Origin of the sequence: Nostoc sp., assembly GCF_036916735.1 — a bacterium.
Classification (GTDB): Bacteria; Cyanobacteriota; Cyanobacteriia; order Cyanobacteriales; family Nostocaceae; genus Nostoc.
The window spans coordinates 1-57,415 of record NZ_JBALFV010000125.1 but is presented as its reverse complement, the minus strand read 5'-3'; the positions used below and the strand labels follow the sequence as shown (position 1 = coordinate 57,415).

58 protein-coding genes and 3 pseudogenes (1 of these 61 cut by a window edge) are annotated in these 57,415 nt (G+C 41.1%); 26 read left to right on the top strand and 35 right to left on the bottom strand.

The annotated features are described in order from the left end of the window. The 3 genes from V7L20_RS31660 to V7L20_RS31650 all read left to right on the top strand — a co-directional run. Window positions 1-1,166, top strand: the 3' portion of a protein-coding gene (locus V7L20_RS31660; protein ID WP_334747882.1) for a ribonuclease R family protein. It extends 1,186 nt beyond the left edge of the window; only the last 1,166 of its 2,352 coding nucleotides appear in the window; its start codon lies off the left edge, out of view; its stop codon occupies window positions 1,164-1,166. 20 nt (window positions 1,167-1,186) lie between these two features. Then, on the top strand, window positions 1,187-1,807 hold the full coding sequence (locus tag V7L20_RS31655) for a flavin prenyltransferase UbiX (RefSeq protein ID WP_334747881.1): 621 nt from the start codon (window positions 1,187-1,189) through the stop codon (window positions 1,805-1,807). Between the two features lie 312 nt (window positions 1,808-2,119). Beyond that, a complete protein-coding gene (locus V7L20_RS31650; protein WP_334747880.1) occupies window positions 2,120-2,812 on the top strand; it encodes a LapA family protein in 693 nt (230 codons plus the stop codon). A 19-nt stretch (window positions 2,813-2,831) separates the two neighbouring features. Here the strand turns inward: V7L20_RS31650 and V7L20_RS31645 are convergent, their stop codons facing one another. Continuing rightward, the gene (locus V7L20_RS31645) at window positions 2,832-3,026 is read right to left on the bottom strand and encodes a hypothetical protein (protein ID WP_334747879.1); all 195 of its coding nucleotides are present in this window, start codon (window positions 3,024-3,026) and stop codon (window positions 2,832-2,834) included. Window positions 3,027-3,708: 682 nt separating this feature from the next. On the opposite strand from V7L20_RS31645, the gene V7L20_RS31640 reads away from it, so the two are divergent. Next, window positions 3,709-4,254, top strand: coding sequence for a shikimate kinase (locus V7L20_RS31640; protein WP_334747878.1), 546 nt, complete (start codon window positions 3,709-3,711; stop codon window positions 4,252-4,254). An 11-nt stretch (window positions 4,255-4,265) separates the two neighbouring features. On the opposite strand, the pseudogene V7L20_RS31635 reads toward V7L20_RS31640, so the two are convergent. Beyond that, window positions 4,266-4,451, bottom strand: a pseudogene (locus V7L20_RS31635) (Uma2 family endonuclease); the annotation flags it as partial. A 223-nt stretch (window positions 4,452-4,674) separates the two neighbouring features. Between V7L20_RS31635 and argB the strand changes: the two are divergent. Beyond that, the gene (argB, locus tag V7L20_RS31630; protein ID WP_334747877.1) at window positions 4,675-5,571 is read left to right on the top strand and encodes an acetylglutamate kinase; all 897 of its coding nucleotides are present in this window, start codon (window positions 4,675-4,677) and stop codon (window positions 5,569-5,571) included. A gap of 182 nt (window positions 5,572-5,753) precedes the next feature. Here argB and V7L20_RS31625 read toward each other — a convergent pair whose 3' ends face one another. Then, window positions 5,754-6,293, bottom strand: a complete 540-nt coding sequence (locus V7L20_RS31625) for a hypothetical protein (RefSeq protein WP_334747876.1) — start codon at window positions 6,291-6,293, stop codon at window positions 5,754-5,756. A gap of 169 nt (window positions 6,294-6,462) precedes the next feature. On the opposite strand from V7L20_RS31625, the gene V7L20_RS31620 reads away from it, so the two are divergent. Continuing rightward, window positions 6,463-7,005: a tetratricopeptide repeat protein gene (locus V7L20_RS31620; protein WP_334747875.1), complete on the top strand. Its 543-nt coding sequence runs from the start codon at window positions 6,463-6,465 to the stop codon at window positions 7,003-7,005. Between the two features lie 35 nt (window positions 7,006-7,040). Here V7L20_RS31620 and V7L20_RS31615 read toward each other — a convergent pair whose 3' ends face one another. Together V7L20_RS31615 and V7L20_RS31610 are read right to left on the bottom strand one after the other, a co-directional pair. After that, a complete protein-coding gene (locus V7L20_RS31615; RefSeq protein WP_334747874.1) occupies window positions 7,041-8,120 on the bottom strand; it encodes a glycosyltransferase family 4 protein in 1,080 nt (359 codons plus the stop codon). 567 nt (window positions 8,121-8,687) lie between these two features. Further along, window positions 8,688-10,136, bottom strand: a complete 1,449-nt coding sequence (locus V7L20_RS31610; protein WP_334747873.1) for an MOP flippase family protein — start codon at window positions 10,134-10,136, stop codon at window positions 8,688-8,690. 410 nt (window positions 10,137-10,546) lie between these two features. On the opposite strand from V7L20_RS31610, the gene V7L20_RS31605 reads away from it, so the two are divergent. Beyond that, window positions 10,547-11,428: a DUF3153 domain-containing protein gene (locus V7L20_RS31605; RefSeq protein ID WP_334747872.1), complete on the top strand. Its 882-nt coding sequence runs from the start codon at window positions 10,547-10,549 to the stop codon at window positions 11,426-11,428. Window positions 11,429-11,631: 203 nt separating this feature from the next. On the opposite strand, the gene pdxH is transcribed toward V7L20_RS31605, so the two are convergent. Further along, window positions 11,632-12,276, bottom strand: a complete 645-nt coding sequence (pdxH, locus tag V7L20_RS31600; RefSeq protein WP_334747871.1) for a pyridoxamine 5'-phosphate oxidase — start codon at window positions 12,274-12,276, stop codon at window positions 11,632-11,634. Between the two features lie 74 nt (window positions 12,277-12,350). Between pdxH and V7L20_RS31595 the strand changes: the two genes are divergently transcribed. The 3 genes from V7L20_RS31595 (at window position 12,351) to V7L20_RS31585 (ending at window position 16,037) form a co-directional block, all read left to right on the top strand. Continuing rightward, complete coding sequence (locus V7L20_RS31595) at window positions 12,351-13,436, top strand: AI-2E family transporter (protein WP_334747870.1); 1,086 nt, start codon at window positions 12,351-12,353, stop codon at window positions 13,434-13,436. Between the two features lie 370 nt (window positions 13,437-13,806). Next, on the top strand, window positions 13,807-14,637 hold the full coding sequence (locus V7L20_RS31590; RefSeq protein WP_334747869.1) for a ScpA family protein: 831 nt from the start codon (window positions 13,807-13,809) through the stop codon (window positions 14,635-14,637). A 230-nt stretch (window positions 14,638-14,867) separates the two neighbouring features. After that, a complete protein-coding gene (locus V7L20_RS31585; RefSeq protein WP_334747868.1) occupies window positions 14,868-16,037 on the top strand; it encodes an NDP-sugar synthase in 1,170 nt (389 codons plus the stop codon). A 112-nt stretch (window positions 16,038-16,149) separates the two neighbouring features. On the opposite strand, the gene speA is transcribed toward V7L20_RS31585, so the two are convergent. Further along, on the bottom strand, window positions 16,150-18,165 hold the full coding sequence (gene speA / locus V7L20_RS31580) for a biosynthetic arginine decarboxylase (RefSeq protein ID WP_334747867.1): 2,016 nt from the start codon (window positions 18,163-18,165) through the stop codon (window positions 16,150-16,152). A 256-nt stretch (window positions 18,166-18,421) separates the two neighbouring features. Between speA and ndk the strand changes: the two genes are divergently transcribed. Beyond that, on the top strand, window positions 18,422-18,871 hold the full coding sequence (ndk, locus tag V7L20_RS31575) for a nucleoside-diphosphate kinase (RefSeq protein ID WP_334747866.1): 450 nt from the start codon (window positions 18,422-18,424) through the stop codon (window positions 18,869-18,871). A gap of 124 nt (window positions 18,872-18,995) precedes the next feature. On the opposite strand, the gene V7L20_RS31570 is transcribed toward ndk, so the two are convergent. After that, window positions 18,996-19,718, bottom strand: a complete 723-nt coding sequence (locus tag V7L20_RS31570; protein WP_334747865.1) for a TerC family protein — start codon at window positions 19,716-19,718, stop codon at window positions 18,996-18,998. Window positions 19,719-19,990: 272 nt separating this feature from the next. Here V7L20_RS31570 and V7L20_RS31565 point away from each other — a divergent pair, with 272 nt between their 5' ends. Both V7L20_RS31565 and V7L20_RS31560 read left to right on the top strand, forming a co-directional pair. Next, window positions 19,991-20,260 (top strand): type II toxin-antitoxin system ParD family antitoxin, encoded by a 270-nt coding sequence (locus tag V7L20_RS31565; protein WP_334747864.1) that lies wholly within the window; start codon window positions 19,991-19,993, stop codon window positions 20,258-20,260. A gap of 47 nt (window positions 20,261-20,307) precedes the next feature. Then, complete coding sequence (locus V7L20_RS31560) at window positions 20,308-20,553, top strand: type II toxin-antitoxin system RelE/ParE family toxin (protein ID WP_334747991.1); 246 nt, start codon at window positions 20,308-20,310, stop codon at window positions 20,551-20,553. 103 nt (window positions 20,554-20,656) lie between these two features. Here V7L20_RS31560 and V7L20_RS31555 read toward each other — a convergent pair whose 3' ends face one another. Next, window positions 20,657-20,953: a hypothetical protein gene (locus V7L20_RS31555; protein ID WP_334747863.1), complete on the bottom strand. Its 297-nt coding sequence runs from the start codon at window positions 20,951-20,953 to the stop codon at window positions 20,657-20,659. Window positions 20,954-21,399: 446 nt separating this feature from the next. Between V7L20_RS31555 and V7L20_RS31550 the strand changes: the two are divergent. Beyond that, window positions 21,400-21,579: pseudogene (locus V7L20_RS31550) on the top strand (DUF433 domain-containing protein). Here V7L20_RS31550 and V7L20_RS31545 read toward each other — a convergent pair. Further along, a complete protein-coding gene (locus V7L20_RS31545; protein ID WP_334747862.1) occupies window positions 21,568-24,831 on the bottom strand; it encodes a tetratricopeptide repeat protein in 3,264 nt (1,087 codons plus the stop codon). The pseudogene V7L20_RS31550 and the gene V7L20_RS31545 sit on opposite strands and share 12 nt — an antisense overlap. An 11-nt stretch (window positions 24,832-24,842) precedes the next feature. Beyond that, entirely contained in the window at window positions 24,843-25,259 is a 417-nt protein-coding gene (locus V7L20_RS31540; protein WP_334747861.1) for a hypothetical protein, read from the bottom strand. Between the two features lie 568 nt (window positions 25,260-25,827). On the opposite strand from V7L20_RS31540, the pseudogene V7L20_RS32955 reads away from it, so the two are divergent. The 3 genes and pseudogenes from V7L20_RS32955 to V7L20_RS31530 all read left to right on the top strand — a co-directional run bounded on the left by V7L20_RS32955 (window position 25,828) and on the right by V7L20_RS31530 (window position 26,518). Continuing rightward, window positions 25,828-26,004 (top strand): annotated as a pseudogene (locus V7L20_RS32955) (DUF6888 family protein). Continuing rightward, entirely contained in the window at window positions 26,001-26,270 is a 270-nt protein-coding gene (locus tag V7L20_RS31535) for a DUF6887 family protein (RefSeq protein ID WP_334747860.1), read from the top strand. Before V7L20_RS32955 ends, V7L20_RS31535 begins: the two are co-directional and overlap by 4 nt. Then, window positions 26,267-26,518 carry a type II toxin-antitoxin system RelE family toxin gene (locus tag V7L20_RS31530; RefSeq protein ID WP_334747859.1) on the top strand — a complete coding sequence of 84 codons (252 nt, stop codon included), beginning with the start codon at window positions 26,267-26,269 and terminating at the stop codon, window positions 26,516-26,518. The genes V7L20_RS31535 and V7L20_RS31530 overlap by 4 nt, the downstream gene beginning before the upstream one ends. Before the next feature lie 106 nt (window positions 26,519-26,624). On the opposite strand, the gene V7L20_RS31525 is transcribed toward V7L20_RS31530, so the two are convergent. The 4 genes from V7L20_RS31525 to V7L20_RS31510 all read right to left on the bottom strand — a co-directional run bounded on the left by V7L20_RS31525 (window position 26,625) and on the right by V7L20_RS31510 (window position 29,311). After that, entirely contained in the window at window positions 26,625-27,065 is a 441-nt protein-coding gene (locus tag V7L20_RS31525; protein WP_334747858.1) for a hypothetical protein, read from the bottom strand. Window positions 27,066-27,133: 68 nt separating this feature from the next. Continuing rightward, complete coding sequence (locus V7L20_RS31520) at window positions 27,134-27,823, bottom strand: hypothetical protein (protein ID WP_334747857.1); 690 nt, start codon at window positions 27,821-27,823, stop codon at window positions 27,134-27,136. A 92-nt stretch (window positions 27,824-27,915) separates the two neighbouring features. After that, complete coding sequence (locus V7L20_RS31515) at window positions 27,916-28,644, bottom strand: Uma2 family endonuclease (protein WP_334747856.1); 729 nt, start codon at window positions 28,642-28,644, stop codon at window positions 27,916-27,918. A 22-nt stretch (window positions 28,645-28,666) separates the two neighbouring features. Next, on the bottom strand, window positions 28,667-29,311 hold the full coding sequence (locus tag V7L20_RS31510) for a restriction endonuclease subunit R (protein ID WP_334747855.1): 645 nt from the start codon (window positions 29,309-29,311) through the stop codon (window positions 28,667-28,669). Window positions 29,312-29,541: 230 nt separating this feature from the next. On the opposite strand from V7L20_RS31510, the gene acs reads away from it, so the two are divergent. The 4 genes from acs (at window position 29,542) to V7L20_RS31490 (ending at window position 33,709) form a co-directional block, all read left to right on the top strand. Next, window positions 29,542-31,515 carry an acetate--CoA ligase gene (acs, locus tag V7L20_RS31505; protein WP_334747854.1) on the top strand — a complete coding sequence of 658 codons (1,974 nt, stop codon included), beginning with the start codon at window positions 29,542-29,544 and terminating at the stop codon, window positions 31,513-31,515. Window positions 31,516-31,848: 333 nt separating this feature from the next. Further along, on the top strand, window positions 31,849-32,082 hold the full coding sequence (locus V7L20_RS31500; RefSeq protein WP_334747853.1) for a hypothetical protein: 234 nt from the start codon (window positions 31,849-31,851) through the stop codon (window positions 32,080-32,082). 70 nt (window positions 32,083-32,152) lie between these two features. After that, window positions 32,153-32,833, top strand: a complete 681-nt coding sequence (locus V7L20_RS31495) for a tetratricopeptide repeat protein (protein WP_334747852.1) — start codon at window positions 32,153-32,155, stop codon at window positions 32,831-32,833. Between the two features lie 615 nt (window positions 32,834-33,448). After that, a complete protein-coding gene (locus V7L20_RS31490; protein WP_334747851.1) occupies window positions 33,449-33,709 on the top strand; it encodes a MoaD/ThiS family protein in 261 nt (86 codons plus the stop codon). A 346-nt stretch (window positions 33,710-34,055) separates the two neighbouring features. On the opposite strand, the gene V7L20_RS31485 is transcribed toward V7L20_RS31490, so the two are convergent. From V7L20_RS31485 to trxA, 15 genes are all read right to left on the bottom strand, one after another. Further along, entirely contained in the window at window positions 34,056-35,378 is a 1,323-nt protein-coding gene (locus V7L20_RS31485; RefSeq protein ID WP_334747850.1) for a hypothetical protein, read from the bottom strand. A gap of 318 nt (window positions 35,379-35,696) precedes the next feature. Next, window positions 35,697-36,545: a lysophospholipid acyltransferase family protein gene (locus tag V7L20_RS31480; protein ID WP_334747849.1), complete on the bottom strand. Its 849-nt coding sequence runs from the start codon at window positions 36,543-36,545 to the stop codon at window positions 35,697-35,699. A 570-nt stretch (window positions 36,546-37,115) separates the two neighbouring features. Next, on the bottom strand, window positions 37,116-37,808 hold the full coding sequence (locus tag V7L20_RS31475) for a hypothetical protein (RefSeq protein ID WP_334747848.1): 693 nt from the start codon (window positions 37,806-37,808) through the stop codon (window positions 37,116-37,118). A gap of 292 nt (window positions 37,809-38,100) precedes the next feature. Continuing rightward, window positions 38,101-38,595, bottom strand: a complete 495-nt coding sequence (locus V7L20_RS31470) for a hypothetical protein (protein ID WP_334747847.1) — start codon at window positions 38,593-38,595, stop codon at window positions 38,101-38,103. A 231-nt stretch (window positions 38,596-38,826) separates the two neighbouring features. Then, window positions 38,827-39,372, bottom strand: coding sequence for a GNAT family N-acetyltransferase (locus V7L20_RS31465; protein ID WP_334747846.1), 546 nt, complete (start codon window positions 39,370-39,372; stop codon window positions 38,827-38,829). Between the two features lie 71 nt (window positions 39,373-39,443). Then, window positions 39,444-40,142: a glutathione binding-like protein gene (locus V7L20_RS31460; RefSeq protein WP_334747845.1), complete on the bottom strand. Its 699-nt coding sequence runs from the start codon at window positions 40,140-40,142 to the stop codon at window positions 39,444-39,446. 420 nt (window positions 40,143-40,562) lie between these two features. Continuing rightward, window positions 40,563-40,832 (bottom strand): hypothetical protein, encoded by a 270-nt coding sequence (locus tag V7L20_RS31455; protein WP_334747844.1) that lies wholly within the window; start codon window positions 40,830-40,832, stop codon window positions 40,563-40,565. 724 nt (window positions 40,833-41,556) lie between these two features. Beyond that, complete coding sequence (locus V7L20_RS31450) at window positions 41,557-42,324, bottom strand: class I SAM-dependent methyltransferase (RefSeq protein ID WP_334747843.1); 768 nt, start codon at window positions 42,322-42,324, stop codon at window positions 41,557-41,559. A 33-nt stretch (window positions 42,325-42,357) separates the two neighbouring features. Beyond that, the gene (locus tag V7L20_RS31445) at window positions 42,358-43,047 is read right to left on the bottom strand and encodes an SDR family NAD(P)-dependent oxidoreductase (protein ID WP_334747842.1); all 690 of its coding nucleotides are present in this window, start codon (window positions 43,045-43,047) and stop codon (window positions 42,358-42,360) included. Between the two features lie 74 nt (window positions 43,048-43,121). Beyond that, a complete protein-coding gene (locus V7L20_RS31440; protein WP_334747841.1) occupies window positions 43,122-44,420 on the bottom strand; it encodes an MFS transporter in 1,299 nt (432 codons plus the stop codon). A 432-nt stretch (window positions 44,421-44,852) separates the two neighbouring features. Then, a complete protein-coding gene (locus tag V7L20_RS31435) occupies window positions 44,853-45,518 on the bottom strand; it encodes a nitroreductase family protein (RefSeq protein WP_334747840.1) in 666 nt (221 codons plus the stop codon). A gap of 98 nt (window positions 45,519-45,616) precedes the next feature. Continuing rightward, window positions 45,617-46,048: a YybH family protein gene (locus tag V7L20_RS31430; RefSeq protein WP_334747839.1), complete on the bottom strand. Its 432-nt coding sequence runs from the start codon at window positions 46,046-46,048 to the stop codon at window positions 45,617-45,619. A 118-nt stretch (window positions 46,049-46,166) separates the two neighbouring features. After that, window positions 46,167-47,279, bottom strand: a complete 1,113-nt coding sequence (locus tag V7L20_RS31425; RefSeq protein WP_334747838.1) for an alkene reductase — start codon at window positions 47,277-47,279, stop codon at window positions 46,167-46,169. Between the two features lie 205 nt (window positions 47,280-47,484). Further along, entirely contained in the window at window positions 47,485-48,279 is a 795-nt protein-coding gene (locus V7L20_RS31420) for an SDR family NAD(P)-dependent oxidoreductase (RefSeq protein WP_334747837.1), read from the bottom strand. 412 nt (window positions 48,280-48,691) lie between these two features. Continuing rightward, a complete protein-coding gene (gene trxA, locus V7L20_RS31415; protein WP_012412473.1) occupies window positions 48,692-49,015 on the bottom strand; it encodes a thioredoxin in 324 nt (107 codons plus the stop codon). An 81-nt stretch (window positions 49,016-49,096) separates the two neighbouring features. Between trxA and V7L20_RS31410 the strand changes: the two genes are divergently transcribed. The 4 genes from V7L20_RS31410 to ssuE all read left to right on the top strand — a co-directional run bounded on the left by V7L20_RS31410 (window position 49,097) and on the right by ssuE (window position 52,203). Continuing rightward, complete coding sequence (locus V7L20_RS31410) at window positions 49,097-49,447, top strand: ArsR/SmtB family transcription factor (protein WP_334747836.1); 351 nt, start codon at window positions 49,097-49,099, stop codon at window positions 49,445-49,447. A gap of 366 nt (window positions 49,448-49,813) precedes the next feature. Beyond that, window positions 49,814-50,974, top strand: coding sequence for an FMNH2-dependent alkanesulfonate monooxygenase (gene ssuD, locus V7L20_RS31405; protein ID WP_334747835.1), 1,161 nt, complete (start codon window positions 49,814-49,816; stop codon window positions 50,972-50,974). Between the two features lie 27 nt (window positions 50,975-51,001). Further along, window positions 51,002-51,640, top strand: a complete 639-nt coding sequence (locus V7L20_RS31400) for a beta-class carbonic anhydrase (protein WP_334747834.1) — start codon at window positions 51,002-51,004, stop codon at window positions 51,638-51,640. Then, a complete protein-coding gene (gene ssuE, locus V7L20_RS31395) occupies window positions 51,637-52,203 on the top strand; it encodes an NADPH-dependent FMN reductase (protein WP_334747833.1) in 567 nt (188 codons plus the stop codon). The genes V7L20_RS31400 and ssuE overlap by 4 nt, the downstream gene beginning before the upstream one ends. Before the next feature lie 77 nt (window positions 52,204-52,280). Here the strand turns inward: ssuE and V7L20_RS31390 are convergent, their stop codons facing one another. The 4 genes from V7L20_RS31390 to V7L20_RS31375 all read right to left on the bottom strand — a co-directional run bounded on the left by V7L20_RS31390 (window position 52,281) and on the right by V7L20_RS31375 (window position 55,129). Continuing rightward, the gene (locus V7L20_RS31390) at window positions 52,281-52,478 is read right to left on the bottom strand and encodes a hypothetical protein (protein WP_334747832.1); all 198 of its coding nucleotides are present in this window, start codon (window positions 52,476-52,478) and stop codon (window positions 52,281-52,283) included. Window positions 52,479-52,760: 282 nt separating this feature from the next. Further along, window positions 52,761-53,549 (bottom strand): SDR family oxidoreductase, encoded by a 789-nt coding sequence (locus V7L20_RS31385; protein ID WP_334747831.1) that lies wholly within the window; start codon window positions 53,547-53,549, stop codon window positions 52,761-52,763. An 18-nt stretch (window positions 53,550-53,567) separates the two neighbouring features. Next, a complete protein-coding gene (locus V7L20_RS31380) occupies window positions 53,568-54,389 on the bottom strand; it encodes an NADPH-dependent oxidoreductase (RefSeq protein WP_334747830.1) in 822 nt (273 codons plus the stop codon). A gap of 80 nt (window positions 54,390-54,469) precedes the next feature. Further along, the gene (locus V7L20_RS31375) at window positions 54,470-55,129 is read right to left on the bottom strand and encodes a DUF938 domain-containing protein (RefSeq protein ID WP_334747829.1); all 660 of its coding nucleotides are present in this window, start codon (window positions 55,127-55,129) and stop codon (window positions 54,470-54,472) included. A 252-nt stretch (window positions 55,130-55,381) separates the two neighbouring features. Between V7L20_RS31375 and V7L20_RS31370 the strand changes: the two genes are divergently transcribed. Continuing rightward, entirely contained in the window at window positions 55,382-55,873 is a 492-nt protein-coding gene (locus tag V7L20_RS31370; protein ID WP_334747828.1) for a DUF6174 domain-containing protein, read from the top strand. Between the two features lie 547 nt (window positions 55,874-56,420). On the opposite strand, the gene V7L20_RS31365 is transcribed toward V7L20_RS31370, so the two are convergent. After that, window positions 56,421-56,906, bottom strand: a complete 486-nt coding sequence (locus tag V7L20_RS31365) for a DUF6174 domain-containing protein (protein WP_334747827.1) — start codon at window positions 56,904-56,906, stop codon at window positions 56,421-56,423. Between the last annotated feature and the right edge of the window lie 509 nt (window positions 56,907-57,415).

The window sequence follows — 57,415 nt, the reverse complement described above, 5'->3', positions numbered from 1 at the left end:
AAGCCCTACAAACAGCCGTCAAACAGGTACGCTTAAATCGTGGTAGCCTCCAGTTGAATCTGCCGCCCAGCCAAAACGCATACTATGATGAGGGGATTCTCGGCGCTGTGGTGGTGAATGATTTACCAGTGCGATCGCTACTCACGGAGTTGGTACTATTAGTTAATCAATTAGTAGCAACTCACTTAAATGCTCTTGGTGTTCCCGCCATTTGGCGAGTTCAAGGCACACCCGATGTTGAAGATGTCCAGGAAATGCTCAAATTGGCAGTCAATTTAGGCGTTGACCTCACCCTAGATCCAGAAGTTGATATCCAACCCTTAGATTACCAACATTTGACCATAGCTTTTGCCGAATCTCCCTCTGAGCAAGTTCTAACTTACTTATTACAAGATACACTTAAGCCATCTGCATACAGCACCACTAAGGGATCTCACTTTGGTTTGGCACTACCGCAATATGTCCACTTTAGCGCTCCCTTGCGACGTTACCCAGATTTACTGATGCAAAGAGTGTATTATGCGCTACTTGAAAACGGACGCGATCGCCGCAATACCCGTGTGAGAGAGCGTGTTAACCTGCGTCACTCCTCCAGCCACGAGGAAATTAACTGGAACGTTTTACCCCCAGAATTGCAACAAGAACTGCAAAGCGATTTAACTAGGGTAATTGTCCAAATCAACGACCGAGAAAAAGAAGTTCAAGAAGCTGAAGCCGATTTAGCCGGACTACAAAAAGCCCAACTGATGAAGCAACGCATCGGTCAGGTATTTCAAGGCGTAATTACCGGGGTTCAATCCTACGGTTTCTTTGTGGAAATTGAAGTACCAGCCGCCGAGGTAGAATCCAGCAGTAATCCTGGTGTGCCTTTGAGGGTAGAAGGATTGGTACACGTCAGTTCTCTCAAAGATGATTGGTATGAATATCGCGCCAGACAACAAGCACTGTTTGGTCGCAAAAATCGCGCTTCTTATCGATTAGGCGATCGCGTTGCTGTACAAGTTAAGAGTGTCGATTACTACCGCCAGCAAATTGATTTAGTAACAGTCGGTAGCGATGGCGTAGCCAGAGGTTTAACTGGCAATGATTCCCGTGAAGACCTTTCAGACCTCTACTTACCAAATGACATGGAGCCTGATGACCTAGACTCTTACTCTGAGGACTAGTAAAATCCACTACAATTTACGTGTCAAATAACACCAAAACTCTAATTTTAGGCGTATCGGGTGCATCTGGTCTGATTTACGCTGTTCGCGCAATCAAATTTTTGCTAGAAGCGGAGTTTAGCATTGAATTGGTTGCCTCTAAATCAACTTACATGGTTTGGCAGTCAGAACAGGAAATTCGGATGCCACCAGAACCAACTGGGCAAGAACAATTCTGGCGAGAGCAAGCTGGAGTTGCAATTTCGGGTAAACTCCGCTGCCATCCTTGGGGTGACGTTGGAGCCGGGATTGCCAGTGGTTCCTTTCCCACTCTGGGGATGATAATTATTCCATGCAGCATGAGTACAGTGGCAAAGCTAGCGGTTGGCTTGAGTTCCGATTTACTAGAACGGGCGGCGGATGTCCAACTTAAAGAAGGACGAAAGCTGGTAATTGTCCCGCGTGAAACGCCTTTTAGCCTCATCCACCTCCGTAACTTAACCTCTCTAGCAGAAGTTGGAGTGAGAATTGTCCCCGCGATTCCTGCCTGGTATCATAATCCCCAAACCATTGAGGATTTAGTTGATTTTGTAGTTGCCCGTGCTCTAGATCAACTAGATATTGACTGCATTCCAATTCAGCGGTGGCAAGGTCGTCGCTAACATCCTCAATGGATTTATTGTAAATTTCACAATAGTCCTAAAAAGGTAATGATAGAGATGGCTGATAGTGTCAGTAGTCAGTGAACAGTAATTAGCGAAGAATAATCAGACTGATAACTGACCACTGATAACTGACCTTTATAGGCAGGGGAGTAGGGAGCAGGGGGCAAGGGGAGAAAGATTCTGGAATTCCCCGCTTCATTAGGGTCTCAGAGCCAATAAATTTATTTATGGGGTTTTTCCCCAGCTAAGAGTCCCCTGCCCCCTTTCCTCTTCAGTGACCACTGATAACTGACAACTGACAAAATTGCTATGGCTGTAATTCGCTTAATTCTATTGGTGGCAGTACTCGGAGGACTAACGCTGTTATTAGTCCAAAATTTCTCACCTGCCCTATCGCTAGTATTTTTGGGCGTGCGAACTCAACCATTACCACTAGCTATATGGATTTTGTTTAGTACTGCCACTGGTGCTTTCACATCTGTATTGATTGCTACCTTGTTTAACTTATCCAATTATTTTGGGGGAAGACAACGCCAAACTCCTGACAGCCGAAGCACAACGCCTCGTGCGAAGGCAACCCGTAGAGAAGAACCTACATATCGCCCTACCAGTTCTCCACCACCAGCTAGTAAAAAAGAAGAGCCTACTAGTGATGTCTTTGATGATTGGGAGACAAATAGCAGTAAAGATGATGATTGGAACTTTGATGAAAAGTCAGAAGAAACATTTACTTCTAATTCTCAAGCTCAACAGCCTAAAGATTCTAAAACTTACGAACGTCAATCAGAAGCCAAAAGCAGTTCTCAGTCTGGTTCAGTTTACTCCTACAGCTACCAGGAACCAAAAAATACGAGTGCGGGAAAAACTGAATCTGTTTATGATGCTGATTACCGGGTAATTATCCCCCCTTATCAGCCGCCAACTACCAATCAAGCCGATGATGATGATTGGGAATTTTTTGATGATGATTTTGAAGATGATGGTAAACGCCCCCGTCGCTGAGATGTAGCAGGCTACGTCTCTATTTAATGCCGCACCGCTCTCTAGACTCTTGCTTGACCTTACCAGTCATGGCAGCTTCCTGCAAAGTCATGAAAGCATTAAAATCTTCCAAGTCATACCGGGTAGTCAACAGTTGTCGTAGTTGATTTTCAGCTTCCATTGTCAAATAGCCAGTTGCTAAAGCTTTTTGTACAACGTCACGAATTCGAGTCATAGTTGACGCCTCATCCATTCTATATTTATTCATTCAGGCTTATTGGGGTGAAATATGCAGTAGTTTTTGTGCCGAAATTTCAATTTGGCAAGCTTTTTTGGGCGATCGCAGAATATAAGTCATTATTTACACCTTTATAGGAACACATTTAATTGATTAGGGCTTGTTATAACTGAACTTTTATAATAACAACTTTGTGCTAGTAGAAACACAGTATTCTGTATACTTAAAATTACCCACCAGAGGGAAAATTCGGATTATTTAGATAGACAGAAATTGTTTAGATAAAGTTTCAAACAAGCTATATTAATTTTTTAGTTAAGCATAGTGATCGCTATGCAGCAAATACAAAGTTACATCAGGGATATTACCAGATTTATGAGAAATTCATCGTTTATTATTTATAATAACTTTACAGATGAATCTTAATTGATTGCTTTAGTTACTTTAAATACATTAATAATGGTAATAACGACAGTTAATTCCTCTTAAATAAAAGATAAATTTATAGAACTTAAAAATAAATAAAAACTTTCAGATAAATTCAAGTTGATAGCTCATTTATTCTGGCTCAAGAACTTCCCAGATTAATTCAAGTAAATATTTTTAAATTCGAGATTAAGTCGTTAAGTTTATAATTAGAAACTATGACTCAGCACTCAGAATTGGAGCGAAGCAACTAGTGAGCAGCTTATTACAAGGAGTCAACCTGTACTTAATTGGGATGATGGGCGTTGGTAAGACGACAGTAGGGCGCTTACTGGCGAAGGAATTGGGCTATGGGTTTGTAGATACCGATGATGTTATTGCCCAAGCAACAGGTAAATCTATCAATCAGTTATTTGCCCAAGAAGGGGAACCAGGCTTTCGCCAGTTAGAAAGCGACGTACTTTCACAAATTTGTGCTCTTACAAAATTGACTATCGCAACTGGTGGGGGCATTGTACTGCGGCGAGAAAATTGGGGTTACCTGCACCACGGTTTGATAGTCTGGCTAGATGCGCCAGTGGAGATAATTTACAACCGTTTAGTTGATGATATCACAAGACCACTGTTGCAAGATGCTGATCCTAAAGGGAAATTGCGATCGCTGCTTGAACAACGTACACCACTTTACTCTCAAGCTGATTTGCACATCACCGAGCGAGAGGGAGATACACCAGAAGACGTTGCCAAGCGAATAATTGAAGCAATTCCTAGCGTTCTCAAAACACAAGTTTCTCATTAATAAGACTTAAATTACCAAATTTTGCCCATTTGCAGGACAAATCCTGGTAATTCTGAATTCCCACTAACTGCTTCGGGATTTTCCAAAATTTCAACTTCTCGATTAGGACGGTAAATGTAGACTTTTCGATTCTGCCGATCAATTAACCAGCCTAGTGATGCACCGTTATCGATGTACTCCTGCATTTTGTCTTGTAATTTTATCAAGCGATCGCCTTTTTCGCCAGCCTGCTTGGTTAATATTCTAAAAGCTAATAAGGATTTTAAAACCAGAGGCTATCAGTTGGTTAACATTGGCAAGTCAAGAAAATTATTAGAGTCATTATAGTACAAACATACTCAATGGCATCAGAGATTGTGACGAGTTACAAAGTCTTCTACACTGACTGGAATAGGTTTTAACTCTTAACGGCGGCTCCTCATGACGGTCAATGATTCTGAATACATCAGGCAAGCTGAAGCTACTCGTGTGCGTGTACTAAGCGAAGCACTACCTTATATTCAACAATTCGCCGGTCGCACTGTTGTTGTCAAATATGGTGGCGCAGCGATGAAAGATAGCACACTCAAAGACAAAGTTATCCGTGACATTGTATTCTTATCCTGCGTGGGCTTGCGTCCAATTGTAGTCCACGGGGGTGGCCCAGAAATTAACAGTTGGTTAGATAAGCTAGGCATCGAACCACAATTTAAGAATGGTCTGCGAGTCACTGATACCGCCACAATGGATGTAGTGGAAATGGTTTTAGTTGGTCGAGTTAATAAAGAAATTGTCGCCCTAATTAACCAAGCTGGTGGATTGGCTGTAGGACTTTGTGGTAAAGACGGTAATCTATTTACAGCCCGTCCCCAAGGTCAAGAAGACATCGGTTTTGTGGGGGAAGTCAGCAATGTAAATATTAAGATTTTAGAAACCCTTGCTAGCAATAGGTATATTCCGGTAGTGTCCAGCGTTGCCGCAGACGAGACAGGGCAAGCTTATAATATTAATGCCGATACTGTAGCAGGAGAAATAGCTGCTGCACTAGGAGCAGAAAAGTTAATTTTACTGACTGACACCAGTGGAATTTTAAAAGATTATAAAGACCCATCTACTTTGATTCCAAAAGTAGATATTCGTGAAGCCCGCGAACTGATTGCCGATGGTATAGTTAGCGGTGGGATGATTCCCAAAGTGAATTGTTGTGTGCGATCGCTTGCTCAAGGAGTCCGTGCAGCACACATTATCGATGGTCGCATTCCTCACGCCCTATTACTAGAAATCTTTACTGATGTTGGGATTGGAACGATGATTCTGGGTTCACAGTTTACTTCTTAAGAGTTAGGAGGAGAGACGCGATTAACCCTTGTCTGTACAGTTCCTCATCTCTCTTTAGGGACTTGCAAATAAAAAAATACTCAACTACTTCTTGTGGGGTGGGCGACATGAGCGCACAATAACTAAAGGCGGGTTTTTCTACCCACCTCACAAGATTGGATAATTTATTTGTTGAAAGTCCTTTACCGGGGATAAATGAAAATACGCGATCGCTCACCGTTAAATGATCTACGATGCCATGAGTTATCTATAATCACCGGGTTAACTATGGTTGAGTCTCGAATTGCCGGATTAATCAAAGTTGGACTAATCAGGGTGGAATTTCTCACGTTCTGCCTGATCTGGGGATAGGAATAATTGTAGTAATCAGTGCGTTGTGGTATTAGTCCCGTTGTTGGGTCTACAGGCATAGGTGTGGGAATCGGACTACCATAAATGAAAGAACCAACAGCAGGCGATCGCCTGGCTCCATAATCAGGTGTGGGAAACGGACTACCATAAATGAAAGAACCAACAGCAGGCGATCGCCTGGCTCCATAATCAGGTGTGGGAAACGGACTACCATAAATAAAAGAACCCACAGCAGGCGATCGCCTGGCTCCATAAGCGCCATCAATCACGATCGCACGCTGGGCGGAAGCTGGAGCAATGCTTACACCCATCACTGCTATACTCATGACGACTTTGAGCCAATTGAGTTGCGAATGCTTGATTTTTAACATATTTTGCTCACCTGCATTTGATACCGGAATTTTTAATCAGAAAATAGTTGCAGCTACTTAGTTAAAATTTTAGAAGTTTATTTACTTTCAGGTTGCCAGTTTTTGAGAAAATTCCAAAAAGATTGCTGGCATTGGCAAAATTAAAATAGTGCTGATTTTTGTATAAACCGTGAGTGTAGAAAGTTTAGAAATTGCTAAAACCCGCTACCAGGCTGGGAAAGTTGCCTTTGAAAATGGGCAATACCGCGAAGCCATCGAAAATTTAGAAAAGGCCAGCGCCCTATTAGCTCGTAATTCTCGTCTTGGGGGAGAAGTAGAAATTCATCTGGTGACAGCTTATGAAGCAGCTGGACGCACCGATGATGCGATCGCTCTTTGCGAAAGACTTAAACGCCATGCCCATTTTGAAATTGGCAAACAAGCGCGACGGATGCTTTACATTTTAAAAGCACCAAAGTTAAAAAGACCCAGCGAGTGGATGACCGAAATCCCAGACTTGGGCACACTAGCCGATAATGAACTCAAAATTTCTATTGCTGCTAAATCGACTAAACCTTCTGTGCAGCAGAAGCCTAAACCTACGGAGCCAGAATTCGTTGACCTCAGTCAGGTCAATACCAGAGATAATCGCTTTATCTGGGTGGCGCTAATTGCCATTGGTTTAACCATCTCGTACTTGGTTTGGTTGAGTTTTTCAGCAAACCCAAGCTGATAATAACTTAACATTATACCAAAATTATTTAATTTTTATAAGCAATAACGATATACATCTGCTGTCATCTTAGCAATGTGTTTCCAATTATACTCTTCAGCTAGCTGAAGGTTATGCTGTCCCATAAAAAATAGTTCATAGTGCTTTTTTAAAGCAGAATTCATAGCTTTCGTTAAGCCATTTTCATCATCTATCTCATATAAAAATGCTCCTGCATTGTCAAGCACTTCTCCAATGCAACCTTTGCGTGGTGCTATACAGGCTTTACCGAAGGACATTGCTAAAAGTACTCCACCCGATGTCAAAATATCTCGGTATGGAAAGATAACTGCATCACAAGCATTCATGTAAAGTTGAATTTCATCAGTTGGAACGAAGCCTGGAAAAAACTTGATTCTTTCATCATTAGCAATCTTCTGCCTAAGAATATCTGTAATTTCTTGACTATCGTGGTGAACTCTGCCAGCAATGACTAGTTGGATTTTGTCACTATCTAGTTGATTGAACGTATCTATAAGTTCAAATACTCCTTTGTAGGGACGAATCGAACCAAGGAAGAGAAAAACAAGATTAGAGTGTTTTAAACCTAATTTTTCTCGGGCAGTTGCTTTTTCAATCTTATTTTCGTAAAAGTCTATGTAATTCCCATGTGGAATTACATAGACTTTATGTTTGTTTCTTATAGAAAATTCCTTTAAAACCTGTTCTTTTGCTACTTGGCAATGAGTAATAATAGCGTTAGATAATTCAGCTATAACAATACTATAAATTCGATCAAAAATAAAGTTTATACTTTCATGATTTTTAAGATTATGTACAGTCCAAATAATTTTTATTCCAAACGATTTTAGTAAAACTAGCTGACAAACAACTATTAATAATTTGAGTAGATTAAATTGATTTGGGTATATGAAGAATGGATCTAACCAATGCAAATGTATAAAATCTGCCTTCTCACGTAAAATTACTAAGGGTAAAAAGAAGGTTGTTGAAGATGAAAGGCTTGGGAGTGCTAATTCAATACCTACTTTTTCTAAATTATCACTTAGCTGTGTTATGTAGGGGTTCCCGTCAACAAATGCTTTAGGTAGAAAAATCGATTTTATATTTTCCATTTTTCATTTTACATTTTATAAGTCGTTTAAAGTTTACATAAATAATTTGTCAATGTTGTGTCAAGAAGATGTAAACTTTGCGACTGGTTGTAAATTAAAAATCAAGAGTTAAGACAAGTTTTTTCACCATGCTTAAAAAGCTGTGACTCAATGTTAGTTATTTGTTTAGCTTGTTGCTGCTGGTGGTTTTTTTGTAGGCGATCGCTAACGAATTACGCCAGTATAATAGGACTTATGCATCAGGTACAAAACGTAGAAGCAATACCCTATGGGAAGCCAGGGTAAGCGCATCTCAAACCCTATTGACACGGTAGTCTTGGGGTTCACCCAAAGCACAAATAAGTTCAAAATTACTACACTGAGCCAAAAGGTGGGATTGACATTTTCGTCTTTATATGGTCAAAAAACAAAAAAGCTATTTAAACCATGTTTTTTCAATTATTTACGCAACTCGTCCGATTTGGAATGAAAAATTGATATTTATATAAAGCTTTTAGCTTTTTTTCTGTGTCAATAGCTACAAAATTAGATGCGTTTACCCTGCTTACAAATCCTATATTTGCTGTTTTAACGAGCAATGTTTACTACCTGCCAAAATAGTTTTGGCGCAATCACGAAAATTGACAACACGTATACTATAATACCAACAAATATAGAAAGAACTAGTAACGCAGAAGAACTGACTAATGTACTCAAAAAATATTTAACAATAAAAATAGCAATCAGCATAATTATTGTTCCTATTAGAGGGACAGAACCTTGGCGCAGATAAGTTCCTACATCAATGCGAATCAACTTCCAAACTACCCAAATATCGAGGGGTGCCATCAAATAACTTCTGAGAACGTAAGCTGCTGCAACAGCAACAATTCCCCATTTAACTGATATGGCGAAGACAATAACATTACAGACGGCTTGTACAAAATCTAAAGCTAATTTCCAAGAAGGTTTTCCTACAGCCATTATCACAGGGGCATTGAAATAAAAATAAGCATAAATAATACCCATACAATTCAAAACTTGCATTACTGGAATACTTGGTGACCACTTTTCTCCAAATATAACCAATACTATTTCAGGTGCTAATATTACTGTGCCCATGAACCCTGGAAAAGTAATTAAACTTGTAATTTGGATTCCTTTGTAAAGTGCATTACGTAATCTTTCCGGTTCTTCTTGTAACCTGGAAAATGTAGGAAGAGAAACTTTTGAAATAACGATAGTTAGTAATTGCGTTAAATTTAGTAGCAACCGATAGGCAACGCTGTAATATCCTAATGCAGTAGAACCCAGGAAATAACCGATTAAAAAATCGTCAGAACGGCGGTTTAAAAAGTTAAATAAATTCATCCCCATTACATTTACTCCAAAGGCAAATAGTTCTTTGAAGTGTTGTGGCGAAAATTTGAATCCTGGACGCCAGTCACTTACCCACCAAAGTACTAAAACTTGTGCAAAGCTATTGGTTAATTGCTGACCGACAAGGCTCCAAACTCCAAATCCCATAAATGCCATAGTTACGCCTACTGTTCCGCCAAGAATTACTGCTATCAATGAGCGTATGGCAAGGGATTTGAAAGCTAGTTTTCGTTGAAAAATTGCTTCTTGAACACTACTAAAACCACTGATTAGAAAGCCTAGAGATAAATAGCGGATTATTGGTGTAATCTGTGGCTCTTTGAATAAATCACCAATCAATCCAGCACAAGCAATACTTAATATTGCTGTCAGTCCACTGACTCCTAAATTAGTCCAAAAGGCAGTATCTAAATGTTCTTTTTCTATATCTTGACGTTGTACAATTGCTTGGGACAGACCTTGGTCAAGAAAAATTTGCAAAAAATTCAAAAATATGGTGGATAGAGCAACTAGACCAAAAGTTTCTGGGCCTAGCAAGCGTGCCAGTATGAAAAAAATACCGAGGGCAATAACTTGACGTCCCCAACTGTCTAGAGCAGACCAAAATACTCCTTTAACAGCTTTTTGTCGTAAATTTGATGAATTACGTGATTGCATTACAGAGTTAACCCCTGAAATAACTTATAATGAATATAGCTTTTTGTGTATGCTTAAATCGTCTGTTTAGTTTGCAACTACACTTCGATGTCTTGTGATAGAACTAAATTTTTGTACATCGCGTTAGTTATTATTCAAATCTTTTAATCTAAAAACGACAAAGTAAAATATTATTAGTATAAGTGATTGATGTAATCTTTGGAAAAATAGTTTTTCAAATTTAAATAAATATTCCATAAAATTATACTACCTTTTGCCAATTTGTAGATATTGAATGAACTTTACCAGTCTATTGCCAACTTTCCCAAAATTATAGAAACTGGTGTGGAAACCTTTAAACCAGATTGCCTTGTGTTGAGGTAAGAGTCAAGATTGGTTAAAAAGTTTGACTTTTAGAGAGACTTATAGTTATGAATTCTTCCATTTTCGGACAGATTTTATTGTGGTTAATCAGACCATTTAGGTTTTTATTGACACTGAATGGTAGAAATCGAATGAACCGCGTCTTTCCCATGCGAAATCTTATTCTCTGGCTAGTGCTGTTAACATCCCTGCTACTGACTGGCTGTGTGAAGTACGATGTAGGGCTTAATTTTGACAACTCAAATAGTGGCGAACTAGTACAGCATATTAGGTTGGGAGAGCGGCTAACTAGTTTTAGTGGCGATTCTGTGTACGAATGGTTAAAAAGCATAGAACGCCGCGCCCGTCAACTAGAAGGTAAAACACAGCGAGTTTCTCAAGAAGAAATCATTGTCACAATTCCTTTTAGTAGTGGTAGGGAATTACAAGAGAAGTTTAACGAATTTTTTAACTCCCGTGCGAATCAACCCTCTGAGTCAGTGGGAAAGCAATCTGACTCAGAACTGCCGAAAATTGAATCAAATGTACTCTTGGAGCAGAACAATTTTTTACTTTTAGTCCGAAATCGGTTAATTTATGATTTGGATTTGCGATCACTATCCTTAATTGCCAGCAAAGGTAACGTCTTGGCTAATGCTGGTTCAATTCTCGACTTGGAATTTAGCTTGAAGACTCCTTGGGGAGCCAAAAATATTCAACTAACTGAAACTGCAATAGAGCCAGAAAAAAATGGCAATCGATTAGTGTGGAAACTCCACCCTGGTGAGCTAAACCATATAGAAGCTGTTTTCTGGCTTCCCAGTTCCATTGGTATTGGTGCATTGTTAATTATCTTGTTTGTCTGGGGAGGATTGTACTTGAGATACAATTTCATGCCAGATCCCAGAATTGAGTTCCCTCCTAAAGCAGCTACTGCTCAAGAACAGTAGAGTATTCATCTGTTCAATGAAGAGGCAGGAGGAGAAGAGGTAACAGAGAACTTGTAACAAATCTTTCCCCTTGTCCTCTTCTCCCTGCTCGCCTACCTCTGGTTTAAGATTGCCAGTTAAGGGAACTCCAAAAAATAAATTATCCAATTTCTGGACTTCACTACGACTTTCCCTCCCTCTGCCCCCTGCCCCCTGCCTCTTTTTCACGGTGACAACCGCTCTATTTTCCAAGTGTCATTATCTAAACGGCTATAGAGTAAGCGATCGTGGAGACGACTGGGGCGGCCTTGCCAAAACTCAATTTCTGTGGGGATCACTCGTAAGCCTCCCCAATGAGGCGGTCGGGGAATCTTCTCATTTTCATATTTGCTTTTAAACTCCTGCAAACGTCGCTCAAGAACTTCTCGGCTTTCTATCACCTCGCTTTGATTAGATATCCACGCACCCAGGCGACTGTTAGCAGGGCGACTGTGAAAATACTGGTCGGACTCAGTTTCGGAAACTTTCTCTACATACCCCGAAATCCGCACTTGACGTTCCAGTTCTGCCCACCAGAACACTAAAGCCCCTTGGGGATTTTCTGCCAGTTCTTGTCCTTTGTGACTGTTGTAGTTGGTAAAGAAAGCAAAGCCCCGTTCATCAAAATCCTTGAGTAACACCATTCTGGCTGAGGGCTTACCGTCTGGTGTGGCAGTGGCAATGGTCATGGCATTGGGCTCTGGGAGTTGCGCTGCTAGTGCCTGATCGAACCATTTTTTAAATTGGATAAACGGATTGAGGTCAATTTCAAGTTCGCTTAAACCTTCCAAGGTGTAGTCTTTGCGAAGGTCAGCTATGGTTTTGTCCATTTTGATTTACTTCCTGGTTATCAGATACGCTTATACATGTCTTTGTTAAAAATATCTAAAATAGGTTGCATAAGATGCGCCGTTCAGCCTCCCTTCAACGCCTGTTAATTTATGGTCTAAGCGGCCCGATTATCGCTCTCAATATCTGGCTGCTGTCTGTTCTTTTTCGCTATTTTCAGCATCCCATTACCGTCTTGATCATTGCAGCGATTCTGGCTTTTCTACTAAATTACCCAGTTAAGTTCTTTGAACGTGCCCGGATCACGCGCACTCAGGCAGTGATCATAGTTTTACTTGCAACATTAACCCTGTTGGTGATTCTGGGCGTCACTCTAGTGCCATTAATCATTGATCAAACAGTTCAACTGTTAAATAATATCCCTGATTGGTTAGGCGCCAGTCAAGCGAACTTAAAGCAGTTTGAGATGCTGGCAAAACAACGACGTTTGCCAATTGATTTGAGAGTTGTGAGCAGTCAAATCAATGCCAACATTCAGAATCTGGTACAACAACTAGCTTCTGGTGCAGTGGGATTTGCTGGAACACTGCTCTCAGGATTACTTGACGTAGTGTTAGTAATCGTGCTTGCATTTTATATGCTTTTATATGGCGATCGCGTCTGGTATGGTCTAGTCAATATTTTGCCCTCTAATATTGCAGATCCTCTTACTGCATCCTTGCGCCTCAATTTTCAGAACTTCTTCCTTAGCCAGTTGTTGCTAGGACTGTTCATGGTGCTAACCCTGACGCCAATTTTCTTAGTGATGAAGTTGCCCTTTGCCCTGTTGTTTGCCATATTGATCGGGATCTCGGAACTTATTCCTTTTATTGGAGCATCTCTCGGCATTGGTCTAGTGACTATTTTAGTACTGCTGCAAAATTGGTGGTTGGCAGTTCAAGTTGCCATAGCGGCAATTCTCATGCAGCAGGTTAAAGATAACTTGTTAGCTCCCAGGTTACTCGGCAACTTTATCGGGCTGAACCCTATCTGGATTTTCGTAGCTATTTTGATGGGATTTGAGATTGCTGGATTGTTGGGGACACTTGTTGCTGTTCCCATTGCTGGTACTATCAAAGGAACTTTCGATGCGATCAAGAGCGGCAAGCCTAGTAACTTTGTATCAACTGTCACTATTCCTCATGATCCACCCCTCGATTAAGATGGCAAAGGGGCAGGGGGAGAAATCAATTCAAAATTCAAAATTCAAAATTCAAAATTCAAAATTCAAAAATTTTAGAACTTCTGCCTCATACCTTTTGCCTTCTCTTTCCCAATTCCCAATACTTCGACTTACTTCGACTACACTCAGTACAAGTCCGCTTGGCACAAGTCGCGGTTCCTGAGCATAGTCGTAAAGCCTGCGGCACAGCTACGCTTAGGGCGCAGCCTAAGAAGAGAAGGGCAGTACAAGTGCCCAATGCCCAAGGTTGCACAATCTGATCTCACAATTCACAATGGTGATTGATTACAAATTTCAGGGAATACTGCCAACAGGCAATTCCTGTCATTAATTAACTTAGAACCTATTAATGGAAGCTTCCGAGCTATTAGAAACAATCACACTCTTGATTTACCAAGCCCAACAGGGAGAAATTGACCCTTGGGATGTCCAAGTGATTGAGGTGATTGACCGTTACTTAGAACTGATGGCACCGGAGGAAATAGGAAGAGGTTATGAATCAGACTTATCTCAATCTGGACAGGCATTTTTGTCAGCATCAATGTTGGTATTATTCAAGGCAAATACCTTGATGCAATTGTCAACAGTAGGAGATGTCCAGGATGATGTAGTAGATGATGCCCTATTAGAAGATGAAGACGGAATATTACATCAGGGTCATCGTCTACCATTAGAACGACAATTGCGTCGTCGTCCATCGGCAATGCCGCCACCAAAGCGTCGGGTAACTCTGCAAGAGTTAATTAAGCAATTGCAGATTATGGCAAACCACCTAAAACTTGTAGAAAAAGTCAGCAAACCTATCCGTCCCAAACGTCTGCCTAGTGTCCAAAGTATGCGGCAGGCGCTGGAGTTAGCTCACCAGGAAAATCTGACGGAAGTAGCTGGGGAACTAGAACAGGTGTTGAATGTGTGGGCAAGGGAGCTAAATTTAGAACAAAATTGGTTGAATCTAGAACAACTTGTAGAGTTGTGGACTCAGACAAAGCATCTCAAACAAAGTGGGTCTGGACATGATTCTAAACACAGTCATTTAGTTAGCGTTTTCTGGGCACTGCTGTTGCTCTCGGCTCAATCCAAAGTAGAGCTATTTCAAGAGGAGTTCTACCATGAGATCAAAGTTCGGCTACTTATAGATTCAGCTAAGACTGGCAAACCTTTTGAGGAGTCAATGAACTAATAAACTAATAAATAGCTTTACAGATAATTTACAGATTTTTGATTCAGTCCAAAATCCGAGTAAATTGAAAAGATAAGCGATCGCTTGTCATCTAAGTATACTTATGGTTGCAATAACCACTAAATTCCTGTTATTCCTGTTTAAGGGATAACTTAGAGCAGAAATAAAAACTGATGATTAAGTATCACTCGATAAAAGTAAACTGGCTTGTGGTTGAGGAATAAATTTTTATGAAAGCGATGATTCTCGCGGCTGGCAAGGGTACTCGCGTGCGTCCGATTACCTATACAATTCCCAAACCAATGATTCCCATCCTGCAAAAGCCAGTGATGGAGTTCTTGTTGGAATTGTTACGCCAACATGGATTTGACCAAATTATGGTCAACGTTAGTCATTTGGCTGAGGAAATAGAAAACTATTTTCGTGATGGTCAGAGGTTTGGGGTGCAAATTGCCTATTCCTTTGAAGGCAAAATTGATGACAACGGTAAACTCGAAGGCGAAGCAATAGGTTCAGCTGGAGGGATGCGCCGCATCCAAGACTTCTCGCCCTTTTTTGATGATACCTTTGTGGTATTGTGCGGTGATGCTTTAATTGATTTGGATTTAACTGCGGCGGTTAAATGGCATAGAGCTAAAGGGTCGATCGCTACTATTATTACGAAATCTGTCCCCAAGGAAGAAGTTTCTAGCTACGGTGTGGTGGTAACTGACGAAGAGGGTCGTGTCAAAGCTTTCCAAGAAAAACCTTCAACTGAAGAAGCCCTCAGCACCAACATCAACACAGGTATTTACATCTTTGAGCCAGAAGTGTTTAACTATATCCCTTCTAGTGTCGAATATGATATTGGTGGCCAATTGTTTCCCAAATTGGTAGAAATTAAGGCTCCCTTCTACGCCATTCCTATGGATTTTGAATGGGTAGATATTGGTAAAGTACCAGACTATTGGCGGGCGATTCGCGGTGTATTGCTAGGTGAAATCAAGAACGTGCAAATTCCTGGTCATGAAGTCGCCCCTGGCATCTACACTGGCTTAAATGTTGCCGTAAATTGGGACAAAGTTGATATTACAGGCCCAGTTTACATTGGCGGGATGACGAGAATAGAAGACGGAGCTAAAATTATCGGTCCAGCGATGATTGGCCCTAATTGTTGGATATGTAATGGCGCAACAGTAGAAAACAGCGTGATTTTTGAATGGTCGCGGTTGGGGCCAGGAGTGCGTTTAGTCGATAAGCTGGTGTTTGGACGTTATTGCGTGGATAAAACTGGCGCTGCAATAGATGTTCAAGCAGCTGCTTTAGACTGGCTGATTACCGATGCCCGTCAGACCCCGCCATTACATACCCCTCTTGAGTTACAAGCTATAGAGGAATTGTTGGGGACAAACGCAAGTTAAAGTTAGGAGTTAGAAGTTTGGAGTTAGGAGTTAGGAGTTAGGAGTTAGAAGTTTGTGTTTTCCTCTTCACTTCTAACTCTTAACATTATTCGTAACTCTTCACTCCTAACTCCTAACTATTTAAGTACGTATATCTTCTGAGACTCTGTTCGTAGGTTTGTAGCAGTCGCTGAGATTCTGCTAGGGTGATGCGCTTTTCTTCTAATGCTTTCTCGCAACGCTGGCGAATGTTTTCCACCATATCTTCAGAGTCATACTGGACGTAGCTTACCACTTCGCTCATGGTGTCACCTTTGACAACGTGTTCAATCTGGTAGCCTTTGGGGGTTAATTGGATGTGAACGGCGTTGGTGTCGCCAAATAGGTTGTGCAAATTGCCCATGATTTCTTGGTAAGCTCCATTCAAGAACATCCCCAAATAATAGGGTTCTCCGGGCTTGTAAGAGTGTAACTCTAAAACCGATTTGACATCGCGCAGGTCTATAAAGCGGTCGATTTTACCATCACTATCACAGGTGAGGTCTGCTAAAATTCCCCGCCGTGTTGGTTCTTCATCTAAGCGGTGGATTGGCATGATTGGGAATAGCTGATCGATCGCCCAGCAATCTGGTGCTGATTGAAACACTGACATATTCACGTAGTAGATGGAAGCCATAATTTGTTCTAGGTCTTCCAGTTCATCGGGTACGTATTCTTGCTGTCTAGTTATCTTGAGAATTTTCTGACAACAAGCCCAATAGAGGCGTTCGGCTTTGGCTCGTTCTCTGAGGCGTAAAATTCCTAAGTTGAACCTGCTGATCGCTTCTTCTTTGAATTGTGCAGCGTCGTGGTACAACTCTTGGTAATTCTCTTGGTTGATGGATTGGAAGCTTTCCCAAAGGTAATTAATAATTGGGGATTCTCCCTCTTGCGGAGGTTCTGGTATATCGAGGGGGACATCACTAGTACTGAGAACATCAAAAATCAGCACTGACTGATGGGAAGCGATCGCTCGTCCACTTTCGCTAATCAGTGTTGGTACGGAAATCTGCCGCTCGGCACAGGTATCTTTTAACTCTGCCACGATGTCGTTAGCATAGTTCTGCATGTTGTAATTTTTCGATGCATAGAAGTTGGTTTGGGAGCCATCATAATCTACGCCCAAGCCGCCACCAACATCAAGGTATTTCATATCCGCTCCCAGCATTGCCAATTCTACATAGATGCGGCTGGCTTCTTGGATAGCATCTTTAATTACATTAATGGCAGAGATTTGTGAGCCGATATGGAAGTGCATCAACTGCAAAGAATCGAGTAGGTTAGCTTCCCGTAACTTGTCAACAGCCTCGATTACTTCAGGCATTGTCAAACCAAATTTAGCGCGATCGCCACTAGAGGTTCCCCAACGTCCCATGCCTTGGGTACTGAGTTTAGCACGAACACCTAATATTGGCTTAATACCTAACTGGCGATTGGCATCAATCACCAAATCAACTTCTTCAATCTGTTCTAAAACGATAATTGGTGTTTGCCCTAGTCTTTGGGCTAGCATTGCCGTTTCGATGTATTCTCGGTCTTTGTAGCCGTTGCAAACTAACAATGCTCCTGGTGTATCCAAGACAGCTAGAGCAATCATTAATTCTGGCTTGGAACCGGCTTCTAAACCAAATTGATGGGGCTTGCCAAATTTCACTAAATCCTCAATCAAATGCCGTTCTTGATTGCATTTTACGGGAAACACACCACGGTAGACACCAGGGTAATTATAGCGGGCGATCGCTTTAGCAAAACAAGCATTTAACCGTTCAATCCGGTCTTCCAAAATATCGGAAAAGCGAATCAACATAGGAAGTCCCAAGTTGCGCTGTTTCATGGCGTTGACCAATTCAAACAAGTCAAGAGATCCCCCGCGATCGCCTTTAGGTGCCACGGTAATGTGTCCGGCAGCGCTAATGGAAAAATAAGGTTGTCCCCAACCTTCAATCCTGTATAAGGCTTCGCTATCCTCAATTTTCCAAGAGCGAGGTAAATCTCCTGTGGTAGGACTAGGTGATAACAGTTTTTTTTGCTTATGATTTTTCACTTCTTTGTGTCCATTGGACGGTACTTGTACCACCTCGTCAGATGTAGCAGTTGGATCAACACCCATTTCTTCCTAGCCTCTGTTTTTCACCCACGAATTAACAATTTAACGCATTCATTTGGGAACGTATATGCACCCAATGATAACTTCTGAGATAAACTCTGATTGGTCAAGAGTCGTATGTCATTAGTCAGTAGAGACGCGATTAATCGCGTCTGTACATTGGTCATTGGTCATTAGTGCAAAACCCTTAGACTCAAGATAGAGGATGACAAAGGACAATTGACAAAATAAAAAATTCATTAAGTTTTTGGAGATAACTTTGGAACGCACATTCTTAGCAATTAAGCCAGATGGAGTACAACGGGGATTAGTGGGGGAAATTATCCGTCGCTTTGAAACTAAAGGTTTTACCCTAGTTGGTTTAAAGTTTCTGAAAGTCAGTCGAGAATTGGCTGAACAACACTATGATGTTCACCGAGAACGTCCCTTTTTTGCTGGTCTAGTCGAATTTATCACTTCTAGCCCAGTGGTAGCGATGGTATGGGAAGGTGATGGTGTTGTTGCATCTGCGAGAAAGATTATTGGTGCGACGAACCCTTTAACATCAGAGCCAGGAACGATTCGCGGCGATTTTGGCCTAGATATTGGTCGCAACTTAATCCACGGTTCTGATGCTCAAGAAACCGCGCAACGGGAAATAGCCCTATGGTTTAAGGATGAAGAATTAGTAAATTGGCAACCACACTTAACACCTTGGTTGCACGAGTAATGGAGAGTTAGGAGTAGAGACGCGATTAATCGCGTCTGTACAAAAGTTAGGAGTTAAAAATTCATAAATAATAACTCTTAACTCCTCACTCCTAACTTCTCACTCCTAACTCGTAACTTTTCACTTACTTCGAGACTTCGCTCTTCTCTGGTTCTACTTGGGGTAATTCAGTACCAACACGCTTGGAAAATCCCCAGCCTAAAATTAGGAAGATGGCAGCAATCATGATCCATTCTGGTGGAACTAAACTATCGTTTACCACTTTCAATAACAAGCGCAAGCCTACCAACGCTACAGTTACATAGCCTGCGTCTTCTAGGTTTTCATATTCGTCTAGCCAACGAATAAACAATCCTGCCATGAATCGCAGCGTAATAATACCAATTGTTGCACCCGTCAGCACTAGCCATTTTTCTTGAGAAACTGCGATCGCTGTTGTCACGCTATCTAAAGAAAATGCCAAATCTGTAAAGGCAATCACAGGTATCGCTTGCAACAATGAATTAAAACGCGGTCCGTGATAGTGATCGTCTTCACTTTGTTGAGAGGTAAAGTGTTGGAATACCAACCACAGCAGATAAGCAGCACCCAATAATTCAAATTGCCAGAATTGTTGCACCCAAGTGGCAGTGAGAATCAGGGTGATTCGCAGCACATAAGCAACGACTAAACCAAAGTTGAGTCCTTTACGCTCAAGTTCTTCGTCTTCCAGCCCCCTAGCGATCGCAGCCAGAGCGATCGCATTGTCGGCAGATAAGAGCGCCTCTAAAAGCACCAGGATCAGCAGAACTATAGGGGCTTCAATGCTGAAATGAAAGTCGAGGTAATCAAAAATTCGGTCTAGCATTCCGGTGTTCTCAAGCAGAAAAAATTAAATTTTGACAAGAACAGAGATTTTCATATTAAAAAGCGCAATAAATTGCCACTCTGATCCAGCTTAACGTGGTTGTGGTGGATTTTGAAGAGGGTTGAATGGATGCGATCGCCCTGCAAGTGGGGTAATTTGCGTATAAGTCAATACACCAAAAGTTTTAACATTTAGCTTCAGGCGATCGCAATGGACTGCTGTCAGTTCGCATCTAAAATTAGAATATGAGAACAAAAATATGGTAATAGTTTATGAATATTTCCTTAACTACCGAGCTTGAGCAGTTCATTCAAAGTCAAGTTGTAAGCGGTAAGTACACCTCATCAGAGGAAGTGATTCTTGCAGGTGTTAGGCTGTTGGAGGAACGGGAACGTATTTACAAGGGTCGGTTTGAGGAACTGCAAAGAGAAATTATGATTGGGGTTGAGCAACTTGATCGCCAAGAACGACTCGACGGTAAAGAAGTAATCGAGCAACTGCGTCAAAAGAACCAAGCTTTGAGAAAGACTCAGGCACAATAATGAGTTTATATTTTCTATCGCTTCAAGCTACCGAAGACTTACAATAAATTAACGATTACCTATTTGCTGGAAATCCAGATATTGCAGATAGATTATTCACAATCATCACTCAAAAGTTGGATACTTTAGCACAGTTTCCTAGTATGGGACGCAGACGGGATGAACTTTTACCTGCGTTACGAAGCTTTCCAGTTGATGATTATTTGATATTTTATCGCCAAATTGCAGAGGGGATTGAAGTTGTGCGGATAGTAAGTGACTACCGCGATTTAGAGGCGCTATTCTCTGATTAAAATCACTGCTTTTTGGGTTTAACACATTGCTAAACCCCTAGGACAGATGAAGTTCAAGTAGGGTGCGTTGCGCCCTTGCGACAACGCACCATCTTGATATGTCCTATTGCATTAAAATCTGACGGATTAAAATACTCATTACCTCGCCTGGGTTGGCGGTTGGTAATAGCGGACTCCAATCGCCGATGCTGGCGTAGCCAATCACTTGCAGATAGTGAATTGTGCTAGTAACTGCTTTTGGAGAACCTATTAATAGATGTTTAATCGGTTCTCTTTTCGGTAATTGATTTTCAGAAGATTGATTCAGGATGGGTGTATTTAATTCGCCCTCTAAGTACTGTTGTAATTCTAATTGGGCGAACTTGTGATTTTTTACAAACTTTTGTACTTGTGCCATCATTGTAATTGTCTCCCAGAATGGGGGTTTATAGAAAGGCGATCGCAGTTTCTTGGCAGAGGGCGATCGCCTTTCTTATTTATATATTAAAGTATATTTTTATACTTGTAAATACCCTAAATCAAAAATAAATTAAAAGTAAAAAGTATTTATTTGTAGCTACAATTACTTTTCTGCTGTCGTTATTTGGTATTTAGAATTAAAATATGAGAACAAAAATATCGTCATAATTTATGAATATTTCTTGATGAATGACACACTTCTAGAAGAGTGCATCCCAGTTTTCATTTTTTAATGAAAAATTGTTATTGCGTTCGCGAGTAGCGTCTCGTAGAGAGGAGGAACGACGAAGCAATCGCAGGACTCGCTTTGAGTTGGAGGATTTTGCGGTTGCTTCGCTTCGCTCGCAATGACATGCAAAAAAGTGAGATGCTCCCCTTCTACAACGCATTACTCATAATCCAGAAATCTGCCACGGTAAACCCTGTATTCGAGGACTTCGTTATCCAGTTGAATTTATTTTGGAACTGCTCAGTTCTGGTATGAGTACTGAATAAATATTGAAAGATTATAACGATTTAGAATCTGAAGATATTTTGGCGATTACAACTTTTGCTTCACTCAAATAACCCTAAAAACTTCTTCCACAAGGAATTATTAGTATTATTTTTAACTTTACGGTTAGCACTCTTTTGAGCTTGAAGATTTTCCAGATTTTGCCGAACAGTAACCGTATTGGGATGATTCACCCCAAACACCTGCTGACGAATTTCTAAAGCTTGCAGAAACAGGGGTTCGGCTTGGTCGTAGCGTCCTTGAGAATCGTAGAGTAATGCCAGGTTGTTCAGGCTGGTGGCAACAGAGGGATGTGCTTCTCCCAGCAGGCGTTTACTCAGTTCTAAAGCTTGCAGATACAGGGGTTCGGCTTGGTCGTAGCGTCCTTGAGATTTGTAGAGTAATGCCAGGTTGTTCAGGCTGGTGGCAAAATCGGGATGTGCATCTCCCAGCAGGCGTTTATTAAGTTCTAAAGCTTGCAGATACAGGGGTTCAGCTTGGTCGTAGCGTCCTTGAGAATTGTAGAGTAATGCCAGGTTGTTCAGGCTAGTGGCAAAATCGGGATGTGCTTCTCCCAGCAGGCGTTTTCTCAGTTCTAAAGCTTGCAGTAACAGGGGTTCGGCTTGGTCGTAGCGTCCTTGAGAATCGTAGAGTAATGCCAAGTTGTTCAGGCTGCTGGCAACATGGGGATGTGCTTCTCCCAGCAGGCGTTTACTCAGTTCTAAAGCTTGCAGATACAGGGGTTCGGCTTGGTCGTAGCGTCCTTGAGAATTGTAGAGTAATGCCAGGTTGTTCAGGCTGATGGCAAAATCGGGATGTTCTTCTCCCAGCAGGCGTTTATAAAGTTCTAAAGCTTGCAGATACAGGGGTTCGGCTTGGTCGTAGCGTCCTTGAGAATTGTAGAGATTTGCCAGGTTGCTCAGGCTGGTGGCAACATGGGGATGTGCTTCTCCCAGCAGGCGTTTATAAAGTTCTAAAGCTTGCAGAAACAGGGGTTCGGCTTGGTCGTAGCGTCCTTGAGAATAGTAGAGTGATGCCAGGTTGTTCAGGCTGGTGGCAACTGAGGGATTTTCTTCTCCCAGCAGGCGTTTACTCAGTTCTAAAGCTTGCAGCAACAGGGGTTCGGCTTGGTCGTAGCGTCCTTGAGAATTGTAGAGATTTGCCAGCAAGTTCAGGCTGGTGGCAACATCGGGATGTGCTTCTCCCAGCAGGCGTTTATAAAGTTCTAAAGCTTGCAGAAACAGGGGTTCGGCTTGGTCGTAGCGTCCTTGAAAATCGTAGAGATTTGCCAGGTTGTTCAGGCTGGCGGCAACATCGGGATGTGCATCTCCCAGCAGGCGTTTATAAAGTTCTAAAGCTTGCAGCAACAGGGGTTCGGCTTGGTCGTAGCGTCCTTGAGAATTGTAGAGATTTGCCAGCAAGTTCAGGCTGGTGGCAACATCGGGATGTGCTTCTCCCAGCAGGCGTTTATAAAGTTCTAAAGCTTGCAGAAACAGGGGTTCGGCTTGGTCGTAGCGTCCTTGAAAATCGTAGAGATTTGCCAGGTTGTTCAGGCTGGCGGCAACATCGGGATGTGCATCTCCCAGCAGGCGTTTTCTCAGTTCTAAAGCTTGCAGAAACAGGGGTTCGGCTTGGTCGTAGCGTCCTTGAGAATTGTAGAGTGATGCCAGGTTGTTCAGGCTGGTGGCAACATGGCGATGTTCCTCTCCCAGCAGGCGTTTACTCAGTTCTAAAGCTTGCAGAAACAGGGGTTCGGCTTGGTCGTAGCGTCCTTGAGAATTGTAGAGTAATGCCAGGTTGTTCAGGCTGGCGGCAACATCGGGATGTGCATCTCCCAGCAGGCGTTTTCTCAGTTCTAAAGCTTGCAGAAACAGGGGTTCGGCTTGGTCGTAGCGTCCTTGAGAATTGTAGAGTAATGCCAGGTTGTTCAGGCTGGTGGCAACATGGCGATGTTCCTCTCCCAAACGGGTTTGCACCGTTGATAATCCTTGCTCATACCAAGGTGCTGCTAGGGTATACAAACCCTGTCCTTGATAAAATCTGCCCAAGCCAGTGAAAACCCAAAATAAATTTTCATCCTCCACAACATCAATCAGATTTTGTGCCACCTCAGTCAAGTGTGGAATTGCCAGCTGCACTGATTTGATATCCTCAAGGGTGAGAGATTCAGGTATTTTCTGAGCAATTTCTACTAATGCTGCGGCAAAGGCTTTTTTGAGGTCATCGGCTGTGTTTAACCCTACTAATTTCCCCTGCAAAAACTCCCTAATTAAAGGATGAATTTTATAGCAACTTTCTCTTTCTGCTACGCTTTGAATTAAATGACGCTGATAAAGTTGCTTTCTCGCCTCGTCAACATCTGCCTTTGCCCAATTTAGCTGCTGACTGACAGATTCAACTATTTGCCAAGGAATCATATCTGAGGCAAATAAACTCAACAACTCACCGACATACTTTGTCATATAATCGAGTTGTTGCCAGCTTAATTCAAATACGGCTTCCAATTGAGATTGTTGCTGGGCTGGCAATCGCTGTAAAATCTCTGTCAAAGACAAATTTGGATCTTCTGCCAAATACGCGCCGACTAATTGCAAACCTAAAGGCAGATATCCCAGCCATTTACATAAATTTGCTGCCGTTTGTGGTTCCCGTTGCACTCGCCGATCATTCTCACCCAACAAAGCTGTCAACAATTTCAAAGCATCGTTTGATGAGAGTTCATCCAAAGTTATCTGTTGAACTGTTGAACCGAGATTTCGCAACCGAGTTGTCATCAATATACGAAAGCGGTTATCTGTTGGCAGTACTTGGTGAGAATTTTTCCAGTTAGTTACATCGTCAACATTGTCCAATACTACCAAGACTAGTCCTGTTTGTGGTTGCCAATTATGCCAGCACCATTTTGCTTGTTCCTGGGAAGTCAATAAGGTTTGCGGTACTTCCAGTTTCATGTAAAACTTAGCAAACTCGACAATCTCTGCTGCTAAATCTAGTTTTCTGGCATCTAACCAGCAAAGCCCACCAGGATAATTGACTTTGTAGCGCTGTGCGTATTGTGTCGCCAGTTCAGTTTTACCGATTCCCCCCATACCAGTCACAGCCAAAATTGCTGCGTTGTCGTTTTGCAGCAACTTTTCATGCACTTGGGCAAGTTTCTCATCCCGCCCGACAAAGTTGGCGACACCCCGATAAGGAATATTATTTGGAGGAGATGAGTGTAACTGCCTAGTAGGGGAATTGTAGATACTAATATCGCCGACATAAGCTGTTCCACCCTCAACCTGAGTTTGCCATCCCTTGGCATTATCCTGGTTGCTTTGGTTCATGATGGCTCAATTCAAGAATTGGGGGGTGCATGATGAATGTTAATCTCGCCTTGATAAACTGTTCCACCCTCAACTTTAGTTTGCCATCCTTTGGCATTGTCATGGTTGATTTGAGTCATATTGCTATTGTCTACTATCTTACCAGCCTGAATTTCACGAGCCAGTGTTTGTACTTCTTTAGCAAACTCCGGTTCGTCACGTAAAATTCTCTGCAAGTAAGCAGCAACCTTGTCTACATCTGGTTTCGAGCCTTTGTCAGCCTCAACGAAGGCAGTTGCGGCTTGAGAATTTCCTTTTAACTTCTCCCAAATCTTCTTTCGCAACTCAGCAATTTTAACCAGGGCTGCTTCAGTGAATTTCTCGATAGTTGTCTCAAATGCTTTGTTAAAAACGAGGGTTGCGATCGCACTAGCTGTAATTGCTTCCAAAATATCCTACCTTATCTGGCAACATCCTAACTGATGCATACAATAACAGATGTTTACATGGAAGAGAGATAGAGGCTAACCAGTTTCCCTGGTGAAAGTCGGGTGTACCCTTTAACAAAAAACTTTCAACGTTATTAACCAAAGTTTCAACCTGAGTAACTATTGCTTCAACATTTATAAGAAAATATTTAATCTTTGTTAGAAATACTTAAACCTTTCTTATACATGCTTCAACCTGAGTAACTCTTGCTTCAACATTTATAAGAAAGTATTTAATCTTTGTAAGAAATACTTAAATCTTTCTTATACATGCTTCAACCTGAGTAACTCTTGCTTCAACATTTATAAGAAAGTATTTAATCTTTTCAGAAAAACTTAAGCCTTTCTTATACATGCTTCAACCTGAGTAACTCTTGCTTTAACATTTGCAAGAAATGCTTAAATGTTAGTCACAATTGGTTCAAGTGTGTAATATTTTTATCTAGTCTCTACGTGTATACTTGAAATAAAACAAAGTAAATAGCGTCTGCAAGCAATTTATGACAATTTAACTTGTTAATGATCCTGAATGAAACCAACTAATGAACAAGGAATTGAATTATTTAAGGTGTGTCAGGATTTAACTCAGATGTACCTACCAATTTAATTGGTAAGGTTAGATGAACGGACAACACGCATTTACATTCTGGCTGGACAAAGCTTTGAAATAGAAATATTGCTAAATGGGAGGGTAAGATATTTATGACTAAGGCAAATTTTCAAGCAATGACCAGACAAGAGTTAAGAGCTTATGTGTTGGAACATCGAGACGATCAAGAAGCTTTTCATGCATTAACGGACAAACTTAGAGAAGAGCCAGGAACTGAAATTACCTCAACAGAGCAGATGCATGAGCTGATTGAAGCAAGGTTAGATGAGGCTGATGTAAGAGATGCTTATATAGTATTAGAGGAAATTGCAGGGCTGGGGACAACACCCTTTGAAGAAATTAAAAGGGAGTTAGGGATATGAGCTACCAAGTAGCATTGACACCTTCATCTGTTCAAAAACTTACAGAATTAGACTCAGTAATGCAGCAACAATTAGCACAAAAGTTAGAGGAACTAGCATTAAATCCACGTCCAGAAGCCGCTCACTTATTGAAGGACACCGAACGCTTGTATAAGGTTCGTTTGGGTAAATACCGCATTATTTACCAGATTCAGGAGCAACCCTTACTACTAACAGTGATAAAGATTGCACATCTCAAAGATTATTAAAGCTCGTCTGCAAAAACCATCGTCTATATACCACCCAATCACAACCAAATAAAATATAAAAACCCTTGAGTTTAAAATTTAATCTACCACTACGCAATTCCAAATTTCATAAAATCTCTGCCAACTTTCCTACCAGAGTATTTGCTAAATCCAATAACCTGATATCATCTGTATTAACACTATTTCCTTCACCAGCTAGCAGATTTTTTACAGCAGATAGCCTGTCATCTAACTCAGAAATTCTCCAAGATTCATCTAATTTTACTGCAAAATCAAACAGCGATCGCTCTCCTAAATGCTGTCTTACCCTAACAGCTACACTATCATTACTTACCAAAAATTCTTTAATAGTATCTAATTGAAAATTACCTAATATTTCATCATGTCCCCACGTTTCTAGCCAGTTTCCCTCGACATCTTCAACGTAAATATTGACAAAATCAATCCCATAAGTAAGCCAGTTCTGCTGCATTTGTCGCGCCGTCGCTAAAGCTTCAGCAAATGTATCTACTTGATTGTTGCAGTGAGTTTCTCTTTTATTAACCATAAAAGCTTTAATTAGCACGTAGGTATATAGGCTAGACACAAATCTGAAATATCAAATTCCTGAAAAGTTCACGAAAATTTTAAATATTTGCCACCAGAAAGGTAATCACTGTTATACAGGGCCACGTTGACTAATTGGTTGACAAAATTAGCATCCTTAGGATTGTAACTTAAGAACAGCCCCCTCTCGATTTCCCACGATCGCAGTGTATTTTGCCAAGCTTCGTACTTTTGGTGATTAAGTTCTTCACTAACACTGGTAATTTGAATACACAGTGGTTGATTGTTACGACTAACAATTAAATCTGTTGCCATAGAAAGGTCGGCTATATAACGCTGCCAAAAACTACCTTCTCGCTGAACAATATCTTGAGCTATTAATTTAATAATATCATCATCTACTTGATTAAATTCGCCTGCCATCAATTTTTGCTTCCAAATATAAAACTTGGAGTCACTTGCATTAAACCATCTGGGAAATAGATAACCATACCAATATCTCTCAATCGGCGTCATCATCTCGAATTTTGCTTTTTGTTCTTCTTCTGAAGGTAAGGATTTGATTATCAGCCAAATTGTCGAATCCGTAATTACTTCTAAGAGAAAGGCAATGACAAAAGGTTTTGCAGTCAGAGAACCTGGCTTGATGTCTTTTACCCAACGATTGATTTCATCTAATCTTCTCGCTAAATTATGATCTATCGAGGAGGCTTGCTCGATAAGGGACTTTAGCTGATCCTTAATTTCTGTTGCTTGCAAATGATGCCCTACTTTCAGAAGATTACGCTTTTTTTACACATTGATAACTAGATTTTAACTTGAAAATGTCTTTAGTTCATTTCCTGATGTCATCAAATATTCTCTAGGTCGATGCCCTGTAAACGTAAAGCCTCCCGCAGTCGAGCAATTTCTTGCTCTGCTCGTTCGGCGCGTTCTTCTGCCTGTTCGGCACGTAAACGTTCTTGTTCAACCAATTCCTCTGATGATAGTATTAATTGATTTTCAGTAGTGAAGAATCTTAATTTACCTTCATAAACTCCCAAATAAAGTTCTAACTGTTGACTCCACAAACGTCCATCAGTGGTTGATTGAATTTCTTGATACTTCCCATCAACTAAATGAAATCCCTGAAGTTCCATTGTTACAGGATCAAACCAGAAATAATCTGGTGTACGGAAGGTATCTTGGTAAACTTGTTTTTTTAAACCTTTATCAACTGCTGTCGTTGAACTTGACAAAATTTCCACAATCAGGTTAGGATATTTGCCGTCTTCTTGCCAAACTACCCAACTTTTAGGGTCTTTTTTCTGGGTTCCCAAAACTACAAGAAAGTCTGGGCCGCGGAAATATTCTGATTTTTTCTGGTTAAAACTGTAGTAAATCGTCAAATTGCCAGAAGCATAAAAATCTTGCCTATCTCGCCACCATAATTTGAGGATGCGAATCAGCAAATCGATTTGGTCACGGTGCAGGTCACTTTCCAAAGGTGGTTCGTCACTCAGTATATCGCCAGGAGGAAAAATAACTTCGTCTTCTGAAATACCATCAGAGATGATTTCTAAAGTAGCAGGATCAGACATCAGCGATCGCTTTGCGATTTATTTACTGAAAATTTGGTAACTTACAAATGGCTTTGAAAACTTGCAATAACTCAATTGCATCTGGAGATTGACTCAAATTTAATAATGGCATTAACTCATAAGTTGACCGATTGTCATGTCTTAGATAAACAAATTGATAAAGCTGTCCATTAGTTACCAAACCCCAAACTGATGGTTGTTGCTCTAAACTTTTAAAAGCATAAGTGATTAATTGAGGTAAACCCTCAATCACATTGACCGAACTATTTTTCGTTTCAATTACTAGAACCAAAAATGGCGGCGCAATATTACTTTGAGGATTATTTATTGCTAAAATATCCATCCGTCCAGTAATTCTTCTGTCTTCATCTTCAACTGCGATCGCAATGCTATCTTCCATTGTCAACCGAATCGGCACATCGTAAAATCCAGCTAATCGCATTAATGGTGCAATTGTTATAAATTTAACCAACCCTTCAGAAATTTTACCTGCGCTTAAATAACGACGGAAGTCGTTTCTGATTCGTAATAAATCCTGCTGTTCAAACTCAAAGAGTGGTTCTAGACTTAAAAAGTCTGTGAATGAACCATTGGAAAGTTCTTCTAGTTTGAGAAACCGATGAACATCGTTGAGAGATAGGCTGCTAGCTTCGACGGTGAGCGTCATAATTTCAGGCTTTGCTTGTCAAGACTATTTACAATATTGCAACATTCCCGGTAGATAGGTTGTAAAACCTCTTTACATTTTTTGATCGCGTGCTTTTGGTAGATCAAAATGAATGTAAACTAAATAACTCGGCAATTTCTACCCAGTTTAACGAAAATCTAAAAATTGTATAGCGTAACTGGGCTAAGAATAGTTTTTAGTAACAATAGTGATCGCACTCATAACTAACCATGTCTCAACCAACTATAGAATCAATCCTACAAGAGAAGCGGCTGTTTCATCCTAGCTCAGAATTCTCGCAGAACGCCCATATCCAAAGCTTAGATGACTATCAGCGTATCTACGACAAAGCCAAAGCCGATCCGCAGCAATTTTGGGCAGATTTGGCGACAACAGAATTAGAATGGTTCCAAAAATGGGATACAGTATTAGACTGGCAACCGCCTTTTGCTAAATGGTTCGTTGGTGGTAAGATTAATATTTCTTACAACTGCCTTGACAGACATCTCACTACCTGGCGTAAAAATAAAGCAGCTTTGATTTGGGAAGGAGAACCAGGTGATTCCCGTACCCTGACATATTCCCAACTGCACCGAGAAGTTTGTCAGTTTGCCAATGTATTGAAGCAACTGGGTGTACAAAAAGGCGATCGCGTTGGTATTTATATGCCGATGATTCCGGAAGCTGCGATCGCTATGTTAGCCTGTGCCAGAATTGGCGCACCCCACAGTGTGGTATTTGGTGGTTTTAGTGCCGAAGCTTTGCGCGATCGCTTAATTGATGCTCAAGCTAAACTGGTAATCACGGCTGATGGTGGTTGGCGCAAAGATGCGATCGTTCCTCTCAAGGAACAGGTAGACAAAGCTTTAGCTGATGGTGCTGTTCCCAGTGTAGAAAATGTCCTAGTTGTCAAGCGCACTGGACAAGAAACTTATATGCAGTCAGGCGGACGCGATCATTGGTGGCATGATTTGCAAAAAGGAGTATCAGCAGATTGTCCCGCCGAACCAATGGACAGCGAAGATATGCTGTTTGTTCTCTACACTTCTGGCAGCACGGGCAAACCGAAGGGCGTAGTGCATACAACTGCTGGTTATAATTTGTATACCCACATGACCACCAAGTGGATATTCGACCTGCAAGACACAGATGTATATTGGTGTACCGCAGATGTAGGTTGGATTACGGGACACAGCTACATTGTCTACGGCCCCCTTTCCAACGGTGCAACCAGTGTGATGTATGAAGGTGCGCCCCGCGCTTCTAATCCTGGTTGTACATGGGATGTGATTGAAAAATACGGTGTTAATATTTTTTATACTGCACCTACGGCAATTCGGGCATTTATTAAGATGGGCGAACAACATCCCAACACGCGAAATCTATCTTCGTTGCGTTTGTTGGGAACCGTTGGCGAACCGATTAACCCGGAAGCTTGGATATGGTATCACAAAGTAATTGGTGGCGATCGCTGTCCAATTGTGGATACCTGGTGGCAAACGGAAACCGGCGGTATCATGATTACACCGCTACCAGGGGCAATTCCCACTAAACCCGGTTCAGCAACTCTTCCCTTCCCTGGAATTATTGCAGATGTCGTGGATTTAGAAGGAAACACTGTACCCAATAAAGAAGGCGGTTATCTAGCAGTGCGTCATCCGTGGCCAGGAATGATGCGGACAGTCTACGCCGATCCAGAACGCTTCCGCCGCACTTACTGGGAACACATTCCTCCTAAAGATGGTAACTATATTTACTTTGCTGGTGATGGTGCAAGACAAGATGAAGACGGCTATTTCTGGGTAATGGGTCGTGTTGATGATGTACTTAATGTATCAGGACACCGACTTGGTACAATGGAAGTAGAATCAGCTTTAGTTTCGCATCCAGCAGTTGCAGAAGCGGCGGTAGTAGGTAAACCCGATGAACTTAAGGGTGAAGAAGTAGTTGCTTTTGTGACTTTAGAAGGTACTTATCAGGCAAATGAGGAACTGAGTAAAGAACTCAAGCTGCACGTTGTCAAAGAAATCGGTGCGATCGCGCGTCCGGGAGAAATCCGCTTTACAGACGCTTTGCCCAAAACGCGATCAGGTAAGATTATGCGGCGCTTGCTGCGGAATCTAGCCGCAGGGCAAGAGGTATCTGGGGATACTTCGACATTAGAAGATAGAAGCGTGTTAGATAAATTGCGGGAAAGTGTATAAAAAACTCCATCTCCTTGTATGTGGAGTTTTTGGGCATGGGGAATTGGACACTTGTACTGAGTTCAGCCCGAGCGGAGCCGAGGGGCGGCGTCGAAGTATGGGGCATCGGGAAGAACCTACCAATGCCCTATGCCCTATGCCCCAAGCAACGGGGCGACTATCCCTCTCCACTCCCTTGTGGGTGGAGAGGGATAGTCGCTTTCAATAAACAATGCAAACTTCTCAAAATAGGAGTTTGTTAACAACAAATTAACACAAAGCAATACTTAATAATATAGGGCAGGCAAAACAGCCTACCTTTGTTAAACAGGCTCGATTAAAATAGGTCTATAAATGAGAGATGCACTAAAGCAAAGAGGCGAAGCAATTTTTACAGTATTAATGACGGAATTTCACTCTCATGCTGGCCCTATTTTCAAGCCGCAGTTTTTAGGAGATAAATGGCAATATGTTGATTTTATTGTAGAGTTGGTAGGGGCTGGTAAATCTGTTCCTTATTTCTTTGTACAAGTGAAGACAACAAGAAAAGGTTACATGAAAAAATATAACCGTTTGAAGGTGTCTTAATGTATTGCAGACTTACTAATGCATCTTCACATTATTATAAGAATAGGAAGTTATTGAGGCATTCAGGGCGATGAAGGTGAAGCGCAAATCCAAATCAGCATTTGTTCAATCTTTTAGCGGCATGACGCTGAGTATCATAACTGTAATTAGTCTATCACCATTAGTGTTAGCGGTTCCTGGACAAGTTTCTTTACATTCGCTAGAACAGTCTGCACATAGACAACCACAAAAAATAGCACAATCTTCAGGTACAGATACATCAGAGCGATCGCAGCTCCTGCAACAAGCCAATGCTTTATATAATCAAGGAGACTTCAAAGGCGCAGAAGAAAATTTACGTAAACTCATTAAAAAATTCCCAGAAGATGCCTTCGGACACTTTCAACTAGGAAATACGCTTTTTCAACAAAAGAAATCAGAAGAAGCAATTACCGCCTATAAAGAAGCGATTCGCCTCAAACCGAAATATGCTCTAGCTTACAATGGGATGGGTATGGTTTACGCTAGCCAAAGCAGTTGGGAAGAAGCCATTACTGAATATAAAAAAGCTCTGGAAATTAATCCTAATTATGCCGAAGCATTGACTAATTTTGCACTGGCATTGTTGCAAACAAATAAAAAAGATGAGGCGCTAGCTTCTTTAGAAAAAGCTTTAAAAATTTTCAAAGAACAGAATAGAAATGAAAAAGTTAATCAAGTCGAACGAATTTTGCGAGAGATCAAAACTGCTGATGATCCTAGTGTTTCATGAAAATCATATTATTCAGTGAATAAAAGTTAAAACGAGTTGCTGCGATCGGCTTTAAGGAAGCTTTGCAACAACACTTCCTACGGAATTTGGCTGCTAGGTAATAGGTATCTGGCTTGTAATTATTATGGGGTGGGACGGAAAACCCGCCCTCTAAAAAGCATTGAAATAAAATAATTATAATGAATGAAATATTTCTGTTAGCCAGAGAAACTGTAAAAGTAATTTTTCACTTGGATGGGGGATACACAAGAGTAGCCTGGGAACGTTCGGAAAATACTGCATGGGCAGGTATAGGATGGATTTTTGATATACCAACTCATGTAATACCATACGATTTAAGAGCAATAGGTTCTCGTTTTCTATTGTCTATAGTTAAGCCGAATGCGAATGATTGTAAGGATATATAAAATATCCGCAATAATCGAAATAGCTTTTTTCATATAGAAAGATTGCCTTTTGTTATATAAATAGCATCTAACCTAGTAGCGCATCTATTCAAAAATAGCAAAATAGCAATCTACAATAATCAAATAAACGTAATGTATAATTAAGCCCAAGAGTTTAGGGTACTTGTCAAGTATTAAACTATTTGCTGGTACTGCCAAAGCATGTTGTATGTCTAAATCTGCAATCACCGTTACTGTCAAATTATTCGCTGCTTATCAAGAAGCCTTTAGGGTTTCAGAACTGGTGCTGGAATTTCCTAAAAGTATGCCAGTCAAGACAGTATGCGATCGCCTCATAGCTGAACACCCCGAACTCTCCCAATGGCGTGACGTTACCCGCTTTGGAATTAATCTAGTATTTGTCGAACCGGATACCCTACTACAAGACGGGGATGAAGTTGTGCTGATTCCACCAGTTAGCGGCGGCTAGCAAAGAAGTTAGGAGTTATGAATTAAAGATTTAAAACTCCTAACTCATAATTACTGATTACTCACTTTGATAAAGAGTTTTTGCTACATACATCGCCTCTTTTGAGCGAAAAAACTAATAATATTGGACTAATTCAAACCACGTTAAACCAATTCACAATGGGCAACTCTTGGAGACGCTAAAAGCAAAGCCCCACTACGCTAACGCAATGGACTTCTCTACAATTGCTGTTTGAGTTTAAAATCCCTACCCTCTGGGTGGGGAGTATGTCAAATTAGCATACATATTCATCTCTACTTTTACCACTGCAAACTCTTGTTTTACAGGGGAGAGTGAAAAACTACGTCTAAGCAATAGAACTTATAATGCAGAATGCGATGCTAGTAATTGCGAATCTTTTTGAATATATGTTTAAAGCCACGACTGCCAGCAGCACAGAGGAATACCAAGAGCAATACCAAGGAGCAGCAAACATAAATAATATTAAAGTAACCCATCCTAAATGTATACTAAGATTAGTTTCAGAATAATTTTTTTTCCAATATGGTTTTACCAGAATAATCAAATAAGAAACTACAAATATAGAAAATATTATAGGTTTAAATATTGAGTATAAAGTATGTTGGAGACTTAGAGAAAAGTTTAGAATTTTCAAATTTAGTAAACTCTTTACCAAAGCATATAACGAATCACCTACTATTTCTCCAACCCCAGGATTTAAAAGGCTTTTCCAAGCATCGGCTGTAGGTAGAGCTGTAATACAAGTGACAAAAATTATACCTAAAGATATACGAATACCACTGAATAAAATTCTCCAATGTTGTTGCTTAATCAAATAAACAAATATTAGAGGTAACCAAATAATTGGTAATGTTTTAATTAGAAAACCAATCCATGCTGTAATAATCGTAGCTATATAATTATGGTTTTTGAGGCATATTATTAAAATAATTAAAACTGTAGAAATTAATACATCAATATGTGCATTTGTAACTTGAGAATACAGCAAATACGGGTTAATTAAATATGCAATTGTTATCTTAATTTTATGAGGAGATATTTTTAACTGCTGCCATATTAAGTAACTATTTAATATATGGAATAAAAGACATATTAATTTAAATATATAAATTCCCAAGATTGGAGTAATTGCAACAAAAATAGCGGAAAACATAAAAAATAGTTGAGATATAGGCCCATAAGTTGAAGTCTGTTTCCAGATTAGAAATGGAGACAACTTTGAGGTAAATGTGCTTGCAGCATTAATAAAAGGATTAATTCCATTTAAATCCATTAAACCATAATGTACATATAAATTAATATCAGTGGTTATTGGATAACTTATGAAGGCAATTAGCAAAAATAATGAACTATTTTTTAGTATTTTTATAAAACTTATATCCCTTATATCTCTTTTTTTGTTTATTATTAACCACAAAATATATATAATAATTAAACAACGGTATTCTATACCTACTCTGATTTTGTCAATAGTTTTAGAAAAATCAGGTAAATATCGACCTGTGGTATTAGCTAAAGCTTCAAGATGAAAATGAGAAGCTCTTATTGCTAACTCAACACACAATATTAATGATAGTATGATGGCAAGACCTAACAATATTTGATTTTTTTTCTGATTGCTATAATTATTAACATTTAGCATAATCATATAAAACTTCTTCAATTAAGTTTTTACTTGTCTTATGGCAGATTTAAAGTTGGTCAGGTACACAACGATTCGTCTGTTACCCAGGTATAAAGCGTGTTTTACTCCTGAATTCTGTATTCTATATTCTGCTGTGTCATTAAATTCTATACAATTAAATGTGTCTAAACTACATCCATTTTGTTTTAAAACTAGATTTTTCAGTCATAGTTTGAGTTTTGACCTCTCTTAATTCCAATAAACTACGGTTTTCAAGGTAGACCTTACTCGTCTGTAATCAAACTGGTTAGAAGTTAAACTTATTAATTTTACTCAATAGCTTTAGGACTTACTAGCCAGCTTTACTAAGTCATCTAACTCTTGCTGCATTTGACTAACAACTAATTTATAACATTCATTGACATAGTAGCGATCGCTGGCTGCTTCACGACCGTAGCGTTGAAACACAATTGGGGGGCAAACCCGCGTGTACATGGACATAGGTAATGGAATGTTGGGTAACGGGCCAATTGCTAATCCCCAAGGCAGTCCGAGATAGATAGGAAAAACTTCCGGATCAATTCCCAACAGCCAAGGCATCCCCCATTCATGGAGTTGTTGCACAATTTTATAGCACTCAGCCAGTACAATCAGTGTATCGTGAGCGCCCCAGGAAATTACAGGGACAATCGGCACATTTTCCCGCAATGCTAACTTGATAAATCCTTGCCGCCCCACAAAATAGATTTTGTTACGTAAATAATGCGGTCGGAAAATATCTTCGGCTCCACCTGGATAAACTAGCACACTCGCTCCAGAGCGCAAGGCCGCGTAAGCCATTTTCGGATGAGCCATGATTGCTCCAGCCTTAGCAACCAGTTGCGCTAGTGGCGGGCTAACCTGCCAAACTTTAGGATGCATCAAACCATAAACGGGTTGCTCGACACCAAATCGTCGGAACCAGTCGTACATCATCATTGTCATATCGGGGGCCGCGAGTCCCCCATTATGCGAACCGACAAATAGGACTTTTTCTTGGGGTGGAATATTATCCCAACCACTGGTTTGAACTCGGAAATAGTAGTCATAAAAAAAGCCAAATAGAGGCATCAGAGATTTGATGAACTTTGGATCTCGCTCATCCAAAGACCAACCGGGTTTTTTGTTTATGAGATATTGCTTTTTTGACATCAATGCATTCTAACAGGATTGGTAAAGGTCAGCCCCTTGCCTACGGGACGCACTCGCGTTCGGGGAAGTCACGCATTCACGCATTCACGCATTCAAAAATTTACCAAGCTCATACTTCGGCTACGCTCAGTAACTATAAATAAATTTACTTGCTCTGTACTTTTTTATTTCTGGTCAAACAATCCTTTATTAGGTATGACCAGGTTTGCTTGATGCACAAAACCTGATTCGCTTAAATACTTCAAGTGAGTTTATTCTCTAACAGCAGCTAATTCCAACTTAATTACTTCTGTTTAGTCTTTGACTTTCTTTAGTAAGTGTAATCTTTTAAAGTTTAACAAACTTCGGTCTTGCCCAGCAGCCAAGAATCTCCTTAAAGGAGCGTCCATATTTTAAATTACCTTGGTAAATGCATTTTTCCTATTAATTTTTACATAGTTTGGGTTTTTCTTACCTAGTTAATACCAAAAAGCTCATGATAACGATATGTAATGATTTAATTGGCATAATTATATTTTTGAGTATACGCGTACTTATGTTACTCAAATTGCGGGTTGTGGGATCTACCTTTTAGTCACTAGATAGAAAAGTTGTCTCTCCTTGAGTAACAAGAAAAAATTGTGTGCGCTCCTCAGTTAACAACAAACTTATTGCCATTACCAATTCAGAGCAGCTTCCAGGAAGCGTACCTACTGCATAGGAGGGCATAGCATTACCAATAAGGGAAACCAAGGTTGCTACAAATAACCACGGCCACTTTAGCCTGAACCAAATACCAATGCTAATTACTAGGACAAACAGATTAACTACAATCGTTATAATTGGCGGCCCGCTCAAGTTGGCATCATGATAACGTAGGATTCCTGCGAACTCTATTGGAACTAGTTCCAGCCTTATATAGCGGGTGGCAACATCTATCGCTGTAAGTCCTAATGCAATTACCCAAGATAAAACCCGGACTACTGTATTAGCCCAATTAGCTCCAGCACGGTGAGCGAGTTCAACACCAATTACAATAAATAGTGGTACAACTAAATAATGTAATAAAAAGCGCAGCATAGAGAGAGTTTTCAAAAGCTCTCCTTCACCAATCAGACTTCCTATTAAAAGAATGAGATTGTCATAACTAATGCTCACTAGCACTATAGGCAACACAATCATTGCTAAACTGGTTGATTGCTGCCACAGACGAATTGACCAGCCGATTAATACCCATTCGATCAAGACAAGATTGAAATGTGTTACACGATAAATTATTAACATAAGTAATGTATTGACATAGCGTCAACATAATTTATTCATAATTAGTAATTTATAATTTCAAGAGTGTGTGATATGCTGAACTATCCACCCTCTTAAAACAACGCTCATTAAAAATTTAAGAGGAACCGTTGTATAGGTCTGAAATTTATGAATTATGAGTTATGAATTATTTAGTAATGTATTCCAAGCACAAATATTGAGAACATAAGCTGATTCAGATAATTTGTGCTTGGAATAAAAGCTAGTTCGACTTATTCAGAAGATTTGTTGTAATTACGATTGAAAGTGGTGTTTAAAAATCATCTGATAAAACAACTGTTAGTTTGGTGTTACGTTCTGGTGCAAAACCACTTCCTTCAGCTACATAAGTAATCGCTCCTCCTGCTTCTAAAACAGCAGGGCCACCACAGGCTTTAATTAAATCAACACCGTTCTTCACCTTAATATCTTGACAGCCAAATTCAAGTCCATTTGGGCCAGTAATTTTAATCTTATTAATTGTTCCAGTTTCACCAACTGGTAAAAAAAGTTTAGCAGAGCGAATAACTGCTGTAGCTGGCAAAGGAATTGGTGTAGTTGTGTCGATACTGAACTTTCCTTCAGTAATTTGAGCTTTTTCTGTGATAATTAAGGTAGCGAGGGTCCTTGGCGCTGCGTTAGCGTTCGCAAAGCGTCTCGTAGAGAAGCTTACCGAAGGTATCGCTGATGTAGAAAAACAGAATATAAGAAATGATAAAGCAAATGCAAAAATCTTTGCTGGATTAATGAACATCTTCAATGAATTCATGATGATTCTCCTTTTTAAGTTTTATAAATTCTCTGGAGCTAGGCTCAATAGTCTTATCTATTGATTTTTAGCTATTTATGCAAATTTTAACAAATTATAGGTTTTATTCTCTAATAATTAAAACCTCTTTTACTCTGTCTGTGTCTAGCAAGATAATGCGCTTACGTTTTTCCAGGCAGCTTTCAAGGCGATACTAAAGCTCATCGGTAATTAAAAAGTAAGTAACGAATTTTATTTGTTAAGCACAAATTGCTCCAGATCGTGAAACTGCCCTTTGAAGAAGCCATACTGTTTCAGTACACCCTGACTCTGAAAACCTAACTTTTCAAGCAACTTTTTAGAAGCTATGTTGTCCAGCATGACTTGGGCAACAACGAAACGCAAACCCATTTTCTCAAACCCAAATTGCAAGATGGTATGCACCGCCTCAGTCATGATACCTTGTCTCCAAAAAGTATTGGCAAGCTCATAACCAATCTCAGCAGACTGTTCTTGTGGGTTCCACGTAAACCCACAAGAACCAATCATAACGTTGTCTTGCTTACGGGCAATTCCCCAGCGAATTCCTATTCCTCGCTCAAACCGCTTGGCTCTACGGACAATGAGTGCGATCGCCTCTTCAATAGAAGTGAAAGTATCAAGATTGTGAAACTGAGTCACCCTTGGATCGGAAAATACAGCAAAGATAGCCTCAGCATCCTGCAACGTTGTCTCACGCAGAAGCAGCCTTTCTGTTTCTAATTGAGGAAAGGAAGATAGTGATAAATCGTTGCTCATAGTTGCGACAGATGATCTGGGGTTAGAGGTAACTTAGCGATCGCCACAATGACAAGACAATTTCATTAGGCTCAAGGTCGAATAGTCTTCGCCGACTGGTTAAATAACAAATCTCGTGACTTATCTGGATCAAGCGCTTGAGTTTTCAGTGCTTCTGCTTTCTCGTAAGCGCGAATTGTTGCTGGACGGGCTTTAATTGCCTCAAACCACCGCTTAACGTGAGGAAAATCCTCTAAATTCTGACTTTGGCGCTCATAGGGCACAATCCAGGGATATGCAGCAATATCGGCGATGGAATAATCGCCAGCCACAAATTCTCTATCTGCTAGTTGCTTATTCAGCACTGCATATAAGCGTCCCGTCTCATTCACATAACGGTTAATTGCATACTCTATTTTTTCGGGAGCGTAGGCGCTAAAGTGATGATTTTGTCCCGCCATTGGCCCCAGTCCTGCCATTTGCCAGAACAACCATTCTAAAACTTGAGTGCGATTACGTAAATCTTGGGGGATTAATTTCCCAGTTTTTTCTGCCAAATATAACAAAATTGCACCAGACTCAAATACCGAAATCGGCACACCTCTATCAGCTGGTTCGTGGTCAATGATCGCTGGTATGCGATTGTTAGGAGAAATATTCAGAAATTCTGGTTTAAATTGATCCCCAGCCCCAATATTCACAGGAATTATGGTATATTCCAAACCGACTTCTTCTAAAAAGATCGTAATTTTATGACCGTTAGGAGTTGTCCAATAATAAAGATCAATCATGGTTATTTTTCCTAAAATTGTGCGATTGTTTTTAAGTTAATGGAGCGAACACCTCTTTCGTATTTCTCACAAAATCTGAACAAAGGAGGCAAAAACTGCAAAAATGTATATACAATAGGCATTTTAGCACTTTATACCCAAAAGTATTGCCCTAGAGGCAAGATGAAAAATCGCTATTTGGTATGGGGTTACAGCCCCATACTGGACTATTGTGCTGGATATTGTTATCTTTTTTGGCTACCAAAAATGCTACTACCAGCGATCGCTAGAATCAAACCTATCAAGTGCATGAGTCATTTTTGAAGTGTAGTAAGCAAAAAGCTCTGCCTTTAGTTGTTTCAAGGAGGCAGAGCTTAAGTAATTGCATTTCTCAGCTAAAGTTGAGAAATGAGGTAAATAAGTTGTTTAAGTTTTCTTAGTTTAATTTCCGTCTATTTGGTTATTTCCGACTATTCCAGTAGCTTCTAAAGCTAGCTCACCTGCTGTATAAACTCCAAGTGCTGACATGCCTCCGTACTGAGTCACTGCGTTGCCTGTATTATTCAAAGTTTTGATTGTGGCATGCTCAACTGTTTTTGTAAATTTCTTCCACCAACTTTTCCCTCCGATTATTTGTTCGCAGCATTCATCTGATAAGACTTCAAACAATTCTTCTTGATTTTCACCTATCAGGTTTTTGTTTATAGACATAGTAAATTATTCTCCCAAATCAATAAATACAAAAATTTGCTTTTTAGGTTTTGAGCAAGAAAATATTATTTATTGCTCTAACTATTAATTAGATTAATCAAAAAGAATGTATATGAACAGACTTGACAATCCAGGTTTGCAAAGATAGCAGCACCAGAAAATTTTTTATAATATCTTTTCCGTATTTATTATGAGAATTTTTCTGTTAAAATTTAGTAAGTAAATATATGGAATTTTATCTGGTAAATAGCTTTTATTACTATAATTATCAAGATTTTCAATATGTAATGTTTTTGATAAGTTGATATATAAATATTATTTATAAAAAAATCATAAATTATTTATAGCCTTCCAGGATTTGTTTAAAGTTATCAATAAATATTTCAGAGTTGTTTCTACCTATTTCTCCTGAAATTGGTTTTGTGAGCAGGTATCAATTGTACGAAACGCTAAACTGGCGTAGCTGCTGTGGCTTGCAAACAAGACATTCGAGCAATACGATTTTGTGAGATGAGTTTAAAAACAAGTGATCGCCCGACGAGATAATTCAGCTTCAGGTTGCTGTTGTAGTTCAGTTTTCGTTTTCGCACGTCTGTGGGTGGCGCGATCACATGGGGTGAAAAATCCCTCTGCGAACAATTGCCTTAATTTGTCTTGGCTTAATATTTTGCCTTGTCCGTTACCGGAAACCTTTATCTTTAATGGCAGCTACCATTATACTTTTTCATAGCGGTGATTTTGCGATCGCAGCCCAAACTCTATGGTGAACCTGAAGAATTGGTGTGGAATATCTTGCTTCGAGTAATGTCGCCAATTCTTGGTCAAATACTGCTACCTTTTCTGGTGTCAAACTGGCTCCCACGCCTGCACTAGCACGAATTCGTCCCCGCCAAGCTTCGTGTGTATAAGACACAAAGACATCGTAAGAAAATGTGCGAATTTCTCGAAATCCTCCTTCGCCAATGTCTTGTAACCACAAGGGATATATCCCATTACCGCCGTCTAAATTCCAGGCTGGATTATGAGCCTTAATCAGTTGTTCTGTTGCTTCAACTACATTACCTTTTAAGGGTATCCAATCAAAATGAGCGATCGCGATCAAGCCATTTCTTCTCAATATCCGAGTAATTTCTTGGACAGCACGGGGACGATCAAACCAATGCCAACACTGTCCAGCAGTAACTACATCAGCACTTGCATTTGGTAACTCGGTATTCTCGGCAGTTGCGACTCGATAATCTACTTTGAGTTGCACTGATTCGCTTAACTGTCTTGCTTGTTCTAAAAGTGATGCTGATAAATCTATGCCAATTACATAAGCACCTCTATCAGCAAAGCCCCGCGCTAGTGTTCCTGTTCCTGTACCAAGGTCAACAATATTTTGCCCTGGTAAACCTATACCATATTCAGACAGTTTGTTAAATAATGAACTGGGAAAGCCAGCGCGGTGTTTTGCATAATCAGTAGCAGTTGCACCAAAATCAATTTCCATACCTGCAAAACCATTTTTGTAACAATTGTCTCCTTAAAAGTTCTCTACCCAAGGACGTAGTTCTACTTCATAAGTCCAGGCACTGCGGGGTTGACGTAAAATGCTGAGATAAGTTTGAGCGATCGCATCCGGGTCAAGAGTACTATCTGGTTTATCTGCTGGATCTTGGCTGCCTGTAGGGCGGATTCCACCATCAATAACGAAATGCGCCACATGAATATTCTTTGGTGCTAATTCTCTAGCAATACTCTGAGCCAAACCGCGTAGTGCAAATTTACCCATTGCAAAGGGAGCAGACTGAGCATAACCTTTGATACTGGCTGAAGCTCCAGTAAAGAAGATAGCACCGCCACCAAGTTGCAAAAACCTTTTGGTAGCAGCTTGGGCGACGAGAAAGCCTCCATAAGCAGTTACATCTAGAGTTTTTGCCACCTCACCAGGGTCTAGATCAACAAGTGGCCCCCGCACCCGGAAACTGGGATTGTAAACTACAATATTCGGGGAACCGACTTTATTATCAATATCTATAAATAACTGTTCTACTTCATCTGGCTTCGAGACATCAGCAGCAAAACTAACTGCGCCAATTTCACTGCTCAATTGAGTAAGTTTTTCAATTTGGCGAGCCGCTAAAGCTACGGTGAATCCTTCTTTGGCAAATAAGCGGGCTAAAGAAGCGCTTAGTCCACTACCTGCACCGACAATTAAAGCTGTTGTTGCCATATTTGAAACCTGTAGTGTTTATTCTGTCTAGCTTAGAGCTTTTCTTAATGCCATTCGATTAAGACATTTATAGATTAAGAATTGAGCGTGACTGAAGATAGCTGTGAATTGCCCTTAGTGGGAGTTTGACCAATTTGCAGTACACCAACTGCGGCAATCAGACAGAGAACGCCTGATAAAATAAATGCTTGTAAATAACTACCCGTCCAAGTTCTCAACACTCCGGCTCCCAATGCTGCTGTGGCTGCACCGAGCTGGTGTCCCGCTACAATCCAACCGAACATCACGCCGACATTTTCTTTACCGAAGACATTAGCAACCAGACGCACTGTCGGTGGTACAGTGGCAATCCAATCAAGTCCATAGAAGACGGCGAAAATGGAAAGTCCATAAAAAGAAAAGTTAAAACTAAAGGGCAAGAAAATCAAAGACAAACCCCGCAGTCCGTAGTACCAAAACAATAAGTAGCGATTGTTCCAGCGATCGGATAACCAACCGGACATAGTAGTTCCAAAAAAATCGAATAGTCCCATGATTGCCAAAAGACCAGCAGCCTTGACTTCAGGGATACCGTGGTCAATACAAGCGGGAATTAGATGAGTTCCAATTAACCCATTTGTGCTAGCACCACAGATAAAAAAGCTACCAAATAACAGCCAGAAGTCTCGATTACGCATTCCCAGCCAAAGAGCGTTAAGGGTGGAAGCGATGGAATTTGCTCTAGGCTGTAACACTTCCACAGTTTCGCTATTGTCGCCAAAGGGTCGCAAACCGACATCTGCGGGACGATCGCGCATAAAGGCTGCGATCGCTGGAATAATTAGGAGTGCTGCACCAGTCAGAGCCAGAGCCGCAGTTCGCCACCCGAAGCGATCGGCTACTGAGGCCAGCATCGGCAGAAATACTAGTTGCCCCGTAGCTGTACTGGCGGTTAAGATGCCCAGAACTAAACCCCGCTTTTCCAAAAACCAGCGATTGACAACAATAGCACCCAAAACCAGGGCGATAACTCCGCTACCAGAACCGACAACTACACCCCACAGCAAGACTAGCTGCCAAGATGCTGACATCAAAGTGGTTAAACCGACACCGAGAGCAATCACAGCAAGTGAGAACACCATCATCCGGCGAATGCCAATCCGCTCCATAAGTGTGGCGGCAAAAGGGCCAATCAACCCGTAAAGTACTAAGTTAATGGAGATTGCTAAAGATATAGTCGCTCTACTCCAGCCAAACTCGTGTTCGAGAGGCACTATAAAAACTCCAGGAGCAGAGCGAATTCCAGCCGCCACCAATAAGGCTAGGAATGTTAAACCCGCGACGATCCAGGCATAGTGGAACGAATGACGCGATAGCAAGGAGGGTAAGGACATGGTTTGGAGGGGAGAGCAGAGGGAGTAGAGGTTAGTAGCTAGAATTTATCGAATAGGTATAAGGGGGACTCGTGAATGAGTCTTTAATAGTAATTCACGAGTCTTTGAGCTTTGTCGCTGAACCTCAGAGCTTCGTCGATGAACCTCAGAGCTTTGTCGCTGAACCTCAGAGCTTCGTCGATGAACCTCAGAGCTTCGTCGATGAACCTCAGAGTTTCGTCGCTGAACCTCAGAGCTTCGTCGATGAACCTCAGAGCTTCGTCGATGAACCTCAGAGCTTCGTCGATGAACCTCAGAGCTTTGTCGATGAACCTCAGAGCTTCGTCGATGAGTTTTTGAACTCCATTAATGAGTGTTGGAACTCCATTAACGAGGCTCAGAATTCCACTTTTTTAGCTCTTGCTTCATGTCCAATGCTCAATCTACAGAGAACTACCCTCCATAAGAGTTACCGATTCTGTCTACAGAGACGTTGGAGGAGAATGGCAAACGACCTGGATTTAAGCGTGGTTCTGCTGCATAGCCAACAGGAACTAAAACAGCGATCGCTAAATCTGGATTATCCCCAGCACCGATCACTTGCTTAACCTGATCCTCAATCCAACCGTTCATAAAACAAGTGGATAATCCCAGACTTTCTGCCGCTAAGACCAAATGGGTAGCGGCAATAATGGCATCTTTGATCGCATATTCGCGTCGCTTGTCGCCTAGCGTTTCTTGAAATTGGGGGATGGCGCTTTTAAAGTAGTTTATCGTGCCTTCATTCCATGCCCCAGTTTCAGTTGCCCGCTCAAAAATTGGGGTTAAGTCTCCTTGGCCTACGTTAGGATCGGCGGCAAAGACGAAGGTTACAGGAGCTTGGACAATTTGCTGTTGATTCCACGATGCTGCTGCTAATGCTGTCTTTTGCGCTTCATCTTGCACAAGAATAATTTGCCAATCTTGGATATTAAAGCTGCTAGGTGCTGCCACAGTTAACTCTACTAGTTGCTTGAGCAGTTCTGGGGCGATGGGGTCTGCTTTAAAAGTTTTAATGGAACGACGTTGAGCGATCGCACTGGGTACATCTAAAGGTTGGGTTTGAGTGATGGAACTCATGAGAATCTCCTGATAATTGAGTTATGAAAGGGTTTCGGATTTTATATCTAAAGTGATTGAGAACGTTAAAGAGCGGGGCAATGTAATTATGTTGCTCTCTAATTGGCAATGTTAACTGGGTTAGAGATATGCTCGTGGATAATGCGCCATTGTCCCTCTCGCTTTTGCCATACGAGCGTCGCATGAGCCGTAATTTTAACCGCCTCATTCCCTATGGTGGTTGCTGCACTTTGAAAAATCAGAGCAGAGACGGTAATATTATCACCTGTCAAGATCCAAATATCCCCAACTGATTTTACTTGCCACTGAGTTATTGCTGTCATGAAGGGCTTCCATATTTCCTCATAGGATTGCCATCCTTGAATTCGAGTGGTCTGCGGTGAGAGAGTATCGAAGGCGAGCAATTGTTCATCTTGCCAGTAAAGATTGTCTAAGACAGAAAAATCAAAGGGTTTGTCGCCTGAACTAAACGCAGCTAGCCAATCGTTAACACGTTCTTTGATTTCCGCTTCTTCTAAAGTATCTTTCATAGTTCACAACCAATTTACACAACCATTTTGTTGTATCTTGGAGAAATCTCAAACTTCTCAGTTTGATTTGATACTTTCGAGTGCGGAAAGTGGGTTTTAATTATTCAGATGAGAAGAATTAGGCATTGACCACTTGCTCGTTAGCAGCTGACCAAAATGGATAGTCTGTATATCCTTTTTCACCGCCACCATAAAAGGTTGCTTGATCTGCTTGATTTAGTGGTGCATTCAAAGCGAAGCGTCGGGGTAAATCTGGGTTTGATATAAATAATGTGCCAAAAGCAACTAAATCTGCTGCTTTGTTTGCCAGTACAGCATCACCTTTTTCATGAGTATAACCACCATTGACAATGAGTGTACCTGTAAAGTGATCGCGTATATGGCTAGTGGGTACAATTGTCCCGCCATGTCTGATGTCTGCCTCTGTTGCCTCATAAATATGCAGATATGCCAAATTAAACTGGTTCAACGCTTTAGCCGCATAACCGAATGTCTCCAGGGGATTGGAATCACCTATATCGTTATAAGTCCCACTAGGAGAGAAACGTACCCCTACTCGGTTAGAATCCCACACATTAGTTACCGCCTCTGTGATTTCTAACAGGAATCGGGCGCGATTCTCAATGGAACCGCCATATTTATCTGTACGTTGATTGGTGCGATCGCGCAGAAATTGATCTATTAAATAACCATTAGCTGCGTGAATTTCTACTCCGTCAAACCCAGCCGCTAGAGCATTTGCCGCTCCCTGACGGTACTGTTCGACAATCTGCGGTATTTCCGAAGTTTCTAAAGCGCGGGGAGTTACAAAAGGTTTGGGCCCCTGATAAGTTGATGCCTCACCTTTAGCAGCAATGGCAGAAGGTGCCACAGGTAAAGCTCCATTCGGTTGTAAATCAGGGTGAGAAATCCTACCTACGTGCCATAGTTGCAGAAAAATTCTTCCTCCCTGCTGATGCACGGCATCGGTTACTAACTTCCATCCCTCCACTTGTTCTGGTGAATGAATTCCTGGTGTAGCAGGATAACCCTGTCCTTCAGGAGTTACCTGTGTTGCTTCAGAAATTATCAGTCCGGCAGAAGCACGTTGGACGTAGTAGGTAGCATTCAGTTGGTATGGTACGTTTCCCTTACCTGCCCTGTTTCGGGTTAAGGGTGCCATTACTATGCGGTTAGGTAGTTCCAGATTCCCTAATTGGTAAGGAGAGAACAAGTTGATATCACTAGTCATTGGTTTTTATCTCCAAATTATTTTAGTCATTGGTCATTAGTCATTAGTCATTTCTCCCCAGTCCCCAGTACCGAGCGATGCACTGAGTTTCGACTGTGCAAAAATCGAGTTTCGGCTACGCGGTAATCGAGCAAAGTCGAGATTCAACTGCCGCAAAGTCGAGATTCAACTACCGCCAGTGGTTGTGTCCCCACTCCCGCACAAACTAAACAATCGACCGAATAACGCCACCATCTACCCGCAAAGCTGCACCATTAGTTGCTGAAGCTACGGGACTAGAAAGATAAACTACGATCGCTGCTACTTCTTCATTAGTTGCAAAGCGTTTGATTAGGGAACTTGGACGCACATTTTGAAAAAACTCAGCCTCGACTTCTGCGCGATCAATACTGCGTTCTTGCGCCAGGTTGCTGATAAACTCTTCAACTCCTTCTGAGCGGGTTGGCCCAGGAAGGACGGAGTTTACCGTGACTCCAGTCCCGATAGTCATTTCTGCTAGACCTCGTGCAATGGCTAGCTGCGCTGTCTTAGTTGTACCGTAGTGAATCATTTCTACGGGAATTTGAATGGCAGATTCGCTGGAGATAAAAATTATTCGTCCCCAGTTTTGCTCTAGCTGCTTTTGCAGATATTGCCGACTCAAACGGACTCCACTGAGGACGTTAACCTCAAATATGTTTAACCAGTCTTTATCAGTAATATCAAAGAAGGTTTTAGGCTCGTAAATCCCTAAATTGTTTATCAGAATATCAACGTGAGGAACCTCTTGAAAGAGTTTCTCTACCCCTGATGCAGTACCTGTGTCAGCAACCACACCAGAAACTTTCGCCTCGGGTGTAGAATGCTTAATTTTAGCGATCGCTTGAGCTACTCGTTCTTCAGACCGACCGTTGATAATAACTGATACACCCTCTTGAGCTAACCCAAGAGCGATCGCCAAACCAATACCTGCGGTTGAGCCACTCACCAGCGCGGATTTACCATGCAATTTCAAGTCCATTTCGCTCTTTCCCCGTTAATTTAAACAGAATGATCTGGGATTGGGTATTGGGTATTAGGGACTGGGGACTAGTACTCTGTCAATTCAAGTTTTACGAGTAGATAAATTCTTCAATTTCTCTTATTTCCTTCTTCTTTCGCGCTCTTGGCGCCTTCTCTACAAGACGCGAAGCGCGAACGCGGTTTGTTCCTTTACCCTTCAAACTTCGCTTGACAGACTACTAGAGAGAATGCGAGAGGGACAAGCACAAAGGTCTAAGCGCCGCAAGTCGGCGTTGAGAACTTTAGAAGGAGAAGGGGGATAAAGAATATTCAATAAGTCTCTCCCCAATCCCCAGTAAAGAGCGATGCACTGAGTTTCGACTGCGCTCAACTACCGTTAGTCGTTGTGTCCCCAATCCCCTTCACTTAAATTAAAGATGCTGTGCTAAGGTCTTATTCAAAGTGGTTTTTGGAACTGCCCCTACGACAGTATCGACTTGCCGACCCCCCTTAAAAACCATCAGGGTCGGAATGCTGCGAATTCCATAGTGGCTGGCGACAGTGGGATTTTGATCTGTGTTCAGTTTCACAAATTTCACCTGTCCTTCGTATTCAGCAGCAACTTCATCGACGACTGGTCCCACCATCCGGCAAGGGCCACACCACGGCGCCCAAAAGTCCACTAATACCGGAATTTCACTTTCCAAGACTTCTTGCTTGAATGTGGCTTCTGTGACATTTGTAATGGATGACATAAAATTGCCTTCCTAATTAATTCTATTATTCGATATTATCGAATAATAAAAATATATGCCACCTGATCAGATAATGCAACTATGAGATTTCTTTATCATCCAGATAGAAAAAATATTTCTTTACCGGGAGTGCTGTATGCATTGGGCGATCCAGTGCGGCTAGAGATTGTGCGGCGGCTAGCTACTGAGGGGGAACAATGCTGTGCAAGTTTTGATTTTGCGATCGCCAAGTCTACTATGTCCAATCATTTTAAGATTTTGCGGGAGTCTGGGATCGTCTTTACACGTAAAGAAGGGACACATCATATTAACATCCTGCGGCGTGAAGATTTAGAGGTACTGTTTCCAGGATTGCTGGATGCGATATTGAAAGCGGCTGAACCATTGCCTGTTGATCCCGCTAGTACTAAACAAACAGCTTTTAGGATTTAGGGGCATGGGGTATTGGGCAATCCCCAATAAAGAGCGATGCACTGAGTTTCGACACTTCGACAAGCTCAGTGCATCGCTGTGCAAAAATCGAGTTTCGGCTACGCGGTAATCGAGCCAAGTCGAGATTCAACTGCCGCTTGTCGTTGTGTTCCCAGTCCCCTTTACCCCAACCTACAAATTTTCAAAACCTACGCAGTATTGCTTTGCGTCTATACGGTTCGTTTTTTCATAATTTTGTGTAAGTCTTACCTAAAAGATTTTCAGAAAAACTTCTTGTTTAGTTAATAAGAATATGTGATACTCTGAAAACTATAAATAAAGCACGGTAATTGTATCAAATTACCGTAGTTTAAAAGGACAGGACTCATGCAGCTACTATGGTTTATCCCAACCCACGGCGACGGACGTTACCTTGCAACTGCTACAGGTGGGCGGGCAGTCAGCTTTCCTTATCTGCGGCAGATTGCCCAAGCGGTGGATGACCTTGGTTATACAGGGGCATTGCTGCCTACGGGTCGGTCTTGCGAAGATGCTTGGATTGTAGCATCAACACTGGTATCATTGACGCGACAGATGCGTTTTTTGGTAGCGATTCGTCCCGGCTTGGTATCACCTGGAGTAGCAGCACGGATGGCGGCGACTTTTGATCGCCTCTCTGGAGGACGTTTGCTGATTAATGTCGTGACTGGGGGCGATCCTGTAGAGTTAGCGGGAGATGGCTTACATTTGGATCACGATCAGCGCTATGAATTAACAGATGAATTTTTAACAGTATGGCGAGCGATCGCCAGTGGTGAACAAGCTAATCTTCAGGGCGACTATCTCAACATTCAGGATGGGAAACTGCTGTTTCCACCTGTTCAAAAGCCATATCCGCCCTTGTGGTTTGGTGGTTCCTCTGGCGTCGCTCAAAAAATTGCTGCCAAGCACGTAGATGTCTATCTAAGTTGGGGTGAACCACCGTCTCAAGTAGCAGAGAAGATTGCATCCGTTCGCAGGCTTGCTTTATCAGAAGGCCGAACTTTGCGGTTTGGGATTCGCCTACATGTGATTGTGCGCGAAACTGAGAGTGAAGCCTGGGATGCGGCGAATCAATTGATTAAGTATGTAGATGATCAGGCGATCGCTAAAGCCCAAAAAGCTTATGCCCGGATGGATTCAGAAGGGCAACGGCGGATGACTCAACTACACCACGGTAATAGTGAGGCATTAGAGATTAGCCCGAACCTGTGGGCGGGAGTTGGTTTGGTGCGGGGTGGTGCGGGAACAGCCTTAGTAGGCGATCCCCAAACCGTAGCTGCCAGGATATTGGAATACGCTTCTTTGGGTATTGAGTCCTTTATTCTCTCTGGCTATCCCCATTTAGAAGAAGCTTATCGAGTTGCGGAACTTCTATTCTCCCATTTGCCATTAGAGAATCTGCCGACAGTGGAGAAGCAACATGTCTTGAGTCCATTTGGCGAGATTGTGGCAAATGAAGATTTCCCTAAGCAACAGCATCAGGAAAGAGCAACGTCCATATCCTAGTAATTAAGAACTAGAAAATTATCAGCCATGTTGCACCAACAAATTGACCAAAAAATCTCAGAAAAAGAAGCGTGGGCATTACGTCGCCAGTTGGGAATACCTAACAATAAACGCTTGTGGGTGCTGGCTTGCATGGACGAACGTTTACCTGTAGAAAAAGCATTAGGAATTGGTGAAGGAGATGCTCATATTTTCCGTAATGCTGGGGCATTAGTAACGGATGATGCTATCCGGTCAGCGATGTTAACTACACAGTTTTTTGGCACAAAAGAAATTATCGTCATTAATCATACCGAATGTGGCATGATGACAGCATCAGGAGACTTTCTCAGTGAGGTATTGCAAAATCAAGGTATTGATGTGGATCAAGTTAGTGTCGATCCTGCTTTGCCAGAGTTAAAGCTACCAAAAGGCGTTTTTTCTAAGTGGATTAAAACGTTTACCGATGTGGATAAAATCTGCACAGAGCAGGTTGAATTACTGCGTAATTCTGCTTTAATTCCCCAGGATGTAATTATTCATGGCTACATCTGGGAAGTTGAGAGTATGAGTTTGCGCCGTCCCTACAAACGTCTGAGCGATCAGGTCAACACAGCTTCAGCTATGGAGACTAAAACTACAAAACATACTCAACCCGTTTTAGAAATTGGGAGTTTAATCGAATGACAAATATACTAGCGATCGCTGGTAGTCCAACCCATCCATCTCGAACTTACGGTCTTGTCGAATACACTGCCAAGCTATTACAACAAGAAGGCTTGCATGTAGACATTATTTCAGTTCGAGATTTACCTGCTGAAGATTTAGTTTTTGGACGTTACGAGAGCCAAGCTTTAGAACAGCCAAAAGCTTTATTAGCAAAGGCAGATGGTGTGATTATTGCCACCCCAATTTACAAGGCTGCTTATACAGGAGTGCTAAAAACATTTCTAGATTTGCTGCCACAAAAATCATTAACAGGTAAACCCGTATTACCAATTGCTTTGGGTGGAACACTCGCTCATTTATTGGCAATTGAATATGCCTTGAAACCTGTCTTATCTGAATTAGGAGCGCGGCATATCCTAGCTACTGTTTATGCAGTAGACAAACAAGTTCAACGACAAGCTGATAACAGCGTCGTGTTAGATGAGGAAATTGAGCAAAGACTCAAAGACGTTCTCAAAGAATTTGTTAAAGCTGTAGAATATGATGCCGCAGCGCCTCAAGAATTAGTTCATGCCAATTAAATAATTAAGTTTATACCTCCGCATACTTGTAGCAGAAAGGTAATTTTTACCCCTCTGCTACCTTTTTTTTAAATTAATCAGAGCAATGCAAATTTATTATAGAAATTTAACCGCACTAAGTACAGCATTTCATTAATTTGTAGCGAATTAAATTTAGCAATACCCGGCAATGCAAATGTATTGCCTGACAATGCCAATACATCGCCTGACAATGCCAATACATCGCCTGACAATGCCAATGCATCCCCTGACAACGCCAATGCATCGCCTTGCATTAAAAACGCTACGATTTTATGCAAAGGTGTACTAAGTTAATAAGGGAACTCCAAATAAAAAAATACTCAACTACTTTTTGTGGGGTGGGCGTCTCGCCCGCCCCAAGCCTTGGGCGGACAAGATGTCCACCCCACAAGATTGGATAATTTATTTGTTGGAAGTCTCTAATCTGTGGTACACATCTCTGATACCTTTGGTTGCATTAACCCAGTAGAGGAGATTATTATGATCGCTCACCAAGATGGGGCATAATTCAGACAAAATTACTTTTGTCAAACTGCTCAGAATGTGCCCTGAATAGTTCCGCCATCAACTTGCAGCATGACTCCATTCACAAATGATGCGGCTGGTGAACTCAGAAATACAGCAACATTGGCAAACTCTTCTGGTGTCCCGATACGACCTAAAGGAATTGCCGTATTAAGTTTAGCAATTTCTGCTTCTTTTGCTTCACCACTTTTAGCAATCCGCGCGTTGATTAATTCTTCTACCCGTTCTGTATATGTCCAGCCTGGTAGAATGCTGTTAACGCGAATTTTATCGCTACCCAGTTCTTGGCTGAGAGTTTTAGTTAAACCAATCACCGCTAATCGAATGGAATTAGACAACACGAGATTTTGGACTGGTTGTTTAGTTGAGGTTGAGGTGATGGTAAGAATCGCCGGTGCTGTAGATTGCCGTAAGTGAGGTAAAGCGGATTTTACCAAGCGTACTGTACTCAGTAAAGTCAAATTGATAGAAGTTTCCCAACTTGCCAAATCAATATCGTCAAAAGTGCCAGAGGGCGGGCCTCCGGCGTTGGTAACGAGGATATCCAACCCGCCGAATTTCTCTACTGTGGCATTAATTACCCGCTCAATATCAGCTTGACTGGTAACGTCAGCACGCAGAGATAGCACTTGTGTACGTGTTTGGCTTGCAATCTCCGCAGCAGTTTTGTCAATTAACTCACTGCGGGCGCAAATGGCAACTTTTGCACCTTCACGGGCAAATTGCCTTGCCGTAGCCTTGCCCAATCCTTTGCTAGCAGCAGTCACTAAGGCGATTTTACCACGGAGTTGCAAATCCATAATCTTGATTTTTCTTGTTTAAAGTAACTTGAAGCCAAGATGATTGAGAACTTCACGCAAGCGATCGCGTCCTCTTAATGATTCTACGGTTGCGATCCTTTGGGCTGAGTGTTCTGACCAATCGCCAGGGACATCCATCTTTTGTTCAGTATAAAATTCTTTCATAATTTGGTTGTAGTGAGCGATCGCTTCTTCTTGATCTGCCAATTTATAGGTTTCGCGGTGCAGCACAGCTGATTGTGGCAACCGTGGCTTAATCGCCGCTTCTACCTCTGGATTGGGATAGCCTACACACAGCCCAAATACAGCATACACAGAGGAGGGCAAATTCAATATCTCTGCTACCTGTTGCGGGTGGTTGCGGATTCCACCGATATATACTGTTCCTAAACCGAGTGATTCGGCTGCAACTGTTGCGTTTTGTGCCGCCAAACTTGCATCAATTGTTGCCATCACAAACATTTCCAAGTATTCCAATGCATCATGAGATATGCCGCGACTGTCAGCAACGTAATTTAGACGCGCTAAGTCTGCTAACCAAACCAAAAATAAAGGAACCTGCTTAATATGTGCTTGGTTCCCCGCTAACTTAGATAACTCCTCTTTGCGCTGTTGATCTTCAACTGCTACCACACTCCAGGTTTGCAAATTAGAGGAAGTAGATGCAGATTGGGCGGCTGCAATTAGCAACTCCAGAGTTCCTGGTGGTAAAGGATCGGATAGATAAGACCGGATTGAACGGTGAGATAGTAGTGCTGTTAGAGAATCATTCCATTCAATTTCAGGATTGAAGGGAATTTCACCGTAGCGCGATCGCAGTAGTTTTGTAGGATTAGTCATAAGTAATTTCAAGATTCACACTTCAAAAATTTTCAGTTATTTTATTAAGGATAGCTAACTGAAAACTCCCACCCCTCTTGTTAAGATGAGATTCCCACTGATTTTCGTTGAAACACTACTGAAAGATTATTAGCTGGCATTTGGTAAGTTTGTTTCAAAGTGAGATTTTGTGCGCTAGCTGCTGCTACAACATCATCCAAGTTACGTATACCCCACTCTGAGTTTTGGGCGCGTAAAGAGTTGTCAAAAGCTGCATTACTCGGTGCTGTATGTTCTCCACCTTGTTTGAAGGGCCCATACAAATAGAGAATACCTCCCGCTTTTAGGATACGACCTGCCCCTGCCATTAGCCCCAGACAGGCTGACCAAGATGAAATGTGGATCATATTGATGTTGACGATGGCGATAATTGGCGAGATATCTAGCCACTGGTTTACCGCGCCCTCCTCCACCGCCCAAGTTGGCTCTCTAACATCAAGTTCAAGCGGTGGATAAATCTTATTACATCCAAAGTGTTCAGTCCATGCAATAATGCTGGCTATTCTTTGTGGATTTGTATCTGTTGGTAACCACATACAATCTCTAAGTCTGGGCGCAAAAAAGACTGCGTGTTCACCAGTACCACTGGCTATTTCCAAGATCGTGCCACTCTCAGGTAATACTTGTAAAAGTACTTCTAGAATTGGTTCACGATTGCGCTCGGTTGCTGGTGCGTATTCTCGTGCGTCTTGTGGTGTCATCCGTATCGTTTTTACATACCTGATTTCATCTTATAGCAATTTAATATGAAGCTCTATTTCCGGGTGCAAGATCCATCTGAAACCGAACCTTTGTACGAGGCAAAATTCTTGATTGTTGGCGAAGGAGGAGCAAGTCATTGCTGAATGCAATCGCAATTTGTCTGGATGAGTGTCAAAAATAATTTCAGTTTTTTGGCAATGGTCTTGAAGCACGTTAAACTACTAAGCAATTAGAGTTAAGGATGGATTTCTATGCGTTTACCAATTGTCATTAGTGCCATTTTAGTTGCGTCTTTGGGTTTAAGTACACCTGTAATATCTCAACCTTCTATACAAGCACAAAAACCAGCATCTAATAGTTTTGCCTTAGAAAAGTTTAAAATTAATTACCGATTATGGAGACAGAAAAAAATCTCTAACTATCGCTATGAATTTACTAGAAGTTGCTTTTGTTTACCGAAAGCCACAGAACCAGTGATTATTGAAGTACGTAATGGAGTCACGACTTCCATTACTTATAAATATATTAAACAACCAGTAGATAGAGCATTATTTGAAAAATATAATACAATTCCTAAAGTCTTTAATATCATTATAAATGCATTCATTCAAAGAGCAAAAAACTTGACTATACAATATAATCCGATACTTGGCTACCCCACTCAAATTAACATTGATTATGATAAGCAAAGAACTGATGATGAAATATTCATCACAATTAGTAATCTGCAACAGATTAAGTAAATATAGCTAGGGTAAGTATTTATATAATAGAAAGTTACTGACTTATGGAAAAAGGCAACTTCAGTCATTTTCTATCTAAAAGTTAGGGCAGCAAAATCAAAAATATCGAAATATAACAACCTGCCCCTTAAGTTAATTAATTCTCCATCAGCAAATATTTGGGGTGGGTTGGTTTTGTTATTTTGTAGGTGTAATAAACTGTCCATTGGTGTCAAATTAAGAAAAATCTGCTTTGAGAGGACGTTTTTCCCTCATTCCCTAATCCCTTCTCTAAAGTTGGGATTCGGGGAACTAAAAAATTTGCTCTCTCTGGCAAAATTGCCAGAGCAGGGTGGTTTCATATAAGCAGAGAAAAACTAAAACTGGGTTTCAAAGTCTCTCCCCCCGTTGAGGATAGCAATGGAAGTGAGGGAAAAAGCCATGCGATAAAAGAGAAATCAAGACTTATGTATTTTTCTTTTTTCGTATGAAACCACCCTGCCCTCCCCACAAGCGGGTAAGGGAGGCAAAGCATAGCTTTGGCGGAGTATCGATTTATGTATGAACTCTAATGAAGTACTTCAAAATTGCTAATTGTAGTGAATACTCCAGCATCGGCAGCTAGATTACCGATATTAATTTGGGTTGGATAACCAAGTTTTGAGTTGTACACTACAGTTAGCTCGGATTCTCCACCATTGATCGTATTCCGAATCAAATTAAAGAGCTTAGGAATTGTACTATATTGTTGTAATAGCTCTAAATTTACTCGCTTACCAGTTTGAACATTCGTGATAGATTTTGTGATGCCGTTACGTACTTCAATGATTACTGGCCCTCTGAAATCGGCAAGACAAAAGCAATTATTGCTAAGTTTGTAGCGATAGTTATAAATTTTTTTTTGATTCCACAATTGGCGATTAATTCTTAGCTGTGTTAAGTTCGAGTTAGTAATCTCTGTTTTGACTCCATGCGTAGGAGGCACAGACATTACTGGAGCGTTCAAACTTAGAGATGCTACTAAGATTACACCAATAGCAATAGGTAAGCGCATATCAATCCTTTGTTAACTAACGTTGAGTTATAACTTCACTTTGACTAAATAGGATTTCAAAGAGTTGAAATCACTTTTATAACTTGACAAAGTTTATACAGAGAATCCCCAAGCGCTCGTAATAGCAAGAATATTCCCTAGTATAAACCGAAAAAAATCTCAGACAACCATACAATACTATTCACCTCAAATTTTTTGTTTTATGCAAAAAACGAATAATTTTCAAATTGGCATTATAAAATTTAGAAGCCAGTATCAGGTAAACCCCAAGACACTAACTAAATAAGACTTTCAGTAAATTAAATATTCACTTTTGTAGTAATGATAATCATTGTAAGGCAGTAAGTTAGAGGCAGATTCAGAAGATAGCTAATTTATATTTTATGAAAAGAGTTAATTTATTTATTTTATCATTATAAGTAGAACAGGGCGAAAAAACCAAACTGTGTAAAGATAATTAAATACGTATAATCCATCTACCACGGTAACAGTGAAATGGGCAGCCGTTT

Bases quoted from the DNA above. Each gene is read 5' to 3' on its own strand.
- V7L20_RS31650 (WP_334747880.1), top strand. From the start codon at position 2,120: ATGGCTGTAATTCGCTTAATTCTATTGGTGGCAGTACTCGGAGGACTA.
- V7L20_RS31645 (WP_334747879.1), bottom strand. From the start codon at position 3,026: ATGACTCGAATTCGTGACGTTGTACAAAAAGCTTTAGCAACTGGCTAT.
- argB (WP_334747877.1), top strand. From the start codon at position 4,675: ATGACGGTCAATGATTCTGAATACATCAGGCAAGCTGAAGCTACTCGT.
- V7L20_RS31625 (WP_334747876.1), bottom strand. From the start codon at position 6,293: ATGTTAAAAATCAAGCATTCGCAACTCAATTGGCTCAAAGTCGTCATG.
- V7L20_RS31615 (WP_334747874.1), bottom strand. From the start codon at position 8,120: ATGGAAAATATAAAATCGATTTTTCTACCTAAAGCATTTGTTGACGGG.
- V7L20_RS31610 (WP_334747873.1), bottom strand. From the start codon at position 10,136: ATGCAATCACGTAATTCATCAAATTTACGACAAAAAGCTGTTAAAGGA.
- V7L20_RS31605 (WP_334747872.1), top strand. From the start codon at position 10,547: ATGAATTCTTCCATTTTCGGACAGATTTTATTGTGGTTAATCAGACCA.
- pdxH (WP_334747871.1), bottom strand. From the start codon at position 12,276: ATGGACAAAACCATAGCTGACCTTCGCAAAGACTACACCTTGGAAGGT.
- V7L20_RS31595 (WP_334747870.1), top strand. From the start codon at position 12,351: ATGCGCCGTTCAGCCTCCCTTCAACGCCTGTTAATTTATGGTCTAAGC.
- V7L20_RS31590 (WP_334747869.1), top strand. From the start codon at position 13,807: ATGGAAGCTTCCGAGCTATTAGAAACAATCACACTCTTGATTTACCAA.
- V7L20_RS31585 (WP_334747868.1), top strand. From the start codon at position 14,868: ATGAAAGCGATGATTCTCGCGGCTGGCAAGGGTACTCGCGTGCGTCCG.
- speA (WP_334747867.1), bottom strand. From the start codon at position 18,165: ATGGGTGTTGATCCAACTGCTACATCTGACGAGGTGGTACAAGTACCG.
- V7L20_RS31570 (WP_334747865.1), bottom strand. From the start codon at position 19,718: ATGCTAGACCGAATTTTTGATTACCTCGACTTTCATTTCAGCATTGAA.
- V7L20_RS31565 (WP_334747864.1), top strand. From the start codon at position 19,991: ATGAATATTTCCTTAACTACCGAGCTTGAGCAGTTCATTCAAAGTCAA.
- V7L20_RS31555 (WP_334747863.1), bottom strand. From the start codon at position 20,953: ATGATGGCACAAGTACAAAAGTTTGTAAAAAATCACAAGTTCGCCCAA.
- V7L20_RS31545 (WP_334747862.1), bottom strand. From the start codon at position 24,831: ATGAACCAAAGCAACCAGGATAATGCCAAGGGATGGCAAACTCAGGTT.
- V7L20_RS31535 (WP_334747860.1), top strand. From the start codon at position 26,001: ATGACTAAGGCAAATTTTCAAGCAATGACCAGACAAGAGTTAAGAGCT.
- V7L20_RS31530 (WP_334747859.1), top strand. From the start codon at position 26,267: ATGAGCTACCAAGTAGCATTGACACCTTCATCTGTTCAAAAACTTACA.
- V7L20_RS31525 (WP_334747858.1), bottom strand. From the start codon at position 27,065: ATGGTTAATAAAAGAGAAACTCACTGCAACAATCAAGTAGATACATTT.
- V7L20_RS31515 (WP_334747856.1), bottom strand. From the start codon at position 28,644: ATGTCTGATCCTGCTACTTTAGAAATCATCTCTGATGGTATTTCAGAA.
- V7L20_RS31510 (WP_334747855.1), bottom strand. From the start codon at position 29,311: ATGACGCTCACCGTCGAAGCTAGCAGCCTATCTCTCAACGATGTTCAT.
- acs (WP_334747854.1), top strand. From the start codon at position 29,542: ATGTCTCAACCAACTATAGAATCAATCCTACAAGAGAAGCGGCTGTTT.
- V7L20_RS31500 (WP_334747853.1), top strand. From the start codon at position 31,849: ATGAGAGATGCACTAAAGCAAAGAGGCGAAGCAATTTTTACAGTATTA.
- V7L20_RS31495 (WP_334747852.1), top strand. From the start codon at position 32,153: ATGAAGGTGAAGCGCAAATCCAAATCAGCATTTGTTCAATCTTTTAGC.
- V7L20_RS31490 (WP_334747851.1), top strand. From the start codon at position 33,449: ATGTCTAAATCTGCAATCACCGTTACTGTCAAATTATTCGCTGCTTAT.
- V7L20_RS31485 (WP_334747850.1), bottom strand. From the start codon at position 35,378: ATGATTATGCTAAATGTTAATAATTATAGCAATCAGAAAAAAAATCAA.
- V7L20_RS31480 (WP_334747849.1), bottom strand. From the start codon at position 36,545: ATGTCAAAAAAGCAATATCTCATAAACAAAAAACCCGGTTGGTCTTTG.
- V7L20_RS31475 (WP_334747848.1), bottom strand. From the start codon at position 37,808: ATGTTAATAATTTATCGTGTAACACATTTCAATCTTGTCTTGATCGAA.
- V7L20_RS31470 (WP_334747847.1), bottom strand. From the start codon at position 38,595: ATGAATTCATTGAAGATGTTCATTAATCCAGCAAAGATTTTTGCATTT.
- V7L20_RS31465 (WP_334747846.1), bottom strand. From the start codon at position 39,372: ATGAGCAACGATTTATCACTATCTTCCTTTCCTCAATTAGAAACAGAA.
- V7L20_RS31460 (WP_334747845.1), bottom strand. From the start codon at position 40,142: ATGATTGATCTTTATTATTGGACAACTCCTAACGGTCATAAAATTACG.
- V7L20_RS31455 (WP_334747844.1), bottom strand. From the start codon at position 40,832: ATGTCTATAAACAAAAACCTGATAGGTGAAAATCAAGAAGAATTGTTT.
- V7L20_RS31450 (WP_334747843.1), bottom strand. From the start codon at position 42,324: ATGGAAATTGATTTTGGTGCAACTGCTACTGATTATGCAAAACACCGC.
- V7L20_RS31445 (WP_334747842.1), bottom strand. From the start codon at position 43,047: ATGGCAACAACAGCTTTAATTGTCGGTGCAGGTAGTGGACTAAGCGCT.
- V7L20_RS31440 (WP_334747841.1), bottom strand. From the start codon at position 44,420: ATGTCCTTACCCTCCTTGCTATCGCGTCATTCGTTCCACTATGCCTGG.
- V7L20_RS31435 (WP_334747840.1), bottom strand. From the start codon at position 45,518: ATGAGTTCCATCACTCAAACCCAACCTTTAGATGTACCCAGTGCGATC.
- V7L20_RS31430 (WP_334747839.1), bottom strand. From the start codon at position 46,048: ATGAAAGATACTTTAGAAGAAGCGGAAATCAAAGAACGTGTTAACGAT.
- V7L20_RS31425 (WP_334747838.1), bottom strand. From the start codon at position 47,279: ATGACTAGTGATATCAACTTGTTCTCTCCTTACCAATTAGGGAATCTG.
- V7L20_RS31420 (WP_334747837.1), bottom strand. From the start codon at position 48,279: ATGGACTTGAAATTGCATGGTAAATCCGCGCTGGTGAGTGGCTCAACC.
- trxA (WP_012412473.1), bottom strand. From the start codon at position 49,015: ATGTCATCCATTACAAATGTCACAGAAGCCACATTCAAGCAAGAAGTC.
- V7L20_RS31410 (WP_334747836.1), top strand. From the start codon at position 49,097: ATGAGATTTCTTTATCATCCAGATAGAAAAAATATTTCTTTACCGGGA.
- ssuD (WP_334747835.1), top strand. From the start codon at position 49,814: ATGCAGCTACTATGGTTTATCCCAACCCACGGCGACGGACGTTACCTT.
- V7L20_RS31400 (WP_334747834.1), top strand. From the start codon at position 51,002: ATGTTGCACCAACAAATTGACCAAAAAATCTCAGAAAAAGAAGCGTGG.
- ssuE (WP_334747833.1), top strand. From the start codon at position 51,637: ATGACAAATATACTAGCGATCGCTGGTAGTCCAACCCATCCATCTCGA.
- V7L20_RS31390 (WP_334747832.1), bottom strand. From the start codon at position 52,478: ATGCAAGGCGATGCATTGGCGTTGTCAGGGGATGCATTGGCATTGTCA.
- V7L20_RS31385 (WP_334747831.1), bottom strand. From the start codon at position 53,549: ATGGATTTGCAACTCCGTGGTAAAATCGCCTTAGTGACTGCTGCTAGC.
- V7L20_RS31380 (WP_334747830.1), bottom strand. From the start codon at position 54,389: ATGACTAATCCTACAAAACTACTGCGATCGCGCTACGGTGAAATTCCC.
- V7L20_RS31375 (WP_334747829.1), bottom strand. From the start codon at position 55,129: ATGACACCACAAGACGCACGAGAATACGCACCAGCAACCGAGCGCAAT.
- V7L20_RS31370 (WP_334747828.1), top strand. From the start codon at position 55,382: ATGCGTTTACCAATTGTCATTAGTGCCATTTTAGTTGCGTCTTTGGGT.
- V7L20_RS31365 (WP_334747827.1), bottom strand. From the start codon at position 56,906: ATGCGCTTACCTATTGCTATTGGTGTAATCTTAGTAGCATCTCTAAGT.